The 57,671-nt window shown below is 32.7% G+C and carries 64 protein-coding genes and 4 tRNA genes (1 of these 68 running past the window's edge); 5 read left to right on the top strand and 63 right to left on the bottom strand.

All coding sequences use genetic code 11. The annotated features are described in order from the left end of the window. The 8 genes from CLCY_RS02175 to CLCY_RS02210 form a co-directional block, all read right to left on the bottom strand. Nucleotides 1–76, bottom strand: a tRNA-Val gene (locus CLCY_RS02175). A 162-nt stretch (nt 77–238) separates the two neighbouring features. Continuing rightward, nucleotides 239–1,015, bottom strand: coding sequence for a hypothetical protein (locus CLCY_RS02180; protein ID WP_048569508.1), 777 nt, complete (start codon nt 1,013–1,015; stop codon nt 239–241). Beyond that, the gene (locus tag CLCY_RS02185; protein ID WP_048569509.1) at nt 1,009–1,707 is read right to left on the bottom strand and encodes an ABC transporter ATP-binding protein; all 699 of its coding nucleotides are present in this window, start codon (nt 1,705–1,707) and stop codon (nt 1,009–1,011) included. The genes CLCY_RS02180 and CLCY_RS02185 overlap by 7 nt, the downstream gene beginning before the upstream one ends. Nucleotides 1,708–1,709: 2 nt before the next feature. Beyond that, entirely contained in the window at nt 1,710–2,075 is a 366-nt protein-coding gene (locus tag CLCY_RS02190) for a GntR family transcriptional regulator (protein WP_048569510.1), read from the bottom strand. Between the two features lie 159 nt (nt 2,076–2,234). Next, nucleotides 2,235–2,319 (bottom strand) — tRNA-Tyr (locus tag CLCY_RS02195). Nucleotides 2,320–2,324: 5 nt separating this feature from the next. Next, nucleotides 2,325–2,400: transfer RNA gene (locus tag CLCY_RS02200), tRNA-Thr, on the bottom strand. A gap of 3 nt (nt 2,401–2,403) precedes the next feature. After that, nucleotides 2,404–2,479, bottom strand: a tRNA-Val gene (locus CLCY_RS02205). A gap of 134 nt (nt 2,480–2,613) precedes the next feature. Further along, nucleotides 2,614–2,811, bottom strand: coding sequence for a hypothetical protein (locus tag CLCY_RS02210; RefSeq protein WP_048569511.1), 198 nt, complete (start codon nt 2,809–2,811; stop codon nt 2,614–2,616). Between the two features lie 119 nt (nt 2,812–2,930). Between CLCY_RS02210 and yyaC the strand changes: the two genes are divergently transcribed. Then, on the top strand, nt 2,931–3,473 hold the full coding sequence (gene yyaC, locus CLCY_RS02215; RefSeq protein WP_082141663.1) for a spore protease YyaC: 543 nt from the start codon (nt 2,931–2,933) through the stop codon (nt 3,471–3,473). Between the two features lie 66 nt (nt 3,474–3,539). Here yyaC and mreB read toward each other — a convergent pair whose 3' ends face one another. From mreB to spoIID, 4 genes are all read right to left on the bottom strand, one after another. Further along, entirely contained in the window at nt 3,540–4,550 is a 1,011-nt protein-coding gene (gene mreB, locus CLCY_RS02220; RefSeq protein WP_048569512.1) for a rod shape-determining protein MreB, read from the bottom strand. Between the two features lie 104 nt (nt 4,551–4,654). Beyond that, nucleotides 4,655–4,909 (bottom strand): sporulation transcriptional regulator SpoIIID, encoded by a 255-nt coding sequence (gene spoIIID / locus CLCY_RS02225; protein WP_048569513.1) that lies wholly within the window; start codon nt 4,907–4,909, stop codon nt 4,655–4,657. Nucleotides 4,910–4,967: 58 nt separating this feature from the next. Beyond that, entirely contained in the window at nt 4,968–5,750 is a 783-nt protein-coding gene (locus CLCY_RS02230; RefSeq protein WP_048569514.1) for a M23 family metallopeptidase, read from the bottom strand. 124 nt (nt 5,751–5,874) lie between these two features. Beyond that, nucleotides 5,875–6,954 carry a stage II sporulation protein D gene (spoIID, locus tag CLCY_RS02235; RefSeq protein ID WP_048569515.1) on the bottom strand — a complete coding sequence of 360 codons (1,080 nt, stop codon included), beginning with the start codon at nt 6,952–6,954 and terminating at the stop codon, nt 5,875–5,877. A 186-nt stretch (nt 6,955–7,140) separates the two neighbouring features. On the opposite strand from spoIID, the gene CLCY_RS02240 reads away from it, so the two are divergent. After that, nucleotides 7,141–7,839 (top strand): YwmB family TATA-box binding protein, encoded by a 699-nt coding sequence (locus CLCY_RS02240; protein WP_048569516.1) that lies wholly within the window; start codon nt 7,141–7,143, stop codon nt 7,837–7,839. An 18-nt stretch (nt 7,840–7,857) separates the two neighbouring features. Next, nucleotides 7,858–9,117, top strand: coding sequence for a UDP-N-acetylglucosamine 1-carboxyvinyltransferase (gene murA / locus CLCY_RS02245; protein ID WP_048569517.1), 1,260 nt, complete (start codon nt 7,858–7,860; stop codon nt 9,115–9,117). A 321-nt stretch (nt 9,118–9,438) separates the two neighbouring features. Here the strand turns inward: murA and atpC are convergent, their stop codons facing one another. From atpC to sleB, 38 genes are all read right to left on the bottom strand, one after another. Continuing rightward, nucleotides 9,439–9,849, bottom strand: coding sequence for an ATP synthase F1 subunit epsilon (gene atpC, locus CLCY_RS02250; RefSeq protein WP_048569518.1), 411 nt, complete (start codon nt 9,847–9,849; stop codon nt 9,439–9,441). Between the two features lie 15 nt (nt 9,850–9,864). Beyond that, a complete protein-coding gene (gene atpD / locus CLCY_RS02255) occupies nt 9,865–11,256 on the bottom strand; it encodes a F0F1 ATP synthase subunit beta (RefSeq protein ID WP_048569519.1) in 1,392 nt (463 codons plus the stop codon). An 11-nt stretch (nt 11,257–11,267) separates the two neighbouring features. Continuing rightward, nucleotides 11,268–12,116: an ATP synthase F1 subunit gamma gene (gene atpG, locus CLCY_RS02260; RefSeq protein WP_048569520.1), complete on the bottom strand. Its 849-nt coding sequence runs from the start codon at nt 12,114–12,116 to the stop codon at nt 11,268–11,270. Nucleotides 12,117–12,136: 20 nt separating this feature from the next. Then, on the bottom strand, nt 12,137–13,642 hold the full coding sequence (gene atpA / locus CLCY_RS02265; protein WP_048569521.1) for a F0F1 ATP synthase subunit alpha: 1,506 nt from the start codon (nt 13,640–13,642) through the stop codon (nt 12,137–12,139). After that, nucleotides 13,639–14,193, bottom strand: a complete 555-nt coding sequence (locus tag CLCY_RS02270) for a F0F1 ATP synthase subunit delta (protein WP_048569522.1) — start codon at nt 14,191–14,193, stop codon at nt 13,639–13,641. Before CLCY_RS02270 ends, atpA begins: the two co-directional genes overlap by 4 nt. Nucleotides 14,194–14,195: 2 nt before the next feature. Beyond that, nucleotides 14,196–14,684, bottom strand: coding sequence for a F0F1 ATP synthase subunit B (locus tag CLCY_RS02275; RefSeq protein ID WP_048569523.1), 489 nt, complete (start codon nt 14,682–14,684; stop codon nt 14,196–14,198). An 84-nt stretch (nt 14,685–14,768) separates the two neighbouring features. Further along, a complete protein-coding gene (gene atpE, locus CLCY_RS02280) occupies nt 14,769–15,002 on the bottom strand; it encodes an ATP synthase F0 subunit C (protein WP_048569524.1) in 234 nt (77 codons plus the stop codon). Nucleotides 15,003–15,029: 27 nt separating this feature from the next. Then, nucleotides 15,030–15,767, bottom strand: a complete 738-nt coding sequence (locus tag CLCY_RS02285) for a F0F1 ATP synthase subunit A (RefSeq protein ID WP_048569525.1) — start codon at nt 15,765–15,767, stop codon at nt 15,030–15,032. Further along, nucleotides 15,767–16,150 carry a hypothetical protein gene (locus tag CLCY_RS02290; protein WP_048569526.1) on the bottom strand — a complete coding sequence of 128 codons (384 nt, stop codon included), beginning with the start codon at nt 16,148–16,150 and terminating at the stop codon, nt 15,767–15,769. Before CLCY_RS02290 ends, CLCY_RS02285 begins: the two co-directional genes overlap by 1 nt. A 460-nt stretch (nt 16,151–16,610) precedes the next feature. Next, on the bottom strand, nt 16,611–17,759 hold the full coding sequence (wecB, locus tag CLCY_RS02295) for a non-hydrolyzing UDP-N-acetylglucosamine 2-epimerase (protein WP_048569527.1): 1,149 nt from the start codon (nt 17,757–17,759) through the stop codon (nt 16,611–16,613). 17 nt (nt 17,760–17,776) lie between these two features. Further along, complete coding sequence (locus CLCY_RS02300) at nt 17,777–18,811, bottom strand: MraY family glycosyltransferase (protein ID WP_048569528.1); 1,035 nt, start codon at nt 18,809–18,811, stop codon at nt 17,777–17,779. A gap of 202 nt (nt 18,812–19,013) precedes the next feature. Then, nucleotides 19,014–19,499, bottom strand: a complete 486-nt coding sequence (locus tag CLCY_RS13280) for a tetratricopeptide repeat protein (RefSeq protein ID WP_161797096.1) — start codon at nt 19,497–19,499, stop codon at nt 19,014–19,016. A gap of 56 nt (nt 19,500–19,555) precedes the next feature. Next, nucleotides 19,556–20,095, bottom strand: coding sequence for a glycosyltransferase family 2 protein (locus CLCY_RS13285; protein WP_053083239.1), 540 nt, complete (start codon nt 20,093–20,095; stop codon nt 19,556–19,558). Nucleotides 20,096–20,198: 103 nt separating this feature from the next. Further along, nucleotides 20,199–20,375, bottom strand: coding sequence for a hypothetical protein (locus CLCY_RS13720; protein ID WP_161797097.1), 177 nt, complete (start codon nt 20,373–20,375; stop codon nt 20,199–20,201). Nucleotides 20,376–20,446: 71 nt separating this feature from the next. Next, complete coding sequence (locus CLCY_RS02310; protein ID WP_048569529.1) at nt 20,447–21,079, bottom strand: DNRLRE domain-containing protein; 633 nt, start codon at nt 21,077–21,079, stop codon at nt 20,447–20,449. Between the two features lie 154 nt (nt 21,080–21,233). Next, complete coding sequence (locus CLCY_RS02315) at nt 21,234–22,127, bottom strand: hypothetical protein (RefSeq protein WP_048569530.1); 894 nt, start codon at nt 22,125–22,127, stop codon at nt 21,234–21,236. Nucleotides 22,128–22,273: 146 nt separating this feature from the next. Beyond that, the gene (locus CLCY_RS02320) at nt 22,274–22,723 is read right to left on the bottom strand and encodes a deoxycytidylate deaminase (RefSeq protein ID WP_048569531.1); all 450 of its coding nucleotides are present in this window, start codon (nt 22,721–22,723) and stop codon (nt 22,274–22,276) included. Further along, nucleotides 22,710–23,339 (bottom strand): uracil phosphoribosyltransferase, encoded by a 630-nt coding sequence (gene upp / locus CLCY_RS02325; RefSeq protein WP_048569532.1) that lies wholly within the window; start codon nt 23,337–23,339, stop codon nt 22,710–22,712. The genes CLCY_RS02320 and upp overlap by 14 nt, the downstream gene beginning before the upstream one ends. 26 nt (nt 23,340–23,365) lie before the next feature. Then, entirely contained in the window at nt 23,366–23,815 is a 450-nt protein-coding gene (gene rpiB, locus CLCY_RS02330) for a ribose 5-phosphate isomerase B (RefSeq protein ID WP_048569533.1), read from the bottom strand. 151 nt (nt 23,816–23,966) lie between these two features. After that, entirely contained in the window at nt 23,967–24,404 is a 438-nt protein-coding gene (locus CLCY_RS02335; protein ID WP_048569534.1) for a low molecular weight protein arginine phosphatase, read from the bottom strand. A gap of 18 nt (nt 24,405–24,422) precedes the next feature. After that, nucleotides 24,423–25,457, bottom strand: a complete 1,035-nt coding sequence (locus tag CLCY_RS02340) for an L-threonylcarbamoyladenylate synthase (protein WP_048569535.1) — start codon at nt 25,455–25,457, stop codon at nt 24,423–24,425. Nucleotides 25,458–25,482: 25 nt separating this feature from the next. Next, entirely contained in the window at nt 25,483–26,214 is a 732-nt protein-coding gene (locus CLCY_RS02345) for a ZIP family metal transporter (RefSeq protein ID WP_048569536.1), read from the bottom strand. A 64-nt stretch (nt 26,215–26,278) separates the two neighbouring features. Next, nucleotides 26,279–26,890: a hypothetical protein gene (locus tag CLCY_RS02350; RefSeq protein WP_048569537.1), complete on the bottom strand. Its 612-nt coding sequence runs from the start codon at nt 26,888–26,890 to the stop codon at nt 26,279–26,281. A gap of 20 nt (nt 26,891–26,910) precedes the next feature. After that, nucleotides 26,911–27,276 carry a hypothetical protein gene (locus tag CLCY_RS02355; RefSeq protein WP_048569538.1) on the bottom strand — a complete coding sequence of 122 codons (366 nt, stop codon included), beginning with the start codon at nt 27,274–27,276 and terminating at the stop codon, nt 26,911–26,913. Between the two features lie 79 nt (nt 27,277–27,355). Continuing rightward, on the bottom strand, nt 27,356–28,426 hold the full coding sequence (gene prfA / locus CLCY_RS02360; RefSeq protein WP_048569539.1) for a peptide chain release factor 1: 1,071 nt from the start codon (nt 28,424–28,426) through the stop codon (nt 27,356–27,358). A 119-nt stretch (nt 28,427–28,545) separates the two neighbouring features. Then, the gene (gene prmC, locus CLCY_RS02365) at nt 28,546–29,385 is read right to left on the bottom strand and encodes a peptide chain release factor N(5)-glutamine methyltransferase (RefSeq protein WP_048569540.1); all 840 of its coding nucleotides are present in this window, start codon (nt 29,383–29,385) and stop codon (nt 28,546–28,548) included. Further along, nucleotides 29,379–30,275, bottom strand: coding sequence for a DUF1385 domain-containing protein (locus CLCY_RS02370; protein ID WP_048569541.1), 897 nt, complete (start codon nt 30,273–30,275; stop codon nt 29,379–29,381). The genes prmC and CLCY_RS02370 overlap by 7 nt, the downstream gene beginning before the upstream one ends. A gap of 10 nt (nt 30,276–30,285) precedes the next feature. Next, nucleotides 30,286–30,495 (bottom strand): DUF3006 domain-containing protein, encoded by a 210-nt coding sequence (locus CLCY_RS02375; protein ID WP_048569542.1) that lies wholly within the window; start codon nt 30,493–30,495, stop codon nt 30,286–30,288. A gap of 124 nt (nt 30,496–30,619) precedes the next feature. Further along, nucleotides 30,620–30,826 carry a 50S ribosomal protein L31 gene (gene rpmE / locus CLCY_RS02380; protein WP_048569543.1) on the bottom strand — a complete coding sequence of 69 codons (207 nt, stop codon included), beginning with the start codon at nt 30,824–30,826 and terminating at the stop codon, nt 30,620–30,622. A 186-nt stretch (nt 30,827–31,012) separates the two neighbouring features. After that, nucleotides 31,013–32,452 (bottom strand): transcription termination factor Rho, encoded by a 1,440-nt coding sequence (gene rho / locus CLCY_RS02385; protein WP_048569544.1) that lies wholly within the window; start codon nt 32,450–32,452, stop codon nt 31,013–31,015. A gap of 412 nt (nt 32,453–32,864) precedes the next feature. After that, nucleotides 32,865–33,827 carry a class II fructose-bisphosphatase gene (glpX, locus tag CLCY_RS02390; protein WP_048569545.1) on the bottom strand — a complete coding sequence of 321 codons (963 nt, stop codon included), beginning with the start codon at nt 33,825–33,827 and terminating at the stop codon, nt 32,865–32,867. A 141-nt stretch (nt 33,828–33,968) separates the two neighbouring features. After that, entirely contained in the window at nt 33,969–34,985 is a 1,017-nt protein-coding gene (locus tag CLCY_RS02395; RefSeq protein WP_082141668.1) for a pyruvate kinase, read from the bottom strand. 108 nt (nt 34,986–35,093) lie between these two features. Then, nucleotides 35,094–35,738, bottom strand: coding sequence for a fructose-6-phosphate aldolase (gene fsa / locus CLCY_RS02400; protein WP_048569547.1), 645 nt, complete (start codon nt 35,736–35,738; stop codon nt 35,094–35,096). A gap of 37 nt (nt 35,739–35,775) precedes the next feature. After that, nucleotides 35,776–36,171 carry a hypothetical protein gene (locus CLCY_RS02405; protein ID WP_048569548.1) on the bottom strand — a complete coding sequence of 132 codons (396 nt, stop codon included), beginning with the start codon at nt 36,169–36,171 and terminating at the stop codon, nt 35,776–35,778. A 209-nt stretch (nt 36,172–36,380) separates the two neighbouring features. Continuing rightward, nucleotides 36,381–36,812 (bottom strand): YwiB family protein, encoded by a 432-nt coding sequence (locus CLCY_RS02410; RefSeq protein WP_048569549.1) that lies wholly within the window; start codon nt 36,810–36,812, stop codon nt 36,381–36,383. A gap of 37 nt (nt 36,813–36,849) precedes the next feature. After that, entirely contained in the window at nt 36,850–37,653 is an 804-nt protein-coding gene (murI, locus tag CLCY_RS02415) for a glutamate racemase (RefSeq protein ID WP_048569679.1), read from the bottom strand. Nucleotides 37,654–37,831: 178 nt separating this feature from the next. Further along, nucleotides 37,832–39,193, bottom strand: coding sequence for a germination protein YpeB (gene ypeB, locus CLCY_RS02420; RefSeq protein ID WP_048569550.1), 1,362 nt, complete (start codon nt 39,191–39,193; stop codon nt 37,832–37,834). Nucleotides 39,194–39,205: 12 nt separating this feature from the next. Then, a complete protein-coding gene (sleB, locus tag CLCY_RS02425; RefSeq protein ID WP_048569551.1) occupies nt 39,206–39,922 on the bottom strand; it encodes a spore cortex-lytic enzyme in 717 nt (238 codons plus the stop codon). Nucleotides 39,923–40,180: 258 nt separating this feature from the next. Between sleB and CLCY_RS02430 the strand changes: the two genes are divergently transcribed. Next, nucleotides 40,181–41,308: an MGDG synthase family glycosyltransferase gene (locus CLCY_RS02430; RefSeq protein WP_048569552.1), complete on the top strand. Its 1,128-nt coding sequence runs from the start codon at nt 40,181–40,183 to the stop codon at nt 41,306–41,308. Between the two features lie 63 nt (nt 41,309–41,371). On the opposite strand, the gene spoIIR is transcribed toward CLCY_RS02430, so the two are convergent. The 13 genes from spoIIR to CLCY_RS02495 form a co-directional block, all read right to left on the bottom strand. Next, entirely contained in the window at nt 41,372–42,013 is a 642-nt protein-coding gene (gene spoIIR, locus CLCY_RS02435; protein ID WP_082141670.1) for a stage II sporulation protein R, read from the bottom strand. A gap of 132 nt (nt 42,014–42,145) precedes the next feature. Further along, the gene (locus tag CLCY_RS02440) at nt 42,146–43,312 is read right to left on the bottom strand and encodes a Ger(x)C family spore germination protein (protein WP_048569553.1); all 1,167 of its coding nucleotides are present in this window, start codon (nt 43,310–43,312) and stop codon (nt 42,146–42,148) included. Beyond that, entirely contained in the window at nt 43,309–44,418 is a 1,110-nt protein-coding gene (locus CLCY_RS02445) for a GerAB/ArcD/ProY family transporter (RefSeq protein ID WP_048569554.1), read from the bottom strand. The genes CLCY_RS02440 and CLCY_RS02445 overlap by 4 nt, the downstream gene beginning before the upstream one ends. Next, a complete protein-coding gene (locus CLCY_RS02450; protein WP_048569555.1) occupies nt 44,405–45,970 on the bottom strand; it encodes a spore germination protein in 1,566 nt (521 codons plus the stop codon). Before CLCY_RS02450 ends, CLCY_RS02445 begins: the two co-directional genes overlap by 14 nt. An 11-nt stretch (nt 45,971–45,981) precedes the next feature. Further along, on the bottom strand, nt 45,982–46,191 hold the full coding sequence (locus tag CLCY_RS02455; protein ID WP_048569556.1) for a CLC_0170 family protein: 210 nt from the start codon (nt 46,189–46,191) through the stop codon (nt 45,982–45,984). 215 nt (nt 46,192–46,406) lie between these two features. Beyond that, nucleotides 46,407–47,252: a 4-(cytidine 5'-diphospho)-2-C-methyl-D-erythritol kinase gene (gene ispE / locus CLCY_RS02460; protein WP_048569557.1), complete on the bottom strand. Its 846-nt coding sequence runs from the start codon at nt 47,250–47,252 to the stop codon at nt 46,407–46,409. A 116-nt stretch (nt 47,253–47,368) separates the two neighbouring features. After that, nucleotides 47,369–49,996 (bottom strand): cyanophycin synthetase, encoded by a 2,628-nt coding sequence (gene cphA / locus CLCY_RS02465; RefSeq protein ID WP_048569558.1) that lies wholly within the window; start codon nt 49,994–49,996, stop codon nt 47,369–47,371. Further along, nucleotides 49,983–50,813 (bottom strand): cyanophycinase, encoded by an 831-nt coding sequence (locus tag CLCY_RS02470; protein ID WP_048569559.1) that lies wholly within the window; start codon nt 50,811–50,813, stop codon nt 49,983–49,985. Before CLCY_RS02470 ends, cphA begins: the two co-directional genes overlap by 14 nt. Before the next feature lie 125 nt (nt 50,814–50,938). After that, entirely contained in the window at nt 50,939–52,501 is a 1,563-nt protein-coding gene (locus CLCY_RS02475; protein WP_048569560.1) for a DUF3794 and LysM peptidoglycan-binding domain-containing protein, read from the bottom strand. Nucleotides 52,502–53,006: 505 nt separating this feature from the next. Further along, nucleotides 53,007–53,258, bottom strand: coding sequence for a Veg family protein (locus tag CLCY_RS02480; protein WP_048569681.1), 252 nt, complete (start codon nt 53,256–53,258; stop codon nt 53,007–53,009). A gap of 272 nt (nt 53,259–53,530) precedes the next feature. Further along, nucleotides 53,531–54,847, bottom strand: a complete 1,317-nt coding sequence (locus CLCY_RS02485; RefSeq protein ID WP_048569561.1) for an N-acetylmuramoyl-L-alanine amidase — start codon at nt 54,845–54,847, stop codon at nt 53,531–53,533. A 12-nt stretch (nt 54,848–54,859) separates the two neighbouring features. Beyond that, nucleotides 54,860–55,738, bottom strand: coding sequence for a sporulation peptidase YabG (gene yabG / locus CLCY_RS02490; RefSeq protein ID WP_048569562.1), 879 nt, complete (start codon nt 55,736–55,738; stop codon nt 54,860–54,862). 111 nt (nt 55,739–55,849) lie between these two features. Beyond that, nucleotides 55,850–56,848: a CotS family spore coat protein gene (locus tag CLCY_RS02495; protein WP_242844929.1), complete on the bottom strand. Its 999-nt coding sequence runs from the start codon at nt 56,846–56,848 to the stop codon at nt 55,850–55,852. Between the two features lie 168 nt (nt 56,849–57,016). On the opposite strand from CLCY_RS02495, the gene CLCY_RS02500 reads away from it, so the two are divergent. After that, on the top strand, nt 57,017–57,671 hold the 5' portion of the coding sequence (locus CLCY_RS02500; RefSeq protein WP_048569563.1) for a glycosyltransferase family 4 protein. The gene runs 464 nt beyond the window's last position; only the first 655 of its 1,119 coding nucleotides appear in the window; the start codon lies at nt 57,017–57,019; its stop codon lies beyond the right edge, outside the window.

The following is a 57,671-nucleotide window of genomic DNA, read 5'->3' on the forward strand; positions in this document are numbered from 1 at the left end:
TGGTGGAAACAACAGGGATCGAACCTGTGACCCCCTGCTTGTAAGGCAGGTGCTCTCCCAGCTGAGCTATGCTTCCGTGTCGTCAACATCTCTTGCTGACAAGATATATCTTATCATGGGTATAAAATAAAGTCAACACTTTTTATAAAACTTTTTATAAAACTTTTTATAAAACTTTTTTAAATTTATTTTTTAAAGTAAAAAAGCTGCATTTTAAACCATGCAGCTTTCAAATTAACTACTCTAAATTCAGCTTCTTCTCTAATATATAACTCGTGCCAAAGAATAAAATAACTCCTGCAGTAATATTAACTAAATAAGACACAACCATTATATTTTGTATTGTATAAGCTAATGTACTTATATAGCCTGATAATAATATTACTACATAATTTATTATTATATTAATAATAAAAAATCCTATAAATGAAGCTAACTTCCTACGTTTATTAAATACTGGCAGTTGACCTACTGAAATTGATAGATAAATTATTAAGATAAACACCACATATGAAAGTATCATAAGTCCTAGAAGTTCCATTCCAACTAAAAGTGTATTCCCAAATGCTTCAGTTAAAAATACCTTTTTAAGTTCACTCCATAGTAAATCTAAGTTAAGTTCTTTAAATCCCCCTGATTTAATTGCAAATGACATCCCTATAATAAAAAATGAAATCATTGCAGTAATTCCACTTAAAACACACCATATGGTAGATACTATTGTTTTTGAAAGTAAAAGCATTTTCGGACTAACTGGAAGTGTAAACATAAGATATCCTTCATCACCTAAAAGATTCTTATTAAATCTTTGAACTGTAACAACTATTGTTACAACCCCAAGTGCTACAAATAGCCCAACCAGAAGCAAAACGCCTATCCCTTGAATCCTAGTTATTTGATTATTAGGATTTAGAAACAACCCATTTAAAAGTGATACTACTATAATTGCTATATAAAGCGGTATAAAAGTTCTACTAGTTGCCTTTAGTTCATGCTTTAATAATTTCCCTAACATTTAAACTCCTCCCTAAACAATGTATCTATAGATTTTCCTTTTTCTTCTCGAATACTCTCAGTATCACCTTGAAGAATTATATCTCCCTTAGATATAAATATAACTTCATCACATATACTTTCAATTTCACTAATTAAGTGAGTTGCAATTATCAATGTGCTATCCTCTGAATAATTTTTTATTATTGTCTTTAGAATATAGGCTCTAGCAGCAGGGTCTACCCCTCCAATAGGCTCATCAAGTATATAAACCTTTGCCCTTCTTGACATAACAAGTATAAGTTGAACCTTTTCTTTAGTTCCCTTTGACATCGTTTTTAATCTTTGATTTATATCTATATCAAGACTTCTAATCATGTCCTCTGCTTTATCCATATCAAAATCATCATAAAAGTCCCTAAAAAACTTTAAAAGATCATGAAGTTTCATCCAGTCACTTAGATAAGTTCTTTCTGGTAGATATGATATTATTTTTTTACTTTCTATAGAAGGAGAACTTCCATTTATAAGAACCACTCCACTATCTGGCCCTAAAAGACCATTTATCATTTTAATCATAGTACTTTTCCCACTTCCATTAGGTCCAAGAAGTCCTACTATCTTGCCCTTTGGAATCTCAAGGTTTATTCCCTTTAAGGCTTCTTTGCTTCCAAACTTTTTACATACATCTTTAAACTGTATTATGCAATCCATTATTATACCTCCTTTATATTAACAGTAATCAAATCAATCATTTCATCCTCTGAATATCCAAGTTTAAATAACATTTCCTTTAATGAATTAATCTCTTTATTCGCAACTTCTTTTCTCATATTTCTTACCATTTCCTCATTATCAGTTACAAACCTTCCACTTGTTCTCTGGGTAAATACAAGTCCCTCTCTTTCAAGTTCTGCGAGTGCTCTTTGCATTGTATTAGGATTAACATCTGCTTCTTCAGCCATTTCTCTTACAGACTTTAATTTTGTTGATATGTTTAATTCTCCAGAAACGATTTTAAACTTCAGTATTTCTACTAACTGCAAATATATAGGTTTGTTTTTATCAAAGTCCCATCCCATTACCCTTCCTCCTTATTGTATTAATCACTTAATACAATAATATGATATTTTACTAATAATGTCAAACATATTTTTTCCAAATAAAAAGGCAAGCTAATCATTTTGATTAACTTGCCTTAAAAGTGCATAAAAAAAGAACTTAAGCTAAGCTTAAGTTCTTGGTGGAGCAGGGTGGATTCGAACCACCGAAGTCGCTGACAACAGATTTACAGTCTGCCCCCTTTGGCCACTCGGGAACTACTCCATGTATGGAGCCGGCAATAGGATTTGAACCCACGACCTACTGATTACAAGTCAGTTGCTCTACCAACTGAGCTATGCCGGCAAATGGTGGAAACAACAGGGATCGAACCTGTGACCCCCTGCTTGTAAGGCAGGTGCTCTCCCAGCTGAGCTATGCTTCCATGAACTCCATACTAATTATTAAGTTTTCTTGTCTGGGCTGAACCCCTTCGACATATATTATAATACACTTATTATTAAACAATGTCAACACTATTTATAAAAAAATTTTTAGAGGGCTACAACCCTCTAAAAACTAACGGTTTTGCACTGGTATGTTTATCTTGTCTTCGCCATCATATATATACCCTGACCCCTCTGGCTTATTAACTTCTTCAAGAAATATATTGTTATCTTCCTTAGCCTCTACTTCTAGGCCATCTATCTTTAGCATAGCTACTGATGAAAAAATTGTTGCTGCTATAAGAAATGCTGCAGGTATTATTTTTTTCATATGTATCACCTCTTAACACTTAGTTATAATTATTATTTTCTAAAATAATTTTTTTATTCCCTATAAATAGTAATAAATTATACCTTCCAGCTTATATATTAATACAGGAGGTGAAGCAATTGACAAGTTCTATATCTGATAACATCGGAGTGAGAGTTAATTATTTAGACAAAGATGCGGTTGAAAAGATTGGAACCTTTCTTTCAGAATTTCTAAAGGAAAATACAATCATAGTTTGTATTGGTACTGATAAATGTATAGGAGATTCTGTAGGTCCACTAGTTGGCACCTTTCTTACAAAGGAAGACTATCCCTTCCCAGTCGTAGGTACACTTGAATTTCCAACCCATGCAGTTAATCTTGATAAAGTTTTAAGCCACGTTTATGAAACCTATCCTGATCACTTTGTAATTGCAGTAGATGCATGTATAGGTAACGAAGACGCTATAGGTGATATACAAGTAAAATTCGGTCCCGTTCACCCTGGAAAAGGGGTGGGAAAAACACTTCCTAAAGTAGGGGACATATCTGTTGTTGCAGTTGTTGACACTATTGATAACTGCGATATTTTTTCTATGAGAAGTATTAGATTAAACTTTATAATGCAGCTTTCAGAAACAATAAAAGATGCATTTATACTTGCAAATAATATGAAGACATAAGAATAAAAGCCTTATAAATGATTTAAGGTGATAAACCATTTATAAGGCTTTAGTTACATATAGTTTTTAGATAGCAGAGATATCTTCTACAAATGTATCAACATGATCTAAAGATTTACCTATTCCAAGTGCAACGCTTGATACTGCATCATCTGCAATTACAACCGGTACCATAGTTCTCTCTTCTATAAGCTTATCTAGACCCCAAAGAAGAGATCCTCCACCTGTCATTATGATTCCTTTTTCACTAATATCTGCTGAAAGCTCTGGTGGTGTCTTTTCAAGCACTGAATGTACACAATCAGCAATAGCTTCAACAGTATCCTTAAGAGCCACTCCCATTTCATCTGAAGTAATAGTAATATTCTTAGGAAGACCACTTACAAGGTCACGTCCCTTAACGTCCATTGTTACCTTATCATCCCTTTTAAAGGCACATCCAACATTTTTCTTAAGCTCTTCAGCGGTTCTCTCACCTATCATAACCTTATGTTCACGTCTTATGTATGACATAATAGCTTCATCGAACTTGTCCCCTGCAACCTTAATTGAAGACCTAACTACCATTCCACCTAATGATATTACTGCAACGTCTGTTGTTCCACCACCTATGTCTACTATCATAGAACCACTTGGCTTTGATATATCAACACCAGCTCCAATAGCTGCTGATATAGGCTCCTCAATTAAATACACACTTCTAGCTCCTGCATTAAGCGCTGCATCTTTAACCGCACGTCTTTCTACTCCTGTTGCCTCACATGGTATACAAATTATAACACGAGGCTTACTCCATCCTCTTTTACCAATAGCTTTCTTAATGAAGTGAACTAACATTTGTTCTGTCATATCATAATCTGATATGACTCCATCTCTAAGAGGTCTTTTGGCAACAATATGTCCAGGAGTTCTTCCTATCATGTTTCTAGCATCTTCTCCTACAGCTAATACTTTATTAGATTTCATATCAAGGGCAACAACTGATGGTTCTTGAAGTGCTATACCTCTTCCCTTTACATAAACTAACACACTAGCTGTACCAAGATCTATACCGATATCATTTCCTGCTCCAAACATAGTTAATTTCCACTCCCTATTTCATAAAATTTGACATTACTAACTACATGTATTCGATATAAAACACAAAATTCCTTCTTAAAAACCAATATTTTTTAGGGAGTTTACATATTTGATACGTTATATTTCATTTTTGTAGCTTTTCCACCTCTAATATGTCTTTCTGATTTATTTACATCTAGTATATTTTTGGCTTCAACTGCTACCTTTGGGTTTATCTTTGGAAGTCTCTCTGTTATATCTTTGTGTACTGTAGATTTACTAACACCAAATTTCTTAGCAGCATGTCTTATTGTTGATTTTGAATCTATAATGTATTTTGCTATTTCTAAAACTCTATCCTCTATGTAATCCTTCAAGGTATATGCCTCCTTTAATTAAGTCTATTATAAAAGGGCACTGTATGTGCCCTTTTAGTTATTTTTTTATGTAACCTGCTGGGTCTAATGTTTGGTAATCCTTATCTGATTTTTCTAGAAGTCCAAAGTGTAAGTGAGCTCCATCAATCTTAACCGCTTCTCTAACTGATGTATCACCTACGGCTCCAATTACAGTTCCCGCTTCAACCTTGTCACCTTTTTTAACCTTTAGATTATCTGCAAGATTTGAGTAAACTGTTCTATATCCATTATCATGTTCAACAACAACAGTAAGTCCATATCCTGACTTCAGAGTTTTTTCTGCCTTATCATCGTTATAAACGTCTATTACCTTCCCCTTAGCAGCTGACTTTACTTCAGCTCCTAGACTACAAGCAATATCTATAGCCTCATGTGTTTCCCAAATATCTAAAGCCTTAGTATATGCAAGTTCATTTTTAAAGAACTTCTTACTTACTTCTCCTTTAACTGGAGCTTCTAAACTAATGCTTTGTTTCTTTTTAGCCGATGTATCTTTACTTTCTTCTTTATTTTTATCCTTAGCTTCTGTTTTTTCTTCCTTAGATTTTTCTTCTTCCTTCTTAGTACGTTTCATTGTAGGAACAGTCCCATTAGGATTCTTAACTTGTTCAGCATCTTCTATTTTGCTTTCAACCTTAACTGATGGTTTTTGAGCAAGCTCTTGTTCCTTCCTTAGCGAATTAGCCTTTGATAGATAAACTGTTACCACAGCCACTACGCAAAGACATAAGAATAATACTACGTAAAACCCTTCCCTTTTAACTAGGTTTGGTTTCTTTGATGAATTTTTTATTCCCATAAATAACACCTCCATTTGTATTTTTGTCCAGATATTCAATTCTCATACATATAATCTGGATTTTTTATTTTTTGGGAAAAAAAGAACTGCTAGGTCACTTCACCTAACAGTCTTGCCAAAATTTCTATTTTATATACTTCCCGTAATCCTCAATTCCTATCCCTTTATAATAATGGGTTAGAATTTCATTATATTTCTTACCTGATTTACCCATTTCATTAGCTCCCCACTGACTCATACCAACACCATGGCCATACCCCTGAACATAGAAGGCAACAATTGCCCTATCAAATCCTAAGGTAAAGTCAGCTGATTTTAATCCAAATAGACTTCTCATTTCTACTCCAGTTAAAACTTTTCCACCTACACTTATAGACTTAACTCTATTTCCTCCTGTTCTTTCTAAGATCTTAATTTGTTTATCTAAGTTTTTAGCATCTATCTTAGCGTCTTTATACTTAGATTTTATTTTTGCTACAAATTCTTCTCTTTTTACTGTAACTTGAGATTTAAAACTTGGAGCTTCCTCTTCACCTTTACTTTCTACACTTTTAAGATAAGGCTGAGCATTACCAAAGACCTCAACAGCATCCTCAGTTCTCCCTCCACTAGTTGAGAAGTACTTTATAGATGTTGCTATTTTCCCGTCATATGTTAATACTTGTCCCCTTGTATCATCTACTGCTTTGCTAACCTTTCTCCATTTAGCTTCCGCCTCTGCTCCCCACTTTTTCATTCTTTCTTCCTTAGGAAGGAATGCTTGACAATCTACTTCACTAGATACATCTGCTCCTTTAACCTTGGAATATCCTTTCCCCCCTGCTACTGCTAGTCTTGGAACAACAAAACTTCTAGCAGCTATTGCCTGAGCTTTTAGCGCTTCTTCATGGAAGCTCACTGGCATTTCAGAGGAAACAACTCCCTTTATATATTCTTCTATAGGAAGTGATATTATCTTTTTTTGAGGAACATAATAAACTCTAACCATTACATCCTTACTCTTAGCTATATCTTTAATATCCTTAACATCCTTATTTTCTACCTTTGAAGGGGCTTTCTTTGTATCCTCCTTCTTTTTCACCTCAGTTTCTTTAGTCTTATTTATTGAAGGGGCTGCCTTTAAGTTACTAAATCCAACAACCCCCATAGGTATGCCAATCATCAAAAAAGCAATCAACCCTAGAAACATCAATATTTTCTTCAATATAACACCTCCCATTTTCATGCCTTGTTTAATAATATATTTTTGTTTACATATATTTATTACTGCTTTCTAACTTTCATCATTTAAATATATTAATATAAAAAATTTATATTTTTCACTTTACATGTATTTAAACAGTCTTTTGTGTTCATAATTACCAATGTACATATTTAAGGGGGGTTAATCATGAAAAAAATTATTATCTCATTAATTCTTATCTTTTCTTTATTTAATGTTATAAGCACTCGTGCATATTCTAGGGTAGATTCCCTTGAAAATCTAATATCTCATTCAAGTAGCAAAATAATAAAAAAAGAAGTTTTTAGTTATGGCCATTTTTATTCAAATGTAAGTAATAAAGATATATTAACAGCATTTATTCAGGATAATTTTAAGGACAAGACCTTTTCATTATTAGAATCTGATTCATCAATAGTTGGTGAGTATAAATCCTCAATAAATCCTATTACTATTACAGTATCTACATCAAAAAATTCTAAAACTTCAAAATATATTTCTGTTTTTTATTCACATAATATGACCCATGAGAATATTATTAATTTAAGGGAAAATATTCGTAAGATGATACTTACCTTTGACAAGAATGCAAAGGTGTCATCCCAAATTGTAGGAAAAATTAATAAGAACCTAAGTAAAGATGAAATAAAATCTCTCATTTCTTCTATGCTTTCAAACTCATCTGTAAGTTTTAATAAGGACTACGAAGATTCTTCAGTTAGCTTTTCAGGTTTTACAAATGATTTACATGAATCTATTAGCGTTAACGGAAAGAATATAAACCTTCAAGCCTCCGGTAAATACTCTAAAACAGATAAATGTACTTACATATGGGTTGGTAGCCCTATTATTTCAACTGAGTATTAATTGAATGGAGGAATTATTATGAATAAAATATTAGTTAAAGGTGGCAATACTCTTAAAGGAAAAATCAAGGTAGGGGCTGCAAAAAACTCAGTACTTCCTATTATTGCAGCTACTCTTCTTAGTGATAAAAAATGTACATTTACAGATGTACCACTGTTAAATGATGTTTATGTTATAACTGATGTTTTAAAGTCATTAGGAGCAGATGTTAATATTGATCCTGCAACTTGCAAACTTGAAATATGTTGTAACAATATACTATCTCTTGAACCAAGCCCTGATCTTGTTGGTAAAATGCGTGCTTCTTTTTTGGTTATGGGTCCTCTACTTGCAAGATATGGAAGAGTTAGAATTTCTCTTCCTGGAGGCTGTAATATAGGAACAAGACCAATCGACCTTCACCTTAAGGGACTTTCTACCCTTGGAGCAGAAATAGAAACAGGATATGGATTTGTAGAAGCTAAGTGCACCCGTCTACGTGGTGCTAATGTTTACCTTGACTTCCCATCTGTTGGTGCAACAGAAAATATAATGGTAGCCGCTTGTCTTGCTGAAGGTGAAACAATAATACAAAATGCAGCTGAGGAGCCAGAAATAGTAGACCTTGCAAATTTCTTAAATAGTATTGGATGTAAAGTAACTGGTGCAGGAAGTGATAGCATCAAAATTGAAGGTGTTGAATCATTAAATGAAACAAATCATATATTCATTCCAGATAGAATAGAGGCTGGAACATTTATGGTAGCATCTGCAATAACAGGTGGTGACGTTGTTGTAGAAAATGTTGTACCAGACCACATTCGACCTGTTATAGCAAAACTTCAAGAAGCTGGTGTTCAGGTACTTGAAGGACACAATAAGGTACGCGTTATATCTAACGGAGTAATTAGTCCAGTTGATATAAAAACACTCCCATACCCAGGTTTCCCAACTGATATGCAGTCACAACTTATGGCTCTAATGAGTATAGCAAATGGAACATCTATATTTACTGAAACAGTTTTCGAAAACAGATTTATGCATGTTAATGAATTTAGAAGAATGGGAGCTGATATTAAGATAGATGGTAGACTTTCAATTGTTAAAGGAAGCAGTGTTTTAACAGGAGCTGATGTTAAAGCAACTGACCTTAGAGCAGGAGCTGCATTAATCCTTGCTGGACTATTTGCTAAAGGTGAAACTACAATATCTGATATATATCATATTGAAAGAGGATATGTTGATATAGTAGGTAAGCTTCAAGGAATTGGGGCAAATATAGAGAAAATTAAAGTATAGTATGTAGGGGTAGTGCTCACGCAAGTAGTGTAGCCTCACATAACAACATTTAATTGAACCTCTGTTGAAAGTGATTTCTTTTTAAGTTGAAGTTCTCATTGATTCTCTTGTTGTTTATCAAACATAATTAATTCCTTCAGAAATTATTATATATTTGGTGTAAACATATATTTCAGTAGTCTTTTTGTTAGATTAGAAACTCTGTGAAATGGTCTCGTCGCTTTAGATATAGACAACACACCATTTCAAGACTACTAGCTTTCATTAGAAGTCATGCAATCAAAAGGCTGTTGACAACATTGTCAACAGCCTTTAAATAATTTAGTGATTATAACTAGAAGCTTGTATTCTCGCCATTGCACGCTTTAGCGCAAATTCTGCTCTAGATATATCTACATTATGATCATTTTTCTTATTTTGAAGTCTAGTTTCAGCTCTTTTCTTAGCTTCATTAGCTCTTTCAACATCTATTTCCTGTGGCCATTCAGCTGCGTCAGCAAGGATAATACCCTTGTTGTTTGCAAACTGGATAAATCCACCTGAAAGACTTGCAACTTTTTCCTTACCATTTTGGACTATTTTAATAACCCCAGGAACAAGCCCTGTTACATAGGGAATATGATTTGCAAGGATTTGAACTTTTCCATTTAGAGTCGTTAAGTTAATAGACTCTACTTCTCCTACAAAGAATTTCTTCTCTGGAGTAACTATTTCTATTTCAAATTTTGCCATTATATCACCCCTAGACTATGCCATAGCCTTAGCTTTTTCTACAGCTTCTTCGATAGAACCAACAAATAGGAATGCTCCCTCTGGAATGCTATCATGCTTTCCTTCAAGTATTTCCTTAAATCCTCTTATAGTTTCCTTTATAGGAACATACTTACCTTCAAAACCAGTAAATTGCTCAGCAACGCTAAATGGTTGTGATAGGTATCTTTGTATCTTTCTAGCTCTTGAAACTACTAGCTTATCATCTTCTGATAATTCATCGATACCAAGAATCGCTATAATATCTTGTAGTTCTTTGTATCTTTGAAGTATGTTTTTAACTCTTTGAGCTACTTCATAGTGTTCTTCACCAACTATTCTAGGATCTAGAATTCTTGATGTTGATTCTAGTGGATCAACCGCTGGATAAATACCAAGCTCTGATATTGATCTTGATAGAACCGTTGTTGCATCAAGGAATGCAAATGTTGTTGCTGGTGCTGGGTCAGTTAAGTCGTCCGCTGGAACGTAAACAGCTTGAACTGATGTGATTGAACCATTTTTTGTAGTTGTGATTCTTTCTTGAAGAGCACCCATTTCAGTTGCAAGTGTTGGTTGATATCCAACCGCTGATGGAATTCTACCTAGTAGGGCAGAAACCTCTGAACCTGCTTGTGAGAATCTAAATATATTATCTATAAATAGAAGTACGTCTTGACCTTGGTCTCTAAAGTATTCAGCCATTGTAAGACCAGTTAGAGCAACTCTCATTCTAGCTCCTGGTGGTTCATTCATTTGTCCAAATACTAGTGCAGTCTTAGATATAACTCCCGATTCCTTCATTTCATAGTAAAGGTCATTACCTTCTCTTGTTCTTTCCCCAACACCTGTGAATACTGAAAGTCCACCGTGTTGCTTTGCAATGTTGTTAATAAGCTCTTGGATAAGAACTGTTTTACCAACTCCCGCTCCACCAAATAGTCCTATTTTTCCACCTCTTTGGTATGGTGCAAGTAAGTCAACTACCTTAATTCCTGTTTCGAACATTTCAGGTGCAACTGATTGTTCATCAAATGACGGAGCTGGTCTATGTATAGGATAAAGCTCCTTAGCCCCAACTTCTCCCGCATTATCAATAGGCTGTCCAAGAACGTTGAATAGTCTTCCAAGTGTAGCCTCTCCAACTGGAACTGATATTGGCTTTCCTGTATCAACAGCTTTCATTCCTCTTACAATACCTTCAGTAGCCTCCATACTAACAGTTCTTACAACGTCGTCTCCGATATGTTGCATAACTTCTGTTATGATCTTTTGGTCACCGTTTTCAATAGTAATGGCATTGTATATTTCAGGAAGATGGCCATCTTCAAACTTTATGTCCATAACAGGTCCTATTACTTGAGTTATTTTTCCCACATTTTGTGCCATGTTCTCCCTCCTTAGTCGTGAAGAGCCTCTGCTCCACCTACTATTTCCGTGATTTCTTGTGTTATACTACTTTGTCTTGCTCTATTAAACTGTAATTTCAGCTTATCAATAAGCTCGTCAGCGTTCTTCGTAGCATTATCCATTGCAGACATTCTACTACTATACTCACTAGCTATTGCATTAACAACTGCATAAAACATTGTAGTATTAATATATTTCGGTACTATATAATCGAATATCTCAGCAGCTGATGGTTCAAAAATAGCTTCAGAACCCTTTGCTCCTTCTTCTTTTTCCATTGGTAGAACCTTTAAAAATTCTACTGTTTGCTTAACTGGTGAATGGAACTTTGTATATACAACATATACATTTGATGCTTCACCCTGTTCAAAGGCCTTTATTGCAGGTCTTATAATTTCAACACAATCCTTATAGGAAGGTGTTGGTCCAAGCTCTACATACTCTGCCATAGTATCAAAGTTTCTTAAAGAGAAAAATGTACGGGCTTTTTGTCCTACAGTTATTAAAGATACATTTTTACCTTCTACTGCTCTTACAGTTTCAGAGAATATATTAGTGTTATAACCTCCACAAAGTCCTGAATCTGAGCCTATAACAATGTATATATCCTTTTTACCTTCTACTGCATTAAAATACTTTGAAGATGCAACTTCTGATGAAAGGGCAATACCCTTTACAGCAGATTCAAATTTTTCAAAGTAAGGAGTAGTTCCTTCTGCTCTTTCTCTAATTTTTCTAAACTTTGCTGTGGCAACAAGTCCCATAGCCTTTGTAATCTTACGGGTGCTAGTTACAGATTTTATTCTTCTTTTTAAATCAAGTAATCCTGCTCCAGCCAAGGTAACACCTCCTTGTTGCCTTATTTAAAGATTTTCTTAAATTCGTCAAGTGTAGTATTTAGTAAGTTTTTAACTTCATCGTCTAAAGACTTTTTATCTAGAATTGTAGTTAAAAGTTCTGACTTATGAACTCTTACATATTCTAAGAATTCCTTTTCAAATCTTCTAACTTCTTCAACTGCTATGTCCTTTAAGAAGTTGTTTACAGCAGCATATAGAATTACTATTTGCTCTTCAACTGGCATTGGCTTATATTGATCTTGCTTTAGAACTTCTATTAGTCTTTGACCCTTTTCGATTCTTTCCTTTGAATCCTTATCAAGGTCTGAACCAAACTGAGCAAATGCAGCAAGTTCTCTATATTGTGCAAGCTCAAGTCTAAGTGAACCTGAAACTTGTTTCATTGCTTTAATTTGCGCTGATCCACCAACACGGGATACAGATATACCAGCATTTATAGCTGGTCTAACTCCTGAGAAGAATAAATCTGACTCTAGGAATATCTGACCATCTGTTATAGATATAACGTTTGTTGGTATATATGCGGTAACGTCTCCAGCTAGAGTTTCGATTATAGGAAGTGCAGTAATTGACCCTCCACCTATATCATCTGATATTCTAGCTGATCTTTCTAGTAGTCTTGAGTGAAGATAGAATACATCTCCAGGGAATGCTTCACGTCCTGGTGGTCTTCTAAGTAGTAGAGACATTGTTCTGTATGCAACAGCGTGCTTAGATAAATCATCATATACTATAAGAACGTCCTTTCCTGCATACATAAATTCCTCAGCCATACTTACTCCAGCAAATGGTGCTAGGTATTGAAGTGGTGCAGCCTCTGATGCAGATGCTGAAACAACTATTGAATAATCCATAGCTCCTCTTTCTTCTAGAGTATTAACTATATGAGCAACAGTTGATTGCTTTTGACCGATTGCAACATAAACACATATACAATCCTTACCCTTTTGGTTAATAATAGTGTCAATTGCAACAGCTGTTTTACCAGTTTGTCTATCACCGATAATAAGCTCTCTTTGACCACGTCCAATAGGAGTCATAGAGTCAATCGCCTTTATACCTGTTTGTAGTGGTACATTAACTGACTTTCTATAAATAACCCCTGGTGCAACAACTTCTACAGGTCTTGTTTTATCTGTTTTTATAGGACCTTTTCCGTCTATTGCTTGACCTAGTGAGTTAACAACTCTTCCTATCATAGCTTCTCCAACAGGAACTTCAACAACTCTTCCTGTTCTTTTTACTATGTCACCTTCTTTAATTCCCTTTTCTGAACCAAATAGCACGGCACCTACATTACTTTCTTCAAGGTTTAGAGCCATCCCAAAAACTTCTCCTGGGAACTCTAAAAGCTCTCCTGCCATGCATTTTTCAAGACCGTAAACTCTTGCAATACCGTCTCCAATATTGATTACAGTACCTGTATCTACAGACTCAAGCTTATTTTCATAGTTTGAGATCTGTGACTTAATGATTGAACTTATTTCATCAGGTCTTATACTCATGCTCTCACCTCGCCACCTTGTTTCATTACTTCTTTTTGTATCTTTTCAAGGCTACCCTTTATAGTTCCGTCGAATACTTCGTCGTCTATCTTAAGATAAACCCCACCTATTACACTTTCATCAATAAAGTTTTCAACCTTAATCTTTAAGTTATACTTAGCTGAAAGCTTTGATTCAAGATTCTCAATTTCCTCAGTTGTCATTTTAACAGCAGTAGTTGCATATGCGGTTTTTATTCCCTTATGATCATCTACAAGCCTTCTAAAATTCTCTGATACTAAAGATATCTCATTTATTCTTCCATGTTCTAGTAGAAGAACTATAAGATTTAAAATCTCTTCGTCAACTCTTCCCTTAAATACGTTTTCAATTAGTGAAGTTTTCTCTTCAATACTAATTGTTGGGTGGTTTAAAAACGTGCTAAGATCTTTATTATCCTTATAAACACTTGAGACACTCTCAATATGTTCTAAAAATAGATCAAGATTATTTTTATCTACCCCTGCTCCAAATAAAGCATGGGCATATCTTTTTGCAGCAATTTCTTGCATAACTATACCCCTACCTTATTTATAAAATCGTTAATAAGATCGTGGTGTTTTTTCTCGTCTAATTGTCCACCCACTGATTTTGCAGCTGCAAGCATTGATAAAGCGATGATTTGCTTTCTTATTTCGTCCTTTGCCTTATCCATTTCTCTTTCAGCGTCAATTCTAGCTCTTTCTCTAATAAGAGCAGCTTCTTTTTTAGCTTCTTCTAGCATTTCATCTGAAAGCTTACTTGCTTTAACTTTATATTCTTCAACTATTTTCTTTCCTTCTATATCAGCATTCTTCATTTGACTTTCAAACTTAAGCTTAAGTTCTTTAGCTTTAGCTCTGTCATCAGAGGCTTCCTTTAGCTTAGACTCAATGCCATTTGTTCTAGCATCCATAAATGAAGAAACCTTTTCAAAAAGAATCTTCTTTAATATAACAAACATTATAAGAACGTTAATTACAGTTACTATAATGGTTGCTGGATTTAAAGTTAAACTAACCATTCTACTTATGCCTCCTTCTAATTTTAATAAGGCTTGCATAAATTTGAATTTTCAAACTTAAGCAAGCCAAAAACTACTACTATTTTACTTATAAACAAATAGTAGTATTATTGAAACTAGAAGAGCATATATAGCTGTAGCTTCTGAAAGTGCAGCTCCAAGTATAAATGTACTCATGATATCTCCCTTAGCTTCTGGTTGTCTTCCTACAGCTTCACAGGCTTTACCTGTAGCTATACCAACACCGATTCCTCCACCAATTGCTCCGATTACCGCTAGTCCTGCACCTAGTGCTATAAGTCCTTGTACTAAATTCATTATTTTCTCCTCCTTTAATGTTAAAAATTAATGTTCTGCTGTTGTCTTTATAAATATCATTGTTAACATTGAAAATACCACCATTTGTAATGTTCCATCAAAAATATCGAAATACATATGGAATGGTACTGGTATTAAAGTTGCAAGTATAGGGATATTTGTCATGCCTGGAATAGCATGTAAAACTTTTTCTGATATAAATGTCAATCCTTCATATATAAGTTCTACTACTATAATAGCTGCAGTTATGTTCCCGAAAAGTCGTAGACTAAGTGATACAGGAACAAAAACTCTTTCCATTATATTTAGCGGAAGTAGTGGTGCTACAGGTTGTGTATATCCCTTAAGATACCCTCCAAGTCCACCGTGTTTAATTGCATTAGCTTGGATAATAATAAATGTCATAAGTGCAAATGCAAGTGCAACACTGTAATCACTTGTAGGAGCTCTAAGACCTCCCACCAGAGGAAGTATGTTTAGGAAAAGCATATAAATCATAATTGTACCTATGTAAGGTGCAAAACTTCTATATTCTCTACCCATAACACTGTCAACAAGTTTGTATATTCCTTCTACAACTGTTTCAACAAAAACCTGTTTCCCTTTTGGTACAGTTTCAAGCTTTCTAGTGAGAATTAAAGCAGCAATTATAACAAATACCATAACAAACCACTGAAGGAAAACTGCCCATGTTAAGGTTATAGGTATTCCTGCTATAGAAAAATTCAAACTTTCTATTGTTATACCACCTTCATGCATCAGCATTATACCTCCTTTCTTTTTTTAAATTTAACTGGAATTACTGAAATCACCAAAGATATGTTTATTGTTAAAAGCCCTATAAATAGAGCAAATACATTGGCACCAAATTCTGTAACAGCTATGGAAAGAGCTATCGCTACTATTACATACCTTGCTATGAATAAGAGAAATTGTACAGTTTTAGCCTTACCACTGCCTTTATCGATTAGTTTATATGAACCTATTGAAAAAAAGATAAAATTTAATATACCAATAAAAAAACCATAATAATAATTTATTCCAAATTCTAGCCCAAGGCAAATCATAGATATAACACCAATGAAAATTGAAGTTACTCCAGCTATCTTGGTTTTTTCAATTAGAAGATCTACAATACTATTGTCCATTATTCCACCAGCCATCTTAAATTATTTATAGTTTTTAATTCCTTTTTTCAAAATTTTGTAAACATTTAGAATGCACTGTCTATAATTACTTAAATTTCAATCTAATCAATATATACATCGTATAATATTTACATTCTGTTAACATTTAATATAAAAATAATATACAAATATTTTTATATTAAATAGATTTTATCACTTTACTAATAAATTTTAAAGTAACATTTTAATTTTAATAAGATATTTATACATGTCTAACCAAATTATCTCTATCATACTATCAATATATTAGCTTTTTATGCCCTTTATATTGTTTGAAAATTTTAAATCTTTCGTTCAATGATTTTCTTCAGAATATTAATTTCTACATCTCTACTTTAATTCCTTTGCTTATTATAAAATATATAAAAAAGCAGAGAATTAAATACCTATTTCTCTGCCTTTTTTTTGTAAATTTATATTTTTATAAAAGTTCCTCAGGTCTTTCAACTTTATTGTCAAAATAGTATAAAATCGAATCAACTATTCTTTTTGATGCAAGACCATCACCATATGGATTTACCGCATTAGCCATTTTCCCATAACTATCCCCATTATCTATAAGGTCAAGAGCTTCCCTTACTATAACTTCTCTATCAGTTCCAACAACTTTAACTGTTCCAGCCTCTACCGCCTCTGGTCTTTCAGTTACATCTCTAAGAACTAATACTGGAAGTCCAAGATGTGGCGCCTCCTCTTGAAGTCCACCTGAATCTGTAGCTACCATATAACTTCTATTCATAAGATTATGAGTTTCCTTTGTATCAAGTGGAGACAATAGATGCACTCTTTCTACTCCTCCAAGAATTTTTTCTGCAACTGACTTTACTACAGGATTTAGATGAACTAAATAAACTATTTCAACATCATCTCTTGATGTAACAATTTCCTTTAATGCGTTGCATATATTTTCAAGTGGTTCTCCCCAATTCTCTCTTCTATGGGCAGTTACCATAATAACCTTTTTATTCTCAAAGTCTATAGTATTTAAAACCTCAGTATCGAAGTTATATTCTTCTTCAACTGTTGTTTTCATAGCATCTATAACTGTATTACCTGTAACAAATATATCTTCTCTTAATATTCCTTCACGCAGAAGATTATTCATAGATATCTTAGTCGGTGCAAAGTGTACGTCAGCTATAGCCCCAGTTAGCTTTCTATTTGCTTCCTCTGGGAATGGGAAGTACTTATTAAATGTTCTAAGGCCAGCCTCTACATGCCCTATCTTTATTTGATTATAGAAAGCTGCAAGGGCACCTGCAAATGTTGTTGTAGTATCTCCATGAACAAGTACCATATCTGGCTTTGCCTCTTGAAATGTTTCATCAAGCCCCTTTAACACTCTATTTGTTATACCAGTTAAACTTTGTCTTTCCTTCATTATATCAAGATCATAATCAGGTGTAATTTTAAATAGCTCCAAAACCTGATCTAGCATTTCCCTATGTTGTGCAGTTACACATACAATAGACTCTATTTCCTCTCTACTTTCTAGTTCCTTTACTAGAGGAGCCATTTTTATTGCCTCAGGTCTAGTACCAAATATGGTCATAACCTTTATCTTACTCAAAGTAAACACCTCTTTCCTTATTCTTTGCTTTTATTTTTATTTTTAAAAATCTCCATTTCTACTGCAAAAGCTATTATAAGTGCACAAACAACCACTAATAAAGCAAAGGATTGCTTTGAACTTACTATCATAGCAATTATTGATGAAACTCCAAGTATAGAGCTTAAAATATACATTGTGTATACTGCTTGTTTTTGAGTAAGTCCCATTTCTAGAAGTCTATGATGAAGATGCCCCTTATCAGCCTCCATCATTGGTCTATTATTTATTTTTCGTCTTATCATAGCAAATAAAGTATCATATATAGGCAGACCAAGTGCTAGTATAGGCACAGCGACTACCAGTGCTGTAGTTGATTTTATAGCTCCTTCTATAGATATAGCCGCAAGTATAAATCCTAAAAACTGAGATCCAGTATCCCCTAAAAATATCTTTGCAGGATTCGAATTATACGGGAGAAAGCCAAGACATGCTCCTGCCAGTATTAGAGTTAACACTATTGCAGTATACCTATCTCCGTAAAACGCTACTCCAAATAATGTTAAACAAGATATAAAACATATTCCACAAGCAAGTCCATCTAGCCCATCTATAAGATTAAATGCATTTGTAATCCCAACTACCCAAAGTATGGTAATAGGAATTGCAAGAAATGTTACGTCTACCGCATTTCCAGCTGAGTCAAATGGTACCGTTATCATATGCACCTTAATATTAAAGCTTATTAGTATAAGTGCAGCTATTATTTGCACAATTAACTTATATATAGCCTTTAAGGGTTTTATATCATCATAAATTCCCATAGCTACTATTAAACTTCCACCGAGCAGTACTCCTAGTACATTCTTTTGCATTCCAAGTATAGCTAGTGAACAAAGGGAAAATGATATGTATATAGCGAGTCCTCCGAGTCTCGGAATAGGAACCTTATGTACCCTTCTATCATCCTTTGGAACATCTATTGCATTAACCCTTATTGCAAGGCCTTTTACCAGTGGAGTTGCAGAGAAAGAAATTATCATAGCCGCTAATAAAAGCATAATAAAATTCATAAAATCCACGCCCTCATATTGTAAATGATTTTGGTTAATATACGTTATTAATTTTACCATAATACTTAGTTATTTACACCTACTTAAAATACTAAAGTACTTCTTATTTTACAAAATCATTATATGTTATGTAATTTTATTATGTATAGAAAAAGGTAAATACTTAACAAAACTACCCCTTAAGCATTTACCTTTTTTTATTTTAATTTAATTTTTTATCTAGTTTTCCCTTGAGGAATTCTCTATTATGTGCAACCTTAGGAGATTCTGGCTGAAAATTTCCTGCTAAATCATTATAATAATTAGCAGCTTCATATTCTCCTATATGAGAGTAACAAACACATAATTGAATTGCTGGTATCCAGGTGTAATATTCCTTAGCACTTATCCCCCTGTTATCCTTATCTGGTATACACATAAATGCTACCTTATACCAAAATATTGCATCCTTATATTGGTTTTTATTTATAAAATATTCAGCTAAACGACAACAAACTTGAGCATCTGGCTTACACCACTTAAAAGAACCTAGGATTATATCTATATTTTTTTCATTTTTATCAGTTAAACTATAACAATCTATAAGTCTAAGAGTAGCTGTTTTTCTATCTTCAATCCACCCTCTCTCAGATTTGATAAATGTTATATATTCCTTAATAGCTTCTTCATATAATTGATTGTAGTACAATTCATTCCCATAATAGAATCTATCTCTATCAGAGAAAGGTTCATTATTTTCTATCATTAATCTAAATATATTAAGGTTTCTTTGCGTATGTGCTTTATGCTTGTTATGATGTATATATATATATCAGAGTGTAAACTCCTACCATATACATCAATATACTCATGTATTCTTCCAACCCACTTAAAGTTTCTTTCCCTTTTTACTAGTCGATTTCTTCTTAATGAGTATATTGTATTCTCATTTTCATCTCTTACCAATGAATAGTGCATGCTAACAACGTCTACATTGGGATTTAGTGTTTTTTTTAAGTTAACTAACTTGTCTATGTTGTCCTGTGTAATATAACCATCTGCATCAAGCCACAAAATATAATCTTTAGTTGATTTACTAAAAGCATAATTTCTTGCTTTACTAAAATCATCACACCACTTAAAATCATATATAGTGGCACCAAACTTTGCTCCTATCTCCTTAGTTAGATCACTTGACCCTGTATCTACCAAAATTATTTCATCTATGAAATCCTTAACACTCTCTAAACATTTAGACAGTACCTTCTCCTCATCTTTTACAATCATACATAGACTAAATTCCACAGTATCACCTCTGTTACCTTAACAAAAACTTATACCTTCACTATAATAATACTTGCCTGCACAGCAGCCTTGTCTAATTGAATTTCTCCACCACTATTATTAATTAATTTAATGCTTTTTCCAGTATCTTCAACAAAAATAGTGCATTACCTGCTATTTGAGTCGGCATATTTAAACACCCAGCAGAATTTATTAGAGCATTATTACTTATATCCTTTAATGCTAAGCATGGTTTATTTATCTCTCCAGCTCCAGCTACCGCTACCCACCATTGAGCCATATAAAATCCCGGTTTCTTAATAGTTATTTCTCCTAAAGTACTATCATAACTTATACCATCTAAGGAGGAAGCTATAACATCACTAAATCTTCTTCATTACGTTTAAGAATTTTTCCTCCCAAATCAAAGAATTGTACTTGAATAGCAATAGACTTTTTTTCAGTAGGCTTACTAGTATAGTTAATTACAAGGTTTGTTGAACTATCTACTTCTCTGTTTCTTTTCAACAAACTTAATTTAATATCTTTACTTTCTAACCCTAATGTTATCCCATTATTTGGGATATTACCACTAATCCAGTCATTTACCAAACTTGTTAAATCTATTGATATATATTCATCTTCTAATTCCTCATAAGATAATTTAATGGTTTTATATAACTTTACTCTTGGTCTATTCTGCCAGTTCACACAACTTTCTTCAAAAGGTTCTTGATTTATATATATATTTAAATAATTATAATATCTTTCACTACACTGTTTCCAATCCTCAATTGGTAAATTTAATTTAGCACATTCAATTATAGAGCCTTCAGGTATAGCTTTATCTAGATTAAATTTTATCAAACTTTTTAATATATCTAATTTACAATATCTATTATCACAATTTCTTATTAACAAATAATTAGATCTAGAAAAGTTTCTATATTTTTCATTATATGATATAAATGTTCCTTTATTTAATTTCAAAGCAACCTTCGACATTTTCCCCCTCCTACTACACTTCAAAATGTTCTCTATTATGAACTTAATTTATTTCAGAGTCCTTACTTCACAATAATATATTCATTACATATGAATACAGTTATACACTTTATAAAATATTAGAGGCAATTACTTGTCCCTAATATCTTATTCACTATCCATTAGTAATTTTTACGATTCTTATTGATCCTTGTCGTGTAGTTTGCGAAAGTGTTAAGCTTGCTCCACTATTATTAATAAGTTTAATTGTAACTGCGCCCTTTGCAATGTCAGCTTGTGTTATATCAACAATTGTATTGCCATGATTTACACATGCAAACTGAGCATAAACATAGCTAATTCCTACTTCATTTCCATCCTTTAGTAATTTCAAACTAACTTGTCTTGTTGATCCACTACCTGACAAACCGATCCACCAATCAATCATATATCTTCCTGCAGCAGTAATTTGAATATTTCCACCTGAGTTAGAAATATTAGTTGTTAAGTTAGTATATATTGTATCAAATGGCACAACTGCTGTATCTGAAAGGTTCGCTCCTGAATAACCTGCTAGTTGTAATTCTAAACCACCAAGTGAAGCTGCTCCCATTGGTCCTGTGTTTCCCTTAGGTCCTGTTGCTCCCTTTTCAGGAGCTTTTAATATACTTAAACTTGCGGTAACACTTACATCTTTTGCATAAACAACTAGTCCCGAAGATCTATTTACCAGCTTAATAGTTAGTCCACCTTCTGGAACAGTTATTAAGGCAAAATCTGAGATTTGACCTGTTCTAACAGCTGTATTTGCTGTATAAACTCTCATATCACTTGTTACTATTGCAAATTCAGGTCCTTTAACTCCTAAGGATGATTGAATAGCCACAAACCACGAAATCTTATATTCCCCGGGCTGATTTAGTGTAATTAATCCTGTAGTAGGGTCATAGTTCACATCATCAACATTACTCGCTCCTACTATAGGATTAGTATCAAATATTACAGTATTATTTACTTCAACACTAACCTCTGCAATTGTTCTCTCTAGTTGTAATTTTATATTACTCATCAAAACACATCCCTTTAATATAGTAATCAAATTTATTACTACCTTAAATTGATTACTACATAATATTTAAACCTTATAAATGTGTTCCATCAGATAAAAAAAGAGTTATAGAATAAAACAAGTTTTATTCTATAACTCTTTTAAATTTAATCTATCTTAACTACTTCTATTGAGGATTCTTCTAACATTTCAAGTGATAAAGCATCAGGATATTCTCCCTCATATACTACCCTTACAATACCAGATGCCATTATAAGTTTAGTACATATAATACAAGGTTGATGAGTAACATAAAGTGTACTTCCATCAATTTGTACACCACTTTTAGCAGCCTGTATTATTGCATTTTGCTCTGCATGAAGTGCACGGCAAAGTTCATGTTTCTCACCTGATGGAACGTTTAGCTTTTGTCTTAGACATCCCTTCCTATCACAATGCTCTATTTTAGGTGGAACTCCATTATATCCTGTTGTAAGTATTCTATTATCCTTTACTATAACAGCACCTACTTGACGTCTTAGACATGTTGATCTTTTTTTAACAACATTAGCTATCTCAATAAAATATTCATCCCATTCTGGTCTACTTTGTACCAAAGATTCTATCCCCTGCGTCTCCAAGACCTGGAACTATATATCCATGGTCATTTAGGTATTCATCTATATGTGCTACATATATGTTAACTTCTGGATGAACCTTATGGAAAGCTTCTATTCCTTCTGGTGCTGCAAGAAGGCACATAAGTTTTATGTTCTTAGCTCCCTTTTCCTTAAGTAGAGTTACAGCATCTGCTGCTGATCCTCCTGTTGCAAGCATTGGGTCAGTAACGATTATTTCTCTTTCAGTAATATCCATTGGAAGCTTACAGTAGTATTCTACTGGCTTTAATGTTTCAGGGTCTCTATATAATCCTATGTGTCCTACTTTTGCAACTGGTATAAGCTTTAACATTCCGTCTACCATACCAAGACCTGCTCTTAGTATTGGAACTATACCAACCTTTTTACCTGTTAACATTTTAGTTTTTGAAGTGCAAAGAGGAGTTTCTATCTCAACTTCTTCAAGTGGGAAGTTTCTAGTAACTTCATAACACATAAGCATTGAAATTTCTTCTAAAAGCTCTCTAAAATCCTTTGAACCAGTATTTTTATCCTTCATTATTGAAAGTTTGTGTTGAATTAGTGGGTGATCTGTAACTATTACCTTATTCATATTAGCCTCCTGTGTATTAAAAAATTTTACTTTAAGTATTCTTTTTCTATTTCTTCTATCATATTAACTCTTTTTTCATGTCTTCCGCCTTCAAAATCTGTACTTAAGAAAGCATCTACAATATCAAGAGCTATTGATGGCCCTGTTATTCTTTCACCTAGTGCTAATATATTAGAGTTGTTATGCTGTCTTGTTGCTCTAGCTGTAAATGAATCTGTACAATGAGCAGCTCTAATTCCTGGAACCTTGTTAGCTGCTATTGATATTCCAATACCTGTACCACAAACTATGATACCAAAATCGTATTCCTTTGACTTAACAGCCTTAGCTACCTTAAGTCCGAATTCTGGGTAATCACATGAATCTGTGCTATGGCATCCTAAGTCTTCACATTCTATACCTTTTTGTTTTAAATGATCTATAATTAGATTTTTTAAGTTAAATCCACCATGATCTGAACCTAATGCAATTTTCATATTTAGACCTCCTAAACCTTCTCAACTAATAATTCTATAACATTTACCTAATATGCACAACCTTAATATGCATGAAATCTCTGGTATTTTGTAAAAAAAACATAAGCTGTTAACAAGTATTCCTGTTAACAGCTTAAAATATTTATATATTCTAAATAATCTCTAAAAGTTTATAGGTGTAGTCCTCTAGCTGCTGTCTACAACTTCTATATACATCTACACTTCCACCAAATGGATCTATTATATCTTTTCCTATTCCTATATATTCTCCAAATGTATATATTTTATCCTTAAAATCAGGGGCAGAGCTTATAATAGATTCCTTATGTCCCTGTGTCATAGTTAGAATAATGTCATTTTCTTCTAGCATTTTTCTATCTAGTAAAGAGGCCATATGATTTGATAAATCAAGTCCAATTTCTTCCATAACTTTTAATGAGTTTTCCGATGCAGATGTTCCCATAAAGGCATATATTCCTGCAGATGAAACCTTTGCGTCTATTCCCTTTTCAGCTAAAACCTTCTTCGCTATTTCCTGAGCCATAGGACTTCTACAGGTATTTCCTGTACAAACGAATAACAATTTCATATTTTCCCCTCCTAAAGGTTAAAGTTTAATAACTTTATGACCTGCAGCTTTTTTTAGTCTATTCATAATTGCAAGTCCAACGCCTTCATCTATAAATCCTTCACTTAAAATATAGTCTACACCTATTTTATCAAATTCTCTTAGCACATCAAATAGTTTAGATGCTACCTCATTTAAATTTCCCCTGGAACCTATACTTAAAACAGTTCCATTATGGTACTCCCCTAGAGTCTCATTTGTTGCAATAATTCCAACTCTTTTGCCTTCTAATGCAATTTTCTTAGCTTCGTTATTAATATAATCTATTACCTTATTAAGGTCTCCCGTAACTATAGTCATATCAGAATCCGGTGCATAGTGCTTATATTTCATCCCTGGAGACTTTGGAACAACATCCCCTAGGCTTTCCATTATTGTAGGGTCTATATCAACCTTGATTCCTAGATCTTCAATCATCTCCTTGGTTACTTCACCTGGTCTTAATATAGTAACCGAAGTTTCACCAGCCTCAACAACAGTAGATTCAAGTCCACATCTACATTCTACTCCACCAATAATCATACTTACTCTACCAGATAAATCCCTAATACAATGATCAATTGTAGTAGGAGATGGTTTGCCTGAAAGATTTGCAGATGGTGCCGCAATAGGAACACCTGATGCTTTTATAAGCTTTCTTGCAATTGTACTTTCTGGCATTCTAATAGCAACACTTTTAAGTCCTCCAGTTATGCTATCTGGAATAATATCCTTTTTCTCAAGTATAATAGTTAATGGTCCTGGCCAGAACCTATCAATTAGAATCTTAACATTTTCAGGTATACTCTTAACAAACTTTGATATATCCTTATTATCTACATGAACTATTAAAGGATTATCCTGTGGCCTTCCCTTAGCCATAAAAATCTTTTCACATGCCTTTTCATCTAATGCATTTGCCCCAAGTCCATAAACTGTTTCTGTTGGGAAAACAACTGTCTCCCCTTTTTTTATTAAATACGCTGCCTCATTAATCACAGCATCATTATCTATATAGTAAACCTTAGTATCCATTTTTTCCTCCTAGGTACAGCAAAGTTTATACTATGGTAGTAATAATTAATCCTAAAACTAAACCTATAATTACAGATATAGTAGAAAATACTCCTTTAAATAAACTCTTACTTTCAGGAATTAATTCTCCACAAACTATGTACAGCATCGTCCCACCTGCAAATCCAAGTGATAGGGTTATAAAAATCTTTGACACTTCTGCTATAACTACTCCAAATAACGCACCTATAGCAGTTGGAAGAGCAGTTAATGCAGTTAAAAGTAGTATTCTTCCCCTTGACATAGAGCTTTTAAGAAGTGGTGCAGCAACAGTCGCCCCCTCTGGTATATCATGAAGACCAATAATAATGCAAAGCCCTATTCCAAGACTTTGACCAGTTGCAAATGAAGAACCTATCGCAAGTCCCTCTGGAAAGTTATGAGCCGCAAGTGATATTCCAAGTAGAATAGAGGTCTTTATATGATTTCCATGTGCCTTGACCATAGGAATCGAAGGTAGATATACATCCATAAGAGTAACAAATATAACTCCAACAAATATTCCAATTAGTGCAAGGGTTATCCCTCCAATATGAATAGCCTCTGGAATAAGGTCAAAAGTCACAACTGCTATCATAAGTCCCGCAGCAATAGACATAATACTAGAAATCAATGTGTTACTTTTACTTCTAAATGATACCCCAATAATTCCTCCAAGTAAGGTTCCAAGAAAGGAGACACCTCCTGCAATTAAGGTTATTACTAATATATTACTCAATGTTTTCTCTCCTTAAGATAGTTCTCTTTAGTTAAATTTATTTTATCTTAGGAGATTATATTCATTATAATTTATATTCATCTACAAATGTTTTAATATATTTTATAGCATTTTTCGAAAATACTATATTATGAGCCGATTTATAAAGTACATATAAAAGATAGTATTTTCTTGAACCACTTTTTTTAATTTCTATAAAACTAAATTTTTCTTCCTCAGAGTATTTTCCCTTTACAAATTCAAGACCTGAAGAATAATGAGGATTTCTCTTTACAAAGAAATTATTATAATCCTTATACTTTTTCCTATGAATTTTATTTATTACTAATAAAACATAGAATTCCTTTGGCGAGATACTATGTACATCTACATATACTATTTTTTTAAGTGGTAATATGTAGCTCGGTGCTAAATAACCCCCATCTATTTTCAACTTCTCTTCTTGAACCTCAAAACTTATTTTCTCCTCTGATAATATTCTAATGATATTAATGAGAAGCAAAAAGTCTATTACAATTACATAAAAAAAGGAAAAGTATGAATCAAAGCCTATTAACACTTCATTTTCTGCCAAAACAGCTACGAAATAAGCCATAAAAACCATTATTATTATACTTATAATTATGTCTCTTTTTCTTTTAAATTTCTCCTTCTTTAAGGCCTTTTTTATGCTCATATCTCTCCCCACCTTATACTTTACAGATCTTTAAATAGTTCCCTAATAACTTCTCTATCTTTCTTAGATGTTATTAGAAAAAACCTACCTCTTTCTGTTCTTAAAAGACTTAATATTCCGCCTTGTCTTAAAGACTTAATTTCTGAAATCAATACTTTTTTCTTGCTAAAAAGTCTCTTTAAGTTAATCTCTTTATTGTCTATATTTATATCGTATATAAACAATCTAAAGTATACAAAAAGTAAAACTATATCAATTCCTATATTAAGTATATTTATGTACATATAAGTGTCCTTGAAAAGCAAAAATACGTTTATAATTATAACAAGCATTATTATTATAGGTAAAACAACAAACTTATAACCATCTACCTTATAACTTTTCATAATCATCCTCCAAGTTCTAATAAATATTATGAAAGGGCGCCTTAAACCACAACTTGATTATAAGGCGCCTCATATTTATTTACTCTCCAAGATCCTTTAGCTTTTCCGCTTGATCTGCAGTAATTAATCCTTCTATAGCTTCTTCAATATCTCCATCTAGGAATGCTTCCATTCTATATATAGTTAGACCAATTCTATGATCCGTAATTCTTCCCTGTGGATAGTTATAAGTTCTTATTCTCTCACTTCTATCTCCAGTACCAACTTGACTCTTTCTGTCCTTTGCAATTTCACTTCTTTGCTTTTCAAGCTCTATCTCGTATATTCTTGCTTTAAGAACCTTAAGTGCCTTTTCCTTATTCTTAAGCTGTGACTTTTCATCTTGACATGAAACAACTATTCCTGTTGGAACATGTGTCATTCTAACAGCCGAGTCAGTAGTATTAACGCATTGTCCACCATTACCTGATGCTCTAAATACGTCAACTCTAATATCATTTTGGTTGATATCTATTTCAACATCATCTACTTCTGGAAGAACCGCAACAGTTGCCGTAGATGTATGTATTCTACCACTTGTTTCTGTATCTGGAACTCTTTGTACTCTGTGAACTCCACTTTCGTATTTAAGCTTAGAGTAGGCTCCATGACCCTTTATCATAAATACAACTTCCTTAAAGCCACCTATACCTGTTTCGTTAAGTGACATAATTTCAGTTTTCCAACCACTTCTTTCAGCATATCTTGTGTACATTCTATATAGAACACTTGCAAACAGAGCAGCTTCTTCTCCTCCTGCTCCCCCTCTAATTTCAACAAATACGTTTCTAGAATCATTAGGGTCCTTAGGAAGCAATAGAACCTTAAGCTCTTCTTGTTGCTTCTCATTAGCAGCAATAAGCTCCTTTAATTCTTCTTCAACAAGCTCTTTCATATCCCTATCAAGCTTATCTTGAAGCATTTCCTTATCTTCTTCTATTCTTTTCTTAGAATCTTTATATTCTCTATATTTAATAACGATTTCCTCAAGTGAGCTATGTTCCTTACATAACTTTTGGAATAGACTATTGTCTGAAACTACTTCAGGATCGCTTATTTTTATTGATAGTTCTTCGTACTTCTCTTCTATAAAATCTAATTTATCTAACATTATTCCTCACTCCAAATACAAGTTTACGTTTTTTTATTATATCATACTATTTTGATTTACACATCTTTATTTGTAATTACAAGTAAAATCTTTGAATCTATGGTAATATTACAACATGGCTACATATGACCTATAACCACTCTATCAAGTCCTGATAAATCTTTAATAACTACTACATCTTTAAAGCCTTCATGGATCATAATATCCCGAACATCCTCACCTTGATCATGACCTATTTCATATGCTAGGTATCCATTCTCACTTAGAATACCTACTGAATCCTTTGTAATAGCTCTATAAAATATCAATCCATCTTCTCCTCCATCAAGAGCCGACATTGGCTCATGGTCCTTAACCTCTGTCATTAATGTTTTTATAACATCACGCTTTATATATGGCGGATTGGATACTATAATATTAGCCTTTTTATCTTTAACGCTACATAACATGTCTGACTTTAGTACATTTACCCTATCCTCAACATTATTAAGAAGCGCATTTTCCTTTGTTACCTTTATTGGAGTATCCATAATATCAAGTGCATATACAGTTGAATCCTTTATAAAACTTGCAAGGGAAACTGATATAGCTCCACTTCCACATCCTACATCTACAATAACAGGTGATTTTATATACTTTGCAATTTCTATTACATTTTCAACTAAAACCTCAGTGTCACATCTTGGTATCAACACTCCCTCAGACACCTTAAAGTTAAGTCCCATAAATTCTTGGAAACCTGTTATATATTGAAGAGGTTTCCCGCTTTTTCTAAGGTTTATAAGAGTCAAAAACTCTTTATACTTATCTTCACTAATCTCACTTTCCCTATTAAGGAATAGGTAACTTCTGTCTACTCCTAAAACATGACAAAGTAATAACTGAGAATCAAGCAGAGATGTTGATAATCCTACTAATAGATCAGAGCCTTCCTTCATTGCCATATATATCTTTACCATCTATCATCTTCTCCTTCTTTACCCGCAGCCTTAAGTGCTTCTATTGCAACCTCAATTTGTGAGTCATCTGGTTCCTTTGTAGTAAGCTTTTGAAGGTATAGTCCTGGAGTTGATAGTATTCTAGCAAAACGGGAATCACTCCCCCCTTGCCATTTTATAAATTCATATGATATTCCAGCTATGATAGGAAGCATTATTATTCTAAGCAGTATTCTTACCTTAAGATCCGGCCAACCAAAAACTGAAAATACTAAAATACCTACAATAATAACTGTAAGCATAAAATTAGTTCCACACCTAGGATGAAGTGTAGTATATTTTCTAACATTTTCAACAGTTAAAGGCTCCTCTGCTTCATAACAAAATATAGTTTTATGCTCTGCACCATGATACATAAATACCCTTTTAACATCATCCATTTTACCAATAAAATAGATATAAGCAAGAAATATTATAACCTTTATTAACCCTTCAAAAAGATTAATTATAATTGTATTACTAGTAACATTCTTTGCAACATCTGCAACTACGGTTGGTAGTAGAGCAAATAATAAAAGCGAAATTCCAAATGATATAACAAGAGTAGTTACTAAAACTAGCTTTTCTTTAAAATCTTTTTTTCTATCTATATTCTCCTCATTTCCCTCAACTATATCTGCTGAATGAGAAAGCATCTTTGTACCAAGCATTAAAGATTCTAAAAGTGCTAGGGTTCCTCTTATAATAGGAAGGGAGCAAAACTTATTTTTCTTTGATAGTGGAACGTTTTTATCCGACTTAACAAATATCTCTCCATTTTCCTTTCTAACTGCAAGGGCTATGGTACTTGGCCCTCTCATCATCACACCTTCTATAACTGCCTGGCCACCTATATTCGTTTTCTTCGCCATAAACATCTCCTTAATCCCATAAATCTAGAAAGCTATCTGCTTCCTTTTTTCTTTTATTAGTTTCATTTAAGTCTATGTGGTAAAGGCCACACTTATAGTATATAACATCCCCTTCTTCTGCTTTTCCCTTTATCTTATCAAGCAGTATATTTTGCATAGAACCATCATCAAATTCTACAACTGCAAATTTTTCATTTATTCTATCTATTACTCCAATCATAATAAAACCTCTCACAATTCCTTATTATGATTATACTCCAAAACATATACTATTTAAACTTAATGAAATTTATAATTTATGAGTTTTTGGATATAAAAAAAGACCGGTATTCTCCGGCCCTTTATTATTCTGATAAATTGTATTTCTTCATGAACTTTTCTATTCTACCACCAGTATCTAGCACCTTATGCTTTCCTGTGTAGAAAGGATGACACTTTGAACAAACTTCTACCTTAAGTTCATCTTTAACTGATCCTGTTGTGAAATTATTTCCACAAGCACACTTTACAACTGCTTCGTTGTTGTAGTTTGGATGAATTCCTTCTCTCATGCGTTTCACCTCTTTCTTACTGTAAGTTAATATTTTAAGTTTCTACTTATTTGTAGATTACTACCTTTTAAAAGACACTAATGCCCTATATAATCTGTCAAGCTCACTAGAAACCGAAGTTATCCCCAGTTTCCTTCCATGTCAACTCCAATATTATAACATAGTGAATATTTTTAATCAACCACTTTATAGCAGATTTTCATCCTTTGCAATTTTAGGAAAAATATCCACAAACTCTTTATTTGATTGGGTTTTAGTCATTATATTAAGTAACTTTTCTGTAGCTTCATGTGAAACGTTGTTTGAAAGAAGTCTTCTAACACTTGTTGAAACACTAATTTCCTCTGGAGTTAAAATAAGATCTTCTCTTCTCGTTCCAGATTTATTTATATCTATTGCAGGGAATATTCTTCTTTCTTGAAGTCTTCTATCAAGATGAAGTTCCATATTACCTGTTCCCTTAAATTCCTCAAAAATAACCTCATCCATTCTGCTACCTGTTTCTACAAGTGAAGTTGCAAGAATAGTAAGACTTCCACCTTCAACTAGGTTTCTTGCCGCTCCGAAGAACTTCTTAGGCTGAGTTAATGCTCCAGGGTCAAGTCCCCCGGATAAAGTTCTACCTGTAGGTTGAATAATAAGGTTATACGCCCTTGCAAGTCTTGTTAAACTATCCATTAGTATAACAACATCTTTCTTCATTTCAACAAGTCTTTTTGCTCTTTCTAATGTAAGCTTTGCAACTCTAGCATGGCTATCTGGTTCTTCATCAAATGTTGAGTATACAACATCTCCCTTAATACTTCTTTTCATATCTGTAACTTCTTCCGGTCTTTCATCTATTAGAAGTACTATAAGTTCTATGTCAGGATGGTTCTTTGCAATTGCATTTGCTATCTTCTTGATAAGAACAGTTTTACCAGCCTTTGGAGGTGCAACTATCATTCCTCTTTGTCCACGACCAACAGGCGATAATATATCTATAAGTCTTGTAGACATATCACTTCCAATAGTTTCAAGATCCATCTTTTTATCTGGATATATAGGAGTTAAATCATCAAAATGACTTCTTCCTATAATTCTATCAGGGCTTCCCCCATTAACCTCTTGAAGATATACAAGTGCCTTATACTTTTCAGTTTCCTTAGGAAATCTAGCCTTCCCCTTTATCTTATCACCTGTTCTAAGACCAAACTTTCTAATTTGTGATGGAGATACGTAAATGTCTCTTTGACCTTGTTGATAATTATCTATTCTAAGAAATCCATATGACTGGTTATCAATATGTTCAAATATACCTTCAACTGTATCTGAGTCTGCAAGAAGGGCTTGCATTTTCTTTCTCTTATCTTCATCTATATCATGAAGATTCATATCTCTATTATTAGGTCTTGGCTTCGGTGCTATTTTCTCCACAAGTTCAATAGCAGGTCTTACTTCTTCTTCTATAACTTTCTCAATAACCTCTGGAACCTCTTCTTCTTTTTCTTCCTTTTTATTATCAAAATTTAAAATTTGCTCAATTAACTCACTTTTTCTATACTTAGACACTGCCTTAATCCCCATATCCTTACCAATATGCCTAAGTTCATCCAGAGTTTTTTCTTTAAGCGATTCAAAATTCATAATACACCTCCTGTATCCTTAAAAATTAATCCTATGAGAATCTTAGGTAATATAACTTATACTACCTATTCTATATAAATCTAAAGTTATAACTTCAACGAAAATAAAATCTATTGACATATTACATTAGTTAATAAATATCTGAAATATAATCTCGACATGACTTTTGACATTTCGACTAATTAAATGGTATATAAATTAGATACTTTTATTACCTTTACTTATACATTTTATATTTCACCTTTGAAAATGTAAAGTAAAATATATTTATTCAATAATTCGCAATCTAATAACATGTTTCTATTAAAAAATTCTATAGAAAATTACTATAAGCACCTATTACTTTATTATCATAACATCTAACCAAAACAAGGGCATCTTTAGAAGATACCCTATATAGTACATTAAAATATTATCTTTTGTTTTTTGCTAAATTATGAACTGTATCCACAAATCTAATAGTTCCTGTTTTCGCTCTCATAACTATTGATTGAGTTTTTGCTATATCATTTTGGTAGTTAACAACTCCCTTTAAAAGGTCTCCATCAGAAACACCTGTAGCTGCAAAATACACTTCATCACCTTTAACTAAATCATCTAGTGTAAGGATCTTACTACAGTCATCTATACCCATTTTCTTACATCTATCAATTTCTTCTTGAGTTTCAGGGTATAGTCTTCCTTGCATGTCTCCACCTAGGCACTTCATAGCACAAGCCGCTATAACTCCCTCAGGTGCTCCACCTCTTCCTACCATTATGTCTACACCTGTATCTTCAAAACCAGTTGCTATTGCTGAAGCCACATCACCATCTGTAATAAGCTTCATTCTAGCTCCAACTTTTCTAACCTCGTCCATATGATGTTGATGTCTTTCTCTATCAAGCATAATAACAGTTACATCTTCAACTTTCTTCCCTAGTGCCTTTGCAACATTTATTATGTTTTCACTTAAAGGTGCATCAAGACTTACACATCCAGCTGCCTTTGGTCCTACAGCTATCTTATCCATATACATATCTGGTGCATGAAGTAGGCATCCCTTTCTTGCGATCCCTACAACTGCTATAGCATTAGGAACCCCTTTTGCAACAAGGTTTGTTCCATCAAGTGGGTCTACTGCTATGTCAACCTCTATAGAATCTTCTCCACCATGCCCTACTTTTTCACCTATATAAAGCATTGGAGCCTCGTCCATTTCTCCTTCTCCAATAACTACTGTTCCCCTAATATTTAGAAGGTCAAAAGTCTTTCTCATACCGTCAACAGCTGCTTGGTCTGCTGCAATCTTATCACCACGACCCATAAGTTTTGCAGAATTTAACGCTGCGGCCTCTGTTACTCTAACTAATCCTAAGGCTAGATCTCTATCCATACTTATATCCTCCCAATGTGCTATACACTTACAAATCTTTTAATTCAATTATATACAACTTTTTTAAAGTGTGTCAATAATATGTCTTTATGTTTATAGTTATTAAATCAATATGTTATATTAATTATTAAATAGTATAGTTTATTTAGTATATTTTTCTATAAGATCCTTTAAAATCTCCACCCCAAAACTTGGATTATTCGATGTACCTACTTCCCCAGCTAACATAAATCCATTAACCCCTAGCTTAATAGAATTATATATATCATTTAGTTCTCCAATTGTAGGCATTTTTTCCTTTTTAGATGATTCTAAAACATATGTAGCAATAACAAATGGTTTATCACTATTCTTCATTTTCTTTAAAAGGCCTTCTTGAATAATAGGTATCATGTAATATGGAACCTCAGCTTTAAGATCACCACGCCCTAGCATTATGCCATCACTTATCTTTAGAATTTCGTCAATATTATCCATGCCTTCTTGACATTCTATTTTGGACCAAACCTTAGGATACTTAAATCCTTCTATATTAGAGTAACTTTCAATGCACCTTCTAACATCTTCTATATCCTTTTTTCCTGATACATAGGATGCACATATAATATCAACACCTTTTTTTACTCCCCATTCAATATCCTTTTTATCTTTTTCAGAAATCCGAAGCCTTTTTCTATCTATACCTGGAAGATTAATCCCTTTTTCCTCCCTTATAACCCCGCCTTTTACTGCCTCTGCCATAATAAATCTTGAATCCTTTTTAATTATCCTAAAATGCATAGTTGCATCCTTCATAAATATCTCTCTAGCACCTAAAAGATCTAAAAAGTCCCCTTCATAATTAATTGGAATAAGAGGATACTTTGATACTTTGAATCTATTTATATACATATCATCAAGACAGAATAATACCTTTTCACCTTTTTTAATAAGAACTTCTCCTACAAACCTTTTCGAAACTCTAAGTTTATTCCCTTGTAAATCTTGCATTATTTGGACACTTGGATAATTTCTTTTTATGTCTTTAATAAGTTTTTCTATTTTACTATATTGCGAATGAGAAAAGTTAAATCTTGAAGTAGTCATACCTGCATTAACTAACCTTTCAATATCAGCTATAGTATTTATTTTAGGTCCCATGGAGCAAATCAGATACATCCTCTACACCTCATTTAACTTAAATATTTAAAGTAAATACATTACAATCTAAACCATAGAAAAAGCTCCCCTAGAGAATAAAATTCCCTAAAAAGAGCTTTTTAATTACTATTTTTCAAAACTTTCCCAATCCTTCATAAACTTTTCAATACCTATATCAGTTTGTGGATGCTGAGTCATTTGTTTTAGTACTTTAAAAGGAACTGTTGATATATGACTTCCAGCTAGAGCTGAGTTAATAGCATGAATAGGATGTCTTATGCTTGCGGAAATAATTTCTGTTTCTATACCATGTATTTCAAACATAGAAACTATCTCCTCTATTAGCTTTATCCCTTCTTGACCTACATCATCTAATCTGCCAACAAAAGGACTAACATATGTTGCACCACTTTTCGCAGCAAGTAATGCCTGTGCTGATGAGAAAATAAGAGTAACATTTGTCTTAATTCCTTCACTTGAAAGAACCTTTACAGCTTTAAGACCTTCAATTGTCATAGGAATTTTTACTACTATATTTTGATGTATCTTTGAAAGTTCACGTCCTTCATTAATCATGCCTTGCGACTCAAGACTTATAACCTCCGCACTAATAGGTCCATTAACTATTTCAGCTATCTCACGAACAACCTGAACAAAATCTCTACCCTCTTTAGCTATAAGTGAAGGATTAGTTGTAACTCCGGATATTATCCCCCAGCTTTCTGCTTCTCTAATTTCTTCGACATTTGCAGTATCAATAAAAAGTTTCACTTTAAATTCCTCCTATATACACCTATCCTGTTTAGTATTATTTTAACACCCTTTTACTTTTATCTTCAACAACTCCAATAAATTTTAATAGGTTTAACATATCATTCATATATTTTTCTATAATATCATCAATATAAGGAGTCTTTCCAAAGAAAGCAATCTCCATACCAGAATCCGGACATGCTACTATATTAATATTCTTTTCTAGGATATCTTTCCTTTTTATATTATATATATGATAATTATCACATGCTATACAACTTATTTTAAGGATAATATCAGTAGCATTAAATCCTATCAACACAATATCCTTATTACAGTTACACCTTATAGTATTATTAACTTTTAAGTTGAACATGTTAAAATCAGATACATTATACTTTCCACACTCACTACATTTAACCGCTATCTTGTTGGAAGCATTCAAAATCAATACTACTCACCTCCGTATTAATATCTATTCTTTATAATAGTTAAAATTCCTTTTATTTTTCACAAAAAAACACTCTATTACTTTATTATTTATAGAAAATAGCTATACTAATTAGTATAAGCATCAAATATATAGACAAACTACAAGAGTGCTCCTAATACTTTTCTTCACAGACTTAAAGGCATTAGGAGCACTCTCATTTAAACTATTTAATTTATTTCTTCAATTGTTAATACCAATTTATTTTCGCTAATATTTGTACCCTGGGTTTCTATAATATAATCAAGTTCAACTCTTCCACCGCATTCGTTAACGTCAATACTAACTCTTCCTGGCTTTACTACAACCTCAAAGGCTCCATGTTCAGTACCATAAAGGCTTATATGATCATTACCTAATTTAAAAAGCAAATGTGATGTAGTTGTACCCTCTCTAAATAAATTCACCTCATCAGAGCCTATCTTAATACTAGTCTTAGTTCCCTTCATTCCTGAAATTTCACTTTCCTCATATTCAGCAATATAAATATCATTAAGCTTACTAAATAACCCTTCAGTAACTAGTTCTATTTCTTCAACTTCTTCACCAAAGCTTTGAATAGTCTTTACAGTGATCATAACCTTCTTTGATTTACTCTTCACAATAGCCACCTCCTTTAAATATTAATCTAAAATATAATTAATATTTCTCTATATCTATCTCTAGTATATTATCAATCTCTCTATTTAGGAACCTCTCCCCAACTTCTATGAACTTAGATGAATTGTCACTTACATAATACTTATATTCTCCTTTAACATCTTCATCATTTTTCAAATCCATTTCAGTTAACCTATCTAAAAGTTCTAAAGCTGTTTCCTTGGCTGGATTAATAAGCTTAACTTTATCCCCCATAACATCTTGAACAACCTTATTTAGCAAAGGATAGTGTGTACATCCCATAACAAGAGTATCAACTCCAAGAGTCTTCATATTTTCTAAGTATTCCTCAGCTATCATATATGAAACCTTTTTTTCACTCCATCCTTCCTCTGCTATAGGAACAAATAAAGGACATGGAGTTGAAAAAATTTCAGTACCTTCTTTAATAGAAGTTATCTCTTTAGAATAAGCACCACTTGAAACTGTTCCTTCTGTCCCAATAATACCTATTTTATTATTTCTTGTAGCACTTACAGCTGCTCTAGCCCCTGGAGAAATAACACCAATTATAGGAATGTTAAAATTCTCCCTTACAGCTTGAAGGGCAAAGGCAGATGCTGTATTACAAGCTATAACAATAGCCTTAACATCCTTTGTTTCTAAAAATCTAGATATTTGAAGTGAAAACTTTTTTATAGTTTCCTTAGATTTATTCCCATAGGGTACCCTTGCAGTATCTCCAAAATAAACTATATCTTCATTCGGTAGTATGTTCATTATTTCCTTTGCAACAGTAAGTCCTCCGATTCCTGAGTCGAATACTCCTATTGGCTTTCTCATCACTTAACTTCCCCACCTTCGCACAGAATCAAAAACGTCTGTTTTTTAACCCTATTATTATATCATAAAGGGGGTGGGGATTCTATATGCGCCCTTTATATGTAAGGAAAGCTTCACCGTAAGTATGTATTGTCTTATAAAAAATGCTACTGATTTCTCAGTAGCATTTCTATATAAATTACATAGTCAATTCACCATTTGGTGTTTCTATAACCTTTAGAATATTCTCTTCCTTACCTGTTTCAGCGTTTATATAGATTATATACTTTTCACCATCTTTACTTGCTACATATTCATAGCATAGAACTTCTCTACTTGAATCTATAGGAATATATGCTAATCTAATATTTTCTACCTTTAATTTTTTTGAAATTTGATCCTGGTATTTTTTGTAGTCAATTTTTGGCTTTGGTATATATCTTTGTTTACTGTGATCTTTAAGATATGTACTTGCTTCCACACCTACTACTTCACCATTATCAAGGGCAACCTTAATTTTAATTTGGTCAGCATATATAACAACGCTATCCTTTACGTATACGTAATTAATTATTGCTACGTTGTCATATCTTAATGCATATAGTGGTATCATATCTTGATACCCTTTAGACTTCATATATTCCCTACCCTTGATAACCGCATCCTTTACTGATAATTTATCAGTTTTTACATCACGATTATTAAGCATGTAGATTATCTTACCACCGTTTTTACTTATAGCTATATTAACTGTAGAATTCTTTTCACCCTTTGTGTTTGCAGCAAAGGTGTAGGCTGGAATATTCATCCTACTTGATTCACCTGTAAACTTAATACCTTGAATTTTATCAGCACCAATAGCATCCTTTGCATTTTGAAGTGCTACATCCTTCGATACAAGTTTCTCTTCTAAAATCTTAGGTTTTATGTTAAGTACTTTATCAGAGAAAGGTCCATCATAAATAAGAGTAGGATAATCATTCATTTGATTAGATATATTTTGAAATTTAATATCTACATTATTTTCCTTTAAAGCACTATTTACATTGCCACTAACTTGATCCTTTATTTGCTTCCAATCTATCTTACCCTCAGCTACATCCTTCTCAAGAGACTGTAATTGAAGAGTTAGATATGAAGAATAGTCTTTAAGTTCCTCTATTGTCTTAGCTTCCTTAGGATCTATATCAGCTCCTCTATTAGTGTTCTTTACTAATGTATATGTATAATCTGAAACTTGCGTTAAAAACTTAGAGGTTTGAGCTATGGATTCATTGGCAAGTGGCAAGTTATGTAGTTCATTTTTAGCTCCCTCTGCCTGCCTAGATATTTCTTCAAATAACAATACTCTTTGACCTGGAGTTTGGGATACAGTTGCCTTAGATAAAGACACCTGCATATTCTTTACATTTTCCAAAAGACTATAAATCCTCATTTGATACTGTGCCTGAATATAGTTTTTGTAGGCTTTGTTTTCTGTATATATAACTGTACCAAAGCTTATTATTCCGATAATCGCTATAATAACAGCTAAAGAAATAAGTGTTTGACGTTTAAACATATCCACACCTCCTTATTTAGTAAATCTATGACTTCCGATTACTATTACAATAGGTCTTGATCTTATCCATTTATTTTGGGTTTTAGCAGGATTATAAAAATACAAACATCCGCCTGATGGGTCCCATCCATTAATTGCATCTCTTGCAGCCTTTTTAGGTGCTGCTTCTAAGTCAGCATTAATCTGTCCATCATTTATTGAGGAAAATGCTCCTGGTTGGTAAACAACACCTGCGACGCTATTTGGAAATCTAGCATCTGAAACCCTATTCATTATAACTGCACCTACAGCTACTTGACCTTCATATGGTTCCCCTCTAGACTCTCCATTAATAGCCCTAGCTAATAACAATTCATCTGTCCTTGACAAACTTGTACTTCCTTCTTTATTTGAATCTGATGGTTTAGTATCCTTATCACTACTGCCACTTGATATTCCAAGTGTAGCTAATGTTTTATCTCCAGCAATTCCATCTACCTTTATACCTCTGTCTCGTTGAAGCTTTTTAACAGCCTCGAAGGTATCATAACCATAGTAGTTATCTGGAGTACCATTAAAGAATCCAAGCCATTTTAGATTCTGCTCAAGCTTTTTAATAGTGCTACTACTTGAGCCTACATTGTATATAGCCACAGGTACCGACCCTGTACTCTTTCTATAGTCAGTTATAGAAATTCCTGAAAATAGTACTATAAGTGATAACATTAAAAATAGCGAAAGTTTTCTCATATAAAATCACCTCCAAAAATAGTAAAGATATATTTTATTTTCTTCAAAAGAAATAATTTTATACTATACAAAGAGACTAAAGTATTATTATCAAAGCTAAACTTTTATCATTAAAGAAGGAATTTTATAATTTAAAATCAAATTGTGTAAATACTATAAAAAATATAACGATTTTGTAATTTGAAACAACTACCAAAATAGATATATAATTTATATTAATTATCCTATACATACTTAAGAAATAAGGAGATGATTATAATGAAGATTCTTGCCCTTACAGTTTCAGCGGGAAATGGACATAATAAGGCTGCTGAATCTATCAAAGATTACCTAACTAATAACTTTGAAGATATTGATGTTGAGATATTTGACACATTAAAATATATAAATCCTATTCTTGACAAACTAGTTGTAGGAAGTTACTTAAAAAGTGTAAAAAATACCCCTGCATTATATGGAAAACTTTATGAATATGCAGAAAATGATGATACGGTATCTAATCTTTCCGGATTTGTAAATGATATACTATCTATAAAATTAAAAAACTTAATTTTTCGAAAGAAGCCAGATGTGGTTTATTGTACACATCCATTCCCAGTTGAAATGCTTTCAATACTAAAAAGAAAACACAAAGTAGATATTCCTGTAGTTGCAATACTTACAGATTATGCACCACATTCATTTTGGTTCTATAACTCTATTGATGCCTATGTTATTCCACATGAAGACTTTGTGTGTGAAATTAGAGAAAAAGGCGTTCCAAAGGATACTATCTATCCACTTGGTATACCTATTTCTAATAGTTTTTTACAAAATGTAAATAAAGATAAGATCCGTGAGAATCTTGGTTTATCAAAGGATAAAACAACTCTCCTTCTAATGGGAGGAGGACTTGGAATAGGTAATATCACAAAAATATATAAAGAACTTTGTTTTAGTACCCTTGATCTTCAATTTATAATTTGTGCTGGCAATAACACTAAGCTAAAAAATCAACTTGAAAGCCTTAAAGCTAGAACACTTAAAAAAACTATTATCTTTGAATATACAGAAATGGTTCCTGAACTTATGTCAGTAAGTGATATTTTGGTATCTAAGCCAGGAGGTCTTACCATTTCCGAAGCACTTGTAAAAAATATACCAATAATTATAACTTCAACAATTCCAGGTCAAGAAGAAAAAAATGCAGATTACTTAGTTAATAATGGTGTAGCGGCAAGAGTTAAGGAATCTGGGGATCTCACTCACCTTATGTACCAACTTTCTCAAAGTAAACTTAGACTCTCACACATGAGGGATATGGCAAAGGAAAAATCAAAGCCTAACTCTACTAAAGATATAGCAAATCTTATAGTGAGTTTTGCTAACAAATACATAGAAAAATAACAAACTAATTCTCTGTGTAACTTTGTGTCTTTAAAATATAGGGCACAAAGTTACATAATAAAATTATTTAAATATATCTTGCAATACTTCTAATGACTTTAATTTAAACTTAGTCTTATCCTTAGCCTTATTTTGAGTTATAGATTTCAATTCATCATCGGTTAAAACCTTCTTTAATTCTTTTTCCATTTCTTCATCAGCAACAGCATTTTTAACATCTACAAAACATAGAGGAGGAAACATTACGCACCACCAATTTTTCCCTTCACCTTCTCCAAGAATAATTCTAAAAGCATCATATTCTCCACTTGGAAAAACTATATCTCCATAACTTTTAACAGGGAAATCAAATCTTCCAATTTCAGCTCTTGCTGTATAGGTTTGTCCATTTTGTTTCAAAACTTTATTAGCTAGGTTTATTATATTCGCCTTATTGTTTTCAAGTATCTCTTTTGATTCATCTATAGATTTACTATTTTTAAGTAAAGGCTGAACATATTTAATAACATTATCTTTAACCTTTATTTTAACACCTTGATCTAAATTACTGTCGCTATTAGCTAATACATGAAACCTTACAACCTTATCGTTTAAAGAGTTGGATCTATTATATATAAATGCCCCTAGCGAACCTATAGTTATAGATGTCATTAGTGCTATTATTACCTTTATTTTATTTTTCTTAATTTTATCTAAAAGTTTCATGTTTCTTCCCCCTTACAACTTCTTATTTTAATCTTGTCCACCTTTTTCTTCTTTATACATTTATAAAAAAATTTTTATAAACCTCTACATAAAAAAGAGTTTTGCTTACGCAAAACTCTTTTTATAATAAAATTACTTAACATCTGAATACATTAATAGTCTTACTTCAATATCGAAGTTTATCTCTGCCTTTTGAAATGCTTTATCCCAATTTTTATACTTTTTATATTCACTCGGGTGGAATTTCTTAGTATAGTTATCAAATCCTAAATAATCTTTACCAAGTATATCTTGAAAATAGTGAATTGTCTCTTCTAGTTGACCCTTCATTAAATTGTGAACTTCTTCTTCCATCTTTTTCCTAGTTTTATCATTAAAAACATCTTGACCAAATTTATTACTTTCTAAATTTCCTTCAAATACATATCTTATGTGATACTTAGGCACTTTGCCACCTTTAACATAGGAGATTTTTCTATCTATTCCTGTAAGCTTAAAAACGAAAAGATCCTTATTTATCCTTATATATTCCCTTAGATTAACATTCTGAGCTTGAAAAATCTTATATCCCCTTATTTCTCTTGGATCTGCTATTTTATCAATTTTATACTTATCAACAAAGGCAATTTTACTAAGGTTAACTTTTCTATTTTCCATACCTGCAACAGGTAGTATAGTTCTACCATTATAACTCCTAAGGTCATTAAATACTCTACCTATATTCATAGATATTACAAAGGATAACCTATTTTCTTGATTCATAGTTCCTGATACAAAAGTTGAATAAAGGTTTTCCGTTGGTGGTTTTAATCCTTGTAAGGTTAAATTAGTATTTTCAGCAGCAACTATTCTTATTTCTCTATCTATAGTCTTATCTCTTTCAAAGTAATCAAGCACCTCTTTTAAAAGATCTGGATCCTCCATAAGCTCTCTACCTAAAATTATAAGCTTAGTATGACCAAAGAAAGGTTCCCTTGAAAGCTCTGAAGATAACTTCTCCCATGCATGGGACATAGAAACAGCGGCAACTGAGTGTGTATAACTTTTAATTGCACTTTCTGCCTCAGATGCATTTGCAATACCAAAGGTAATAAATAACTGATTTATGTCTCTTTTATAAAACTGACTGGCTATAAATCTACTTTCTTTTCTTACGAAGTTCTTTTCTATCATAATAGTATTAACAAATGCCCTGTCATTTATTTCTATCTTATCCCAACAAGAAGTTAAAAAAAGTGGAAGGGTTAAAATTATTATTAGCAGTATAGCTTTTAATCGATTTAATTTAATACTTTTCACCTACACCCACCTCTTTTCTTATTTCTAATCTTATACACTATATAAAATAATATTGGGAATACGTACATAGAATATAGTCCAAGGGTCAAATTATTAATCTCTGAAACACTCATAATATCTAATGTAGCTGGAGCACTTCTTTGACCAACATAAATCAATGGTATTAATAATGTAGCTACATGCTTAGTATGTTTGAAATTAAATATATCGGATATTATAACAGCCATAGCATGAATCCAAATAACAACAGTAGAAAATACAACTACTACCCAAGCGCTCATCATAATTCCTTCAAGTCTTTCTATGAAAGTCCCTGGTATATATGCTGTTTTTATCAAGCTTAGCGTTGGATATATAAGAAATTTTGTTTCTCCTATACCAAGTTTAGAAATACAAAGAATAGTAGTTACTAAATAACTTAATGATACAATGCCAACTGCTATTAATGCTGATTTAGATGCACTCTTAAAATCCTTTTTCTTAAAATAGGGATATATAACTAGTAAAATAATTACCCCAAGTAACTGAAATATGGTAGACATACTTCCGCTTATATAATCTTTAGGACTCCTCTGGAAAATGGGAAGCATATTTGTAATGTCTACTCTCTCTAATGATAATAAATAAAGCACTAAAACAGCCAAAAATATAAAAGGAAGAGTGAATTGAAAGAATCTAACCATATGCTTTAATTCTCCCCTTGTTATAATTAAAACAAGTAGAAGAAATGGTATTACAACTGCTGACTTTGGTGTAGTTTCAAGCAAAAATATTTTAATTGAGTTAGCAAAAATACTAACTTCAGCAAAAGTAGCAGTATATAAACAAATCAATATAGGAATTACAAGGATTATACCTACTACTTTACCAAACACATTTTTACTTGCACCAACTAATCCTTCACTATCGTATAGGCTTCCTACTTTACATATTAATAGTATAGAAATTACAGCTAAAATCCCTCCACCAATAACAGATATCCAGCCTTCATTTCCTGCAGCTTCAGTTACTGAAGAAGGAAGACTAAACATACCTACTCCTAGCATAGCAGTTACTACAATAACACCTAGTTGGTATCCAGTAAATTCTACATCACTTTTGATCACTACTACCACCTGCCTGTCTTATTTTATTATCATTATTTACATATTGAGGTCTTTCCTTCATTTGTTGCCATGGTACTCTTATAAACATACTGTCCTTTAAATCCTTTAGATTCATAGGAGCTAAAGGTTCAAAGTATGGAACCCCATAACTATCAATCATAACTAGATGAATGATCAGAGCAATAATTCCTAGTACAACACCATATAGGCCAAGAACAGCAGATAAAAAAATAATGCCTATTCTAACAGTTTTAAATGCTGTTTCTATTTCGTAGTTAGGTGTTGAATACTGTGCAAGAGCTGTTACAGCAATTACAATAATAGCAATAGGACTTGCAATCCCCGCTGTAACCGCCGCCTGCCCTATAACAAGACCACCAACTACACCTATTGTAGAACCTATAGGCCTTGGAAGCCTTACTCCTGCTTCACGTAAAATGTCAAGTGTGACTTCCATTATTAGCATCTCTATAAATGCAGGGAAGGGCACTCCCTCTCGAGATGCAGCGATGGATAATGCAAGTTTTGCTGGAATAGCCTCTGGATTAAATGAAGCTAATGCAATATACAGAGGAGGTGCTAAAACAGCAATAATAATAGATATTAATCTTAAAAGTCTTACAGCGGTAGCAACAAAGGGTCTAACATAGTAATCCTCAGCGGATTGAAAAAATGCTGTCATTGTCACTGGAAGGATAAGTACAGTAGGGGAATTATCAACCATAAGAACTATTCTACCTTCAAATATCGCAGCTGCAGAAACGTCTGGTCTTTCTGTTGCTTGTATTTGAGGAAAAGGTGTATATTTTCTTTCTTCTAGAAACTGCTGAACATATCCACTATCTAAAATAGAGTCTATATTGATAGCCTTTAACTTCCTTTCAACCTTTTCAAGTATACCTTTATCAACTAATCCCTCTATATACATAAGAGCTATATCTGTCTTAGATCTTGTTCCTAATTGACTCTGCTTAACCTTAAGACGAGGATCTCTAATTCTTCTTCTTACGAGTGCTGTATTAGATCTTAGACTTTCAACAAAGCCATCCCTAGGACCTCTAATAACAGTTTCACTAACAGGCTCACTCGGCCCTCTAGCTGGCCAAGATCTAGAAGCTATAATCATAGCCTTATCATATCCTTCTAGAAAAAGAACTGTTTCCCCTGATAAGATACTTAACATTGCTTCTTCTATGTAATCTACTTCTTTGATATCAGTTACCGCTATTGTAGACTTTTCAATGGCTTCATAGATACCTACCTTTAAATCCTCGGTAGTGAGATCATTTCTTCTAGATAATATAGTTAATGGTTCCATAACAAAATGATCAATAAGCATTTTATCTGAAATTCCGTCTATTTGACATAAAAATCCTTTGACTTTCTGATTATCTCCAGTAGTAAACTCTCTAAAAATTACATCATTTGTATCTTTAAATGTATCTCTAAAGATAGCTACTGTCTCATCTACAGATTTTTGAACCTCTGTTTTTGTGTCTGGAGCATATTCGTAGCGCATTTCCTTAGGCTTTCTAAAATTGAAAAAGTTCATATCCTTCCCTCCTATCTAAAAACAGACTCTGCAATAATATACATTACTAGGCCAAATATAATAAGAAATATAGCAAAACCCTTAGCAGCCTTATATTCCTTAGTCAGACCTTTCTTCTTAAAATCTTTACAATCTATAAAAAACAGAATAATCGCAGATATTAAAAATACACCCAATGTATCTAGGCTAAAAGTATTTTCAATAATATTTTTTATATACAAAGTACCACCTCCGACTATTCCTTAATTTCTCCCAAAAATAGCTTTTCTATTCAGTTAAATAAAATATTCTAACTTAAAATAAAATACAAAAGGTAGAGACTAAAAACTTATGTAAAAGTTTTTAGTCTCTACCTTCATCTATAAACAGAACTTTCAAAGCAGAGTCCAGTTTAAATAACACTAATTTTTAGAAGCTGTTATACCATAGCTATTTTCTATTTCATAGTAGCTATATATACTTCATCAAAATCACCTTTTAAATAGTTATAACAATCATCAATTGACTTGTCCTTAAATATTCCAAAAACTGTAGGTCCACTTCCACTCATTATTGAACCTAGCGCTCCAAATTCATTCATTATATTTTTAATATCTTCTATAACTCTATGCATTGGTATAGTAACAGTTTCAAGAACGTTTACTAGGTTTTTTGATAATAAATCTATATTATTATCATCAATACAATCTAATAGGATATCGTTATTAGGTCTTTTCTTGATTTTTTCAAGTTTTAAATTATTAAATACCTCCTTTGTAGATACGCTAATTGGAGGTTTTGCTATTAATACAAGGTGACCACTCATAGATTTCAGAGGAGTCACTATTTCCCCTCTACCTTTGCATAGTGCAGTACCTTTTTCCATAAGAAATGGTACATCGCTTCCTATCATAGCTGCTATATCCATCAAATCCTTCTTACATAGGTTAAGGCAATACAAAGTATTAATACCTTCAATTACACCTGCAGCATCAGTGCTTCCACCAGCAAGCCCCGCTGCAACAGGAATGTTTTTCTCAATATATACAGAGAGTCCTCCACCTATTTTATATGTATCAAACATTAACTTTGCAGCTTTTAAAGCAATATTCCTATCATCTAGTGGAATATCTCCCCCTTTAACTTCTAATGAGAATTCATTTGATTTTTCTATTCTTATCACATCTTCTAATGATATAGTTTGCATAATTGTATCTATTTCATGATACCCATCACTTCTTTTTCCCAAAATATCAAGTGATAAATTTATTTTAGCTGGACAATTTAAAGTTATACTTTTCATATATTTTAGTTAAATACTTAACCCCTTTTCCTTTCCTATTTTTAATAATTATAGTTTATAGAATATTATAATTCAATAAAGGTTCTACAGAACAAAGCTGTAGAACCTTTATTAATTTAAGATATAGCACCTTCACTTTTAGTACTTCCTAATTTATATGACTTTATAGTATTAACCACCAAATCTAAATCTTCATAGAAGACAACTATTGTATCTCCTTCATTTGCTGATTCCATAGCGCTAATTAGAGCTTCATCTTCTTTAATAATTACAGAATAATCATCTCGGGATTTATGTTTAGATACTCCAGCCTCAAGTAAAGAAGCAGTTTCACCTACTTTACGTCCTCTTCTATCGCCATCTTCTTTAATGTATACGTAATCAAAGCCATTTCCTGCTATTTCTCCTATGCTAACCATACTTTCATCATCTCTATCTCCAGGAACACCAATAACTCCTATATATCTATTGCTATTAAATGCTTTTACCGAATTAATAACTTTTATATAGGCATCAATATTGTGCCCATAATCAACAATTACATTAAAACCTTCAATTTTGTATATATTAAATCTTCCTGGATTAGTTGTTTCGTCGGATAAAAATGTCTTAAGAGACTTCTCAATTACTCCCTTTTCTAGTTTAAGAGAAGTAAGAGTAGCAACTGCACATAGAGAGTTTTCAATGTTATGAAGAAGCTTTCCTTCCATGGTACATGGAACCTCAGTAATATCAACTATCGGTTCTATACTTTCATCTTTAGAAATACATATATAGTTATCCCTTAAAAATACAGCTGACTTTCCATCTAATATATGCTTCTTAATAATAAGATTATCAGCGTTAGATGAGAAGTATACTATATTAACACTATCTGGAACCCTCTCTGTAAGCATATTTACATGTGGGTCATCTGCATTAATTACAGCATATCCATCATCACGTACAGCCTCTAAAACTAAAGACTTAACATATGCAAGATCCTCTAGTGTATTTATTCCATCGATCCCTAGATGATCCTCTGTTATATTTGTAACTACACCAACATCAGAGAGATCGTATCCAAGTCCACGTCTTAGCATACCTCCTCTTGCAGTTTCAAGTACAGCAGCTTCAACTCTCTTATCCATAAGGATTACCTTTGCACTATCAGGACCTGTAGTGTCTCCCTTTTCAATGCATCTGCCATCTAAGTATATACCACTTGTAGTAGTCATACCTGTAAAATGACCATTTAGAGAAAGTGCATGAGCAACCATTCTAGTGGTAGTTGTTTTACCATTAGTCCCTGTTATAGATACTATAGGTATAGCCTTCTCTTCATCCTTATACATATAATCTAAAATATGTGAAGCAACATTTCTTTCCTTTCCTGAGCATGGATGAATATGCATTCTGATACCAGGTGCTGCATTAATTTCAAGAATTGCTCCACCTGATTCTCTAAGAGGTTTAGATATGTCCTCTGTACATATATCAACACCAGCAACATCAAGACCTATCGCCTCTACAGCTCTAATTGCAATATCAATAGTTTCATTGTGTACCTTCTCAGTACAATCCTTAGAAGTTCCACCTGTTGAAAGGTTAGCATTATTTCTAAGATAAACAACCTCATCACGTTTTGGAACAGTGTTTAAATCCCTATTAGATGCTTTAAGATGATTAATAATTCCATCATCGATTTCTATCTTAGTAAGAGGTTTTTCATGTCCATAACCTCTTAGTGGATTTTCATTTTCCATATAAATTAAATCTTCAACGGTATCTTCACCATTACCTACAACATGAGGAGGAAGCTTAAGGGATGCTGCTACTACTTTTTTGTCAATAACTAAAAGTCTGTAGTCCCTTCCCTTTACATATCCTTCAACTACAACCTTCGTGTTAACTTCCGATGCTTTTCTATAAGCAATTATAGCTTCTTCATCTGAATTTATATTAACTGTAATACCTCTACCTTTACTTCCATCTATAGGCTTAATAACAATAGGGTATCCAATTTCATTACATAAATCAATTAGCTCCGATTCGCTTTCTGCTAAACCTCCTCTTGGGATTGGTATAGATAAATCAGAAAGTATATCACGAGTTAATGCCTTATCACAGGATATATCGACTCCGATACAGGATGTATTATCAGTAATTGTTGCTGATATTCTCTTTTGAGACTTTCCATATCCTAGTTGTAGTATACTTCCAGAGCCAATTCTATTAACAGGTATTCCTCTTTTTCTTGCTTCGTTGTATATGCTCTTGGTTGATGCGCCAAGCCTATACTTCGATATCTTTTCTTCTATCTTTTTAATTGCAGTGTCCATGTCAAAATCTGAGTCATTTATAAATTCATTAAAACATTTTAGTGCATATTCAGCACAAAGAATACCCGCCTTTTCTAGTTCATATTCAAATATAACATTGTAAATACTACCACTTTGCTGTCTAGCTTTACCATATTTAATTTTCTTAAATCCAAGTGATAGTTGCATCTCAATAATTGAATGTTCTAAAACATGCGGTAGGTATGTACCTTCGTCAAGTCTTTCAAGGAAACCACCAGCATATCCTCTACAACAGCTATGGGATTTTAGCCCCGGAAGTGCATTTAAAAGTCTTGTATTAAAGCCTTTAATGTCCTTCGTAGGTGTATCGCATAGATCACCTACATCAACTGTAAGTTTCATACAAACTCTATGACTATATATGTTCCTACCTGTGTAGATTTTTTGGTCAATGATTTTCATGTTTCTCCTCCTTGCACTGCTCTTTAGTAATAGGAGTCTTACTTTTCAGGCCATAACTATACCCCCTTGGCAGTATATGCAGATGAACATCTGTAATAGCAAGTATTTCATCTTGGGTAAGTTCTGATACATTAGTATGTGATATATAATTACCATCAACAACAGTAACTGCACCTTCGCCTATAACTCTAAAGTAATCCTCACCTTCTATAACTATTGCTGTATTCTCATCAATACCTATTCCAAGTATCTCAGGATTCTGGGCAACAGCTGCGAGAAGTCTTCCTATTCTTCCTCTTTGGGCAAAGTGCTGGTCTATAATAACTCCTCTAATAATATCAAGTCCCGGAGACATCTTAATGGTACATTTTCTAGGTGAAGAATCATCATCTCCTGCTACTATCATTGTAGGAGAAAGACAAGAAGCTCCTGCACTAGTACCAACTATTAAGCATCCATCAAGGTAAGCACTTCTTAGTGCTTCATAGAATGGAGTTCCTCCTATAAGACTTGTAATCTTAATTTGGTCTCCTCCAGTAAAAAATATACATCCAGCTTCATTAATAATATCTATATTACATTTGTTACTGGCCATATCCCTTTCTTGTATATCAACAACTTTAATATTATCTACTCCTAAAGATTTAAAAACGCTAGTGTAATTATCACCAACTTCCCTAGGATAATCTGTTGCTGCTGTTAAAATTACAAGTGGGCCTTCTTTTGTTTTATATATTCTTACTACTTCCTTAAGTATCTCACATTCCTTTTCCTTATCTTCTGCTCCACCTATTATTATTAAGTATCCTTTTTCCACGTAAATCACACCTTTTATGTTATGTTTGAGTTTATCTTATAATCTCTACGTTGATATTTTCCCCAAACAAACATACTTTATACCCATAAATAACAAAGACGTAGCAAATTGCTACGCCTTTACATTTATCCTATAAACGCCTTTTTAGGTATTATTATTTTTGTACCACTTGTAATAACCTCAGGATTCTCAATATCGTTTAGCTTAACAATATCCTCAATTGTAGTTGCATATCTTTTAGCTATTTTCCATAGGTTATCATTTTTATCAACTGAATATATTATGAATGTTGGCATATTCTTAAGATTTTCAGGAAGTTCAACCTCTACAACATTTTTTATAAGCTCAAATGTGCTTTTTTGTGTAAGCTTTGCTCCTGCACTTAGAATAATCTTAAGATCAAGCTCTCTAGCAGATATTTTGTCAAATGATATATGCTCAACATTAACCTCAAGATTTGGAACCATATCTATCTTTGCACCCTTTATATCAATTGAAGTTTTAAATGCTATTTCATCCTCGTAGTTTGAAATACCACCTTCTTCACCTGATACTAAGTACAGAATATTAGTTTCAAGGATTCCCTCACCTATAACCTTATCATCTATAACCTTAAGTTCTGTAATAATTGGTCTTAATGATACATACTTAACCTGTTCTATTGGTGCCTCTTCTGCATCTAAATTAATTCTTTCTTTAATAGTTTGACTATCAGATCCTTCAGAATAAAAGCTAAGAGACTTAACAGTTACCTTTTCAAACTCATACCCTTCATCTGGTGAATAAGCATCTACAATTGATTGTAGATTTTTTACTCCATATGACTTAGCTGATACATCCACAGCAGCCTCTATTTCAATTTGTCTTCTCTCTCCTACGTCATTTTCAATAATTGATTCATAAACATCACTTACCTTGAATCCAACATCACATTTTGATCCATCTCTTAAGTCACCTGATCCAATTTCAGCTTCAAATGAAAATTCTTCATCAATAGTATGAACATCTTCACTACTAGTATCATACATAACTCTTGCAGTACCTGCTGCACTAACTAGAATTTTCCCATCTCCTACTGTAACTTCTTTTCTATGGATTGTAACATCTGATTTAAGTATAGAACTAACTTCTTCCTTATCTTCAGGAATATTTATGTTTACCTTAACAATTGATTGAGATTTATCTTCTCCTAAGTACTCAGAAAACTCTAGGTTATTTCTAAGAAGCTGTATCTCTTCTCCTTTTATATCCACAACAACCTCAACGTTTTCTCTACTATAAACTACACTTTCTAAGTTTATAATTGAGTTAACTTTAATCTTTCTATTTGAGACAATCTCATATTCTATATGCTCTATCTTTGCCTCTGTAATACTTTTCATTCCTCCATCACTTTGTGGAAGATTTATATTTTGTGTAAAGTTACTACTTGAGCTAAGTTTATAAATCCCCTTGCTATCCTCAGATGATGCATAAAATATATCTACAGTTATTTTACCATCAACTGCAACCTTTTCTTCGCTTGTTTCAGCGCTAATTATGTTAACTCTGCCATCAATACTTAGTACTTTACCTATCTCTGGATTTCTATCTGATAGAACAAGATCTTGACTAACCATTGTTTGGCCTGTTCCCTCGCCTACAAGCCTTTCATAATTTACTGTATCTTTTAAAAGCTGTGCTGACATCTTTTATCCCTCCCGCCTTTTCGGTAGTTTATAACTATCTATAACTACAATATGAGATGTCACAGCAATATATTCCCTTACAATAAACTTTTTTATTATTTTTATATAATTTATACCCTTTGTAAAATTAGAAATTCTATCCTATATTTTTAAAGGTTTCATATTAAGAAGATTCATATATTTATAAAACATTCAGCAAATTACGCATTTTTAATGGTATCGTTTTCTATAAATGCAGGATTTTATTTTATAATATTCATTTATGATAATTTTATGTATTTGTTTAATATTTAATTATAAAAACTTATATTGACTTATCCCCTCATTTACTTTAATATATAGAATTGTTGATACCTCAATAAGAAAGCGATGTGCTTTCTTTATCCCCCTATAAATAAACTGCCAAACCCATAAACCCATAACCCCATATAAAGACCGCCAGCCAGGGCGGTTTTTTACTTTTTTGATAAACAAAAATCCGAAAGAAAAAATTCTTTCGGATTTTTTAGATTACTACATTGTTACACTCTATCTGAACGACTCTAGTAAGAATATCAGAGTAACTGTAGGATACCCTTCTTTCTGTCTTTCCTTCTTGGCCTAATCTCACAATGAAAATGTTCGGGTATGTTTGTTCCAGAATGCCTTCTCTGATAACTACCTTTTTTCTCCCACTATTAGCCTTAAGAACTATTCTTTGGCCTACATGTCTAGAAATATTTTCTTTGATAGCATCTAGCATATCCTTTCCTTTCATATTAAACACCCTCTTTCTCCTACAATTTTACAGTAAAACGTGCTTAATGTCAAGGAAAACTTTTTATTTTATCAATATTTTAAACCAATGTCAATATTTATTTTTTTATACTTTTATAACATTTTATTTTATTTAAACAGTATTTCCTTAGCCTTAAATGTATTTTTCATACATTTTCAGCCCTAAATTAAACTTGCGTTTCTATCCTTAAGTTATATTGATAAATTAATGTTTTGTTTCGGATAAGAATAGTTAAAATATACGTTGTTCCTCTAGTTTGTTATATTATAGTATTCACAAATACCCTTATAAATAGCAAGAGCTATCTTACTTGGGGTATTATCTCCTAATATCTTTACATCCTTGGAACCTGTTAAATACAAACATTCTAAAATAACAGAGCTAACTCTACTTTCTCTTAAAATAAAATAATCTCCGATATTAACTTTTCGCTTTTTTATATCAACAGTATTTTCTATTTCATCTAGTATCAACTCTGATACTTCCATAGCTTCCTTATCCTTCTCATAACAGTAAGCCTCACATCCATTAACTCCTGGCATTATAAAGGCATTTAAGTGTATACTTATCAAGAAATCTGGCTTTATATTATTTGCCATCTCCGCTCTGTCAGTTAATGTTATAGATGAATCCCTCGCTCTAGTTAAGTGTACCTTAGCTCTCTTTCCCTCAAGAAGACTTTTAAGTTCAAGAGCTACTTCTAAAGCTATTTCACTTTCAACTATATCTCCTCTGACATTTCCTCTATCTTCCCCTCCGTGACCTGGGTCTAATAAAAATACTTTCCCACTTAAGGTATTTGATGACTCACCACCTAAAACTTCAAAGCTTATACCTGTGTAATAGTAGTTTATAATCTCTCTATAGTCCTTTCCGTCTCTGGCGAGTGCCTTTGCACCTTCTATACATATTCCAAGGCCATCCCCTTCTCCTTCAACTTTTATGTTTATTACTTCATCTTTAAAGTACATCTTATTACTCTTTAGGTTTAGCCTTTTCATAAATTCTATACCTGAAACTTCATCACCTAGAAAATTTAAGCTTTTTACCCTACCTGAAGTATCTCTTACAACACTACTAAAAACGCTTTGACTTTCTTCTTTAAAAGAGGAACACCTACCTGTCTTTTCTTCATAATCTATAAGGGAAAACTTCCTATAACTTTCTTTTTTACTACACTTATCACAGTATATTTTCCTTAAAAAGTTGATTTTTTCCCCTATTACATCCTCGGAATTAGATGTTGCCCCACTACAACACATAGTGTAATACATTTCAACCAATCTTCCATTACTTAAAACAACTTCACCTCTAGTTTCTTCAACAGCTTTCTTTATACTCTTTCTTACTTTTCTTTTTTTAATAGAAATCTCATGATTTTTTTCAAAGTATGGAGTATTTTTTACTTTTTTTGATATTTCACTTCGCTTCAAAACTACAAGTGCTTTTAAAACCTCATACTCAATATCCTTAATTTCAACATCACACATAGCATAAATAGTTGCCTGTTCAACATCTATAACAGTTTCCTTATTATCTAGTATTATATTCGCCTTAACAAACTCCACAAAATCACTTCCTTAGTTATAAGGAGATGGTGGACTTCCTTCTCTATACTGTCCCCTTGTTTCCAGTCCCCCTACTCCCTTTTCTCCTGTTATAGTATTTTGAAGAACCTCTTTCGGTGACAAAAATTTAGTAATACTTGTAAAAGCTATCTTTTCACAAACTAAAACAGGATCTAATGCATGTACAAGTATTCTATATGGAGATGTTGCATAATTAGCTCCAGCTTTTATAATTTCTTCATAATAGGACTGACAAGCCCCAGCAAATATAACAAGCTCATCATATGAGGATTCAAACTGTCTAGCCTTTCTTACAGCCTCAGCAAAGTACTTAGAATTTCTATAACTATCTAAGCTCTTAAAGTTATTACAGTCTTTAACTACTGAATCATGCCCTGTTAAAACTAGAATATCTGGCTTATATCTATTTAAATACTCCTGAACAAGTCTTGACTGTTCAATTTCAGGTACAACTTTCCCAAATGCCCTTAGGCCAATTGATTTATAGGCTTTTAGACATATTTCTAAGTACTCCTCATCTCCATCTAAATGCAAAACTGTAGGAGCCATACCAAATCTTCTTATATTCTTTTTAGACTTTTTTTTATTTCTTACTTCTTCCCCTCTGAAAAGGTTATCTTTATCCTTTACTATATCCATAACCCTTTTATCTACTGACTCGTTTTGCTTAATAAATTCCTCTTCACTTGACTGCTCAAGGTCATCCTCAGGAGAGTCTGCTATTATTCTAAAATTCGTTCCCTTGAGAATATAAGAAATTTTATCTTCCTCTTCTTTTACATCTATAACCTTGAAAATAATGTCATTATTATATGACTTTCTTGACACAATATCTCCTATTTTATACCTAACCAATCCTCTCACCTCCATTAATACATAATATGCACAAATGCTCTTTTTGGTTATATATTAAAAACCCCTATGCTACTAAACATAGGGGTTTTTATAATAATTTATATAGTATTCTATTCATATCCTCACTTATATTAAATTGCTTAAGCTATCAATAAAATTCATATACTTTTCCTGTTCATTTATTATACTATTCATCTTTCTATTAAAAGTTCCTTCACTCCAAAGAGCTTCCTTATAATAATATCTATTTGCAACTCTCCAAAATCTTTGCGGAAATATAAGTAAAGTCTTTAGAACATTTATCTCATCCTTATTTACTTCACGGGATGTATTGTAGGCATTAAATATACTCATAAAGGACTCATTGTTCCAATCAAGTCTTTTAAGTGCCTTTGTACATAGAGTTGCTACATCATATATTTGCATTTCAGACTTGCAGTAATCAAAATCTATTATATGGGTGTTTTCATTTTCATCAATAATTATATTGTGATAAGCAAAGTCATGGTGAGCTAGAACCTTATCTCTTAATGAATCCTCACATACTCTAGCATAGGAATCAATACTAAGTTCCTTAATAGCCCTTTGAGCTAACTTATAATAAAAATCAACATTAGATAAATACATCATATCAAAGTCACTTTTTCTTCTCTTTTTTCTAGCCATTTCTCTCATCTTTAAAAGCATTGAAGCTCTCTTTTCTATAGTTGTTGTATATTTTCCTATACCACTTCTTTGTCTAAGCTCCTCACTCGGTTCAAACCCTCTAGCATGAAGATGAAACTTCCCAAGAGTTTTACTTGCTATTTCAAGATCATCTCTCTTTTTAAAGTCACACTCTGAGCCCTTAATCCAATCTGTTACAACATATATATCATCATTTACAAGTGCATATGGAACCTCATCCCTTGGAGCTATATTAAATCTATCTATATTTTGAAATCCATTTTCAATTATATGCTCCTTTGCAGCATGTATATACATAAGTTTCGATGTCCCATAATTTATTTTTTTAAGGCATTTTTTTCCCTTACTCGTTTCTGCAAGATATACTCCCTTCATAGGAGTCAATGACTTAATATCAAAATCAAATTGTGTAGATATTTCAATTTCTCTAACCATCATAGTATATCGCCTCCCCACTAAATTAATATGTTAATAAGCTAATTAATATGTATCCTCTTTAATGCTACCTACAGCATGTATATCAAATTAATTTAATGCCCATATATTCACAATATGTTAAAGAGGTTCATATTATGATATAGAATAAAAAATCTTTAGGAGAGACTTATGAACATAGGAATTGATGCTCGCGCCGCTGTCTGGTATCGTGGAACTGGAATTGGAACCTACACATACCAACTTATATATAATATTAACTTCTTTGATAAACTTAACGAATATCTCTTATTTCTTCCTGATGAAAATATTACAGGTATATCACCTGGAGAGAATATAAATATAAAATTAATATCAGAGGATAGACGAGAAAACTTCTGGGAAGAGGTTGATATACCTAATATATTAAATAACAAAGAAATCGATACTTACTTAGTTCCTCAAAACGGAATAGGACTTCCAAAGGAGAAAAAATGCCCCTTTGCAATAACTCTTCATGACGTCATTCCATTTCGTATGCCTGAAACTGTAGGACCTCAATACCTTAACTTATTTACTAAGGAAGTACCTAACATACTCGATAACTGTGATTCAATTATTACAGTTTCTAACTTTTCCAAAATGGATATTCATAAAGAGTTTTCATATCCACTTGATAAAATTCATGTAACACATCTTGCTGCGGAGGATATTTATTTCCCAAGAAGTAAAGAACTTTGCATGGATTATATAAAAACTCACTACGGTATTGAAAATGACTTTATACTATATGTAGGTGGCTTTAGCCCTAGAAAAAATATCCTAGGACTTATTGAAGCTTATTCAT

The organism is Clostridium cylindrosporum DSM 605, assembly GCF_001047375.1.
Lineage (GTDB): Bacteria > Bacillota > Clostridia > Clostridiales > Caloramatoraceae > Clostridium_AB > Clostridium_AB cylindrosporum.

Excerpts from the sequence above, each read along its gene's own strand:
- CLCY_RS02430 (WP_048569552.1), top strand. The coding sequence starts at position 40,181 with ATGAAGATTCTTGCCCTTACAGTTTCAGCGGGAAATGGACATAATAAG.
- CLCY_RS02275 (WP_048569523.1), bottom strand. The coding sequence starts at position 14,684 with ATGGTTAGTTTAACTTTAAATCCAGCAACCATTATAGTAACTGTAATT.
- spoIIR (WP_082141670.1), bottom strand. The coding sequence starts at position 42,013 with ATGAAACTTTTAGATAAAATTAAGAAAAATAAAATAAAGGTAATAATA.
- atpD (WP_048569519.1), bottom strand. The coding sequence starts at position 11,256 with ATGGCACAAAATGTGGGAAAAATAACTCAAGTAATAGGACCTGTTATG.
- CLCY_RS02185 (WP_048569509.1), bottom strand. The coding sequence starts at position 1,707 with ATGGATTGCATAATACAGTTTAAAGATGTATGTAAAAAGTTTGGAAGC.
- mreB (WP_048569512.1), bottom strand. The coding sequence starts at position 4,550 with ATGTTTGGAGCAGGAAATGATATCGGTATAGATCTTGGTACAGCTAGT.
- CLCY_RS02355 (WP_048569538.1), bottom strand. The coding sequence starts at position 27,276 with ATGAAAAGTTATAAGGTAGATGGTTATAAGTTTGTTGTTTTACCTATA.
- ispE (WP_048569557.1), bottom strand. The coding sequence starts at position 47,252 with ATGAAAAGTATAACTTTAAATTGTCCAGCTAAAATAAATTTATCACTT.
- CLCY_RS02180 (WP_048569508.1), bottom strand. The coding sequence starts at position 1,015 with ATGTTAGGGAAATTATTAAAGCATGAACTAAAGGCAACTAGTAGAACT.
- CLCY_RS02190 (WP_048569510.1), bottom strand. The coding sequence starts at position 2,075 with ATGGGATGGGACTTTGATAAAAACAAACCTATATATTTGCAGTTAGTA.
- CLCY_RS02375 (WP_048569542.1), bottom strand. The coding sequence starts at position 30,495 with ATGATTGGAGTAATAGATAGAATAAATGAAAAATTTGCAGTTGTAGAA.
- CLCY_RS02370 (WP_048569541.1), bottom strand. The coding sequence starts at position 30,275 with ATGGCGAAGAAAACGAATATAGGTGGCCAGGCAGTTATAGAAGGTGTG.
- sleB (WP_048569551.1), bottom strand. The coding sequence starts at position 39,922 with ATGAGAAAACTTTCGCTATTTTTAATGTTATCACTTATAGTACTATTT.
- CLCY_RS02350 (WP_048569537.1), bottom strand. The coding sequence starts at position 26,890 with ATGAGCATAAAAAAGGCCTTAAAGAAGGAGAAATTTAAAAGAAAAAGA.
- CLCY_RS02240 (WP_048569516.1), top strand. The coding sequence starts at position 7,141 with ATGAAAAAAATTATTATCTCATTAATTCTTATCTTTTCTTTATTTAAT.
- CLCY_RS02310 (WP_048569529.1), bottom strand. The coding sequence starts at position 21,079 with ATGTCGAAGGTTGCTTTGAAATTAAATAAAGGAACATTTATATCATAT.
- CLCY_RS13720 (WP_161797097.1), bottom strand. The coding sequence starts at position 20,375 with ATGGCTCAATGGTGGGTAGCGGTAGCTGGAGCTGGAGAGATAAATAAA.
- cphA (WP_048569558.1), bottom strand. The coding sequence starts at position 49,996 with ATGAAAATCATTGACCAAAAAATCTACACAGGTAGGAACATATATAGT.
- atpE (WP_048569524.1), bottom strand. The coding sequence starts at position 15,002 with ATGAATTTAGTACAAGGACTTATAGCACTAGGTGCAGGACTAGCGGTA.
- CLCY_RS02475 (WP_048569560.1), bottom strand. The coding sequence starts at position 52,501 with ATGTCAGCACAGCTTTTAAAAGATACAGTAAATTATGAAAGGCTTGTA.
- CLCY_RS02290 (WP_048569526.1), bottom strand. The coding sequence starts at position 16,150 with ATGGACAATAGTATTGTAGATCTTCTAATTGAAAAAACCAAGATAGCT.
- CLCY_RS02450 (WP_048569555.1), bottom strand. The coding sequence starts at position 45,970 with ATGAACTTTTTCAATTTTAGAAAGCCTAAGGAAATGCGCTACGAATAT.
- yabG (WP_048569562.1), bottom strand. The coding sequence starts at position 55,738 with ATGGAGGTGAGAGGATTGGTTAGGTATAAAATAGGAGATATTGTGTCA.
- CLCY_RS02300 (WP_048569528.1), bottom strand. The coding sequence starts at position 18,811 with ATGAATTTTATTATGCTTTTATTAGCGGCTATGATAATTTCTTTCTCT.
- CLCY_RS02395 (WP_082141668.1), bottom strand. The coding sequence starts at position 34,985 with ATGTATCTGATTTGCTCCATGGGACCTAAAATAAATACTATAGCTGAT.
- prfA (WP_048569539.1), bottom strand. The coding sequence starts at position 28,426 with ATGTTAGATAAATTAGATTTTATAGAAGAGAAGTACGAAGAACTATCA.
- upp (WP_048569532.1), bottom strand. The coding sequence starts at position 23,339 with ATGAATAAGGTAATAGTTACAGATCACCCACTAATTCAACACAAACTT.
- rpiB (WP_048569533.1), bottom strand. The coding sequence starts at position 23,815 with ATGAAAATTGCATTAGGTTCAGATCATGGTGGATTTAACTTAAAAAAT.
- atpA (WP_048569521.1), bottom strand. The coding sequence starts at position 13,642 with ATGAGTATAAGACCTGATGAAATAAGTTCAATCATTAAGTCACAGATC.
- CLCY_RS02335 (WP_048569534.1), bottom strand. The coding sequence starts at position 24,404 with ATGAAATTGTTATTCGTTTGTACAGGAAATACCTGTAGAAGTCCTATG.
- prmC (WP_048569540.1), bottom strand. The coding sequence starts at position 29,385 with ATGGTAAAGATATATATGGCAATGAAGGAAGGCTCTGATCTATTAGTA.
- glpX (WP_048569545.1), bottom strand. The coding sequence starts at position 33,827 with ATGGATAGAGATCTAGCCTTAGGATTAGTTAGAGTAACAGAGGCCGCA.
- CLCY_RS02270 (WP_048569522.1), bottom strand. The coding sequence starts at position 14,193 with ATGCAAGAAATTGCTGCAAAAAGATATGCCCATGCTTTATTTGGAGCA.
- murA (WP_048569517.1), top strand. The coding sequence starts at position 7,858 with ATGAATAAAATATTAGTTAAAGGTGGCAATACTCTTAAAGGAAAAATC.
- CLCY_RS02480 (WP_048569681.1), bottom strand. The coding sequence starts at position 53,258 with ATGAAAGGAAAGGATATGCTAGATGCTATCAAAGAAAATATTTCTAGA.
- CLCY_RS02495 (WP_242844929.1), bottom strand. The coding sequence starts at position 56,848 with ATGATGGTTAGAGAAATTGAAATATCTACACAATTTGATTTTGATATT.
- rpmE (WP_048569543.1), bottom strand. The coding sequence starts at position 30,826 with ATGAGAGAAGGAATTCATCCAAACTACAACAACGAAGCAGTTGTAAAG.
- CLCY_RS02315 (WP_048569530.1), bottom strand. The coding sequence starts at position 22,127 with ATGAGTAATATAAAATTACAACTAGAGAGAACAATTGCAGAGGTTAGT.
- CLCY_RS02340 (WP_048569535.1), bottom strand. The coding sequence starts at position 25,457 with ATGGATACTAAGGTTTACTATATAGATAATGATGCTGTGATTAATGAG.
- atpC (WP_048569518.1), bottom strand. The coding sequence starts at position 9,849 with ATGGCAAAATTTGAAATAGAAATAGTTACTCCAGAGAAGAAATTCTTT.
- CLCY_RS02230 (WP_048569514.1), bottom strand. The coding sequence starts at position 5,750 with ATGGGAATAAAAAATTCATCAAAGAAACCAAACCTAGTTAAAAGGGAA.
- rho (WP_048569544.1), bottom strand. The coding sequence starts at position 32,452 with ATGAATTTTGAATCGCTTAAAGAAAAAACTCTGGATGAACTTAGGCAT.
- CLCY_RS02285 (WP_048569525.1), bottom strand. The coding sequence starts at position 15,767 with ATGCTGATGCATGAAGGTGGTATAACAATAGAAAGTTTGAATTTTTCT.
- ypeB (WP_048569550.1), bottom strand. The coding sequence starts at position 39,193 with ATGTTTAAACGTCAAACACTTATTTCTTTAGCTGTTATTATAGCGATT.
- CLCY_RS02210 (WP_048569511.1), bottom strand. The coding sequence starts at position 2,811 with ATGAAAAAAATAATACCTGCAGCATTTCTTATAGCAGCAACAATTTTT.
- murI (WP_048569679.1), bottom strand. The coding sequence starts at position 37,653 with ATGAGAAAGCCAATAGGAGTATTCGACTCAGGAATCGGAGGACTTACT.